Annotated in this window: 52 protein-coding genes and 3 tRNA genes (1 of these 55 running past the window's edge); 30 read left to right on the forward strand and 25 right to left on the reverse strand. The window is 66.5% G+C overall.

The annotated features are described in order from the left end of the window. The 4 genes from AC5JBD_RS00100 to AC5JBD_RS00115 form a co-directional block, all read right to left on the reverse strand. Nucleotides 1-1,397: RNA polymerase sigma factor region1.1 domain-containing protein (locus tag AC5JBD_RS00100; protein WP_495719717.1), on the reverse strand; the 1,397-nt coding region annotated here is incomplete at its 3' end. Nucleotides 1,398-1,417: 20 nt separating this feature from the next. Further along, the gene (gene dnaG, locus AC5JBD_RS00105) at nt 1,418-3,283 is read right to left on the reverse strand and encodes a DNA primase (RefSeq protein WP_495719718.1); all 1,866 of its coding nucleotides are present in this window, start codon (nt 3,281-3,283) and stop codon (nt 1,418-1,420) included. After that, nucleotides 3,280-3,684, reverse strand: a complete 405-nt coding sequence (locus tag AC5JBD_RS00110; protein WP_495719719.1) for a GIY-YIG nuclease family protein — start codon at nt 3,682-3,684, stop codon at nt 3,280-3,282. Before AC5JBD_RS00110 ends, dnaG begins: the two co-directional genes overlap by 4 nt. 136 nt (nt 3,685-3,820) lie before the next feature. Further along, a complete protein-coding gene (locus AC5JBD_RS00115; RefSeq protein WP_495719720.1) occupies nt 3,821-4,273 on the reverse strand; it encodes a GatB/YqeY domain-containing protein in 453 nt (150 codons plus the stop codon). Nucleotides 4,274-4,410: 137 nt separating this feature from the next. On the opposite strand from AC5JBD_RS00115, the gene carA reads away from it, so the two are divergent. The 4 genes from carA to AC5JBD_RS00135 all read left to right on the forward strand — a co-directional run bounded on the left by carA (nt 4,411) and on the right by AC5JBD_RS00135 (nt 10,487). Next, the gene (carA, locus tag AC5JBD_RS00120) at nt 4,411-5,637 is read left to right on the forward strand and encodes a glutamine-hydrolyzing carbamoyl-phosphate synthase small subunit (protein WP_495719721.1); all 1,227 of its coding nucleotides are present in this window, start codon (nt 4,411-4,413) and stop codon (nt 5,635-5,637) included. A gap of 277 nt (nt 5,638-5,914) precedes the next feature. Continuing rightward, a complete protein-coding gene (gene carB, locus AC5JBD_RS00125; protein WP_495719722.1) occupies nt 5,915-9,250 on the forward strand; it encodes a carbamoyl-phosphate synthase large subunit in 3,336 nt (1,111 codons plus the stop codon). 80 nt (nt 9,251-9,330) lie between these two features. Continuing rightward, entirely contained in the window at nt 9,331-9,810 is a 480-nt protein-coding gene (greA, locus tag AC5JBD_RS00130; RefSeq protein WP_495719723.1) for a transcription elongation factor GreA, read from the forward strand. 35 nt (nt 9,811-9,845) lie between these two features. After that, nucleotides 9,846-10,487, forward strand: a complete 642-nt coding sequence (locus AC5JBD_RS00135; RefSeq protein ID WP_495719724.1) for a rhomboid family intramembrane serine protease — start codon at nt 9,846-9,848, stop codon at nt 10,485-10,487. A gap of 5 nt (nt 10,488-10,492) precedes the next feature. Here AC5JBD_RS00135 and AC5JBD_RS00140 read toward each other — a convergent pair whose 3' ends face one another. The 5 genes from AC5JBD_RS00140 to AC5JBD_RS00160 all read right to left on the reverse strand — a co-directional run bounded on the left by AC5JBD_RS00140 (nt 10,493) and on the right by AC5JBD_RS00160 (nt 12,928). Beyond that, nucleotides 10,493-10,711 carry a DUF4170 domain-containing protein gene (locus AC5JBD_RS00140; protein ID WP_495719725.1) on the reverse strand — a complete coding sequence of 73 codons (219 nt, stop codon included), beginning with the start codon at nt 10,709-10,711 and terminating at the stop codon, nt 10,493-10,495. A gap of 114 nt (nt 10,712-10,825) precedes the next feature. Then, complete coding sequence (locus AC5JBD_RS00145; protein ID WP_495719726.1) at nt 10,826-11,293, reverse strand: hypothetical protein; 468 nt, start codon at nt 11,291-11,293, stop codon at nt 10,826-10,828. Then, a complete protein-coding gene (locus AC5JBD_RS00150) occupies nt 11,290-11,733 on the reverse strand; it encodes a hypothetical protein (protein WP_495719727.1) in 444 nt (147 codons plus the stop codon). Before AC5JBD_RS00150 ends, AC5JBD_RS00145 begins: the two co-directional genes overlap by 4 nt. Next, nucleotides 11,730-12,128 (reverse strand): phage holin family protein, encoded by a 399-nt coding sequence (locus AC5JBD_RS00155; RefSeq protein ID WP_495719728.1) that lies wholly within the window; start codon nt 12,126-12,128, stop codon nt 11,730-11,732. The genes AC5JBD_RS00150 and AC5JBD_RS00155 overlap by 4 nt, the downstream gene beginning before the upstream one ends. 2 nt (nt 12,129-12,130) lie before the next feature. Then, nucleotides 12,131-12,928, reverse strand: a complete 798-nt coding sequence (locus AC5JBD_RS00160) for a hypothetical protein (protein ID WP_495719729.1) — start codon at nt 12,926-12,928, stop codon at nt 12,131-12,133. Between the two features lie 155 nt (nt 12,929-13,083). Between AC5JBD_RS00160 and eno the strand changes: the two genes are divergently transcribed. From eno to AC5JBD_RS00190, 6 genes are all read left to right on the forward strand, one after another. Continuing rightward, nucleotides 13,084-14,370 carry a phosphopyruvate hydratase gene (eno, locus tag AC5JBD_RS00165; RefSeq protein ID WP_495719730.1) on the forward strand — a complete coding sequence of 429 codons (1,287 nt, stop codon included), beginning with the start codon at nt 13,084-13,086 and terminating at the stop codon, nt 14,368-14,370. Between the two features lie 50 nt (nt 14,371-14,420). Further along, nucleotides 14,421-14,735, forward strand: a complete 315-nt coding sequence (locus tag AC5JBD_RS00170; RefSeq protein ID WP_495719731.1) for an FtsB family cell division protein — start codon at nt 14,421-14,423, stop codon at nt 14,733-14,735. A gap of 104 nt (nt 14,736-14,839) precedes the next feature. Continuing rightward, complete coding sequence (pdhA, locus tag AC5JBD_RS00175; protein WP_495719732.1) at nt 14,840-15,886, forward strand: pyruvate dehydrogenase (acetyl-transferring) E1 component subunit alpha; 1,047 nt, start codon at nt 14,840-14,842, stop codon at nt 15,884-15,886. Then, nucleotides 15,886-17,289: a pyruvate dehydrogenase complex E1 component subunit beta gene (locus AC5JBD_RS00180; protein WP_495719733.1), complete on the forward strand. Its 1,404-nt coding sequence runs from the start codon at nt 15,886-15,888 to the stop codon at nt 17,287-17,289. The genes pdhA and AC5JBD_RS00180 overlap by 1 nt, the downstream gene beginning before the upstream one ends. A gap of 98 nt (nt 17,290-17,387) precedes the next feature. After that, entirely contained in the window at nt 17,388-18,047 is a 660-nt protein-coding gene (locus AC5JBD_RS00185) for a squalene/phytoene synthase family protein (protein WP_495719734.1), read from the forward strand. A gap of 58 nt (nt 18,048-18,105) precedes the next feature. Beyond that, entirely contained in the window at nt 18,106-18,543 is a 438-nt protein-coding gene (locus AC5JBD_RS00190) for an EF-hand domain-containing protein (protein ID WP_495719735.1), read from the forward strand. Between the two features lie 117 nt (nt 18,544-18,660). On the opposite strand, the gene trmFO is transcribed toward AC5JBD_RS00190, so the two are convergent. The 3 genes from trmFO to yaaA form a co-directional block, all read right to left on the reverse strand. After that, nucleotides 18,661-19,977 (reverse strand): methylenetetrahydrofolate--tRNA-(uracil(54)-C(5))-methyltransferase (FADH(2)-oxidizing) TrmFO, encoded by a 1,317-nt coding sequence (gene trmFO, locus AC5JBD_RS00195; protein ID WP_495719736.1) that lies wholly within the window; start codon nt 19,975-19,977, stop codon nt 18,661-18,663. A gap of 92 nt (nt 19,978-20,069) precedes the next feature. Next, nucleotides 20,070-22,883, reverse strand: a complete 2,814-nt coding sequence (gene gyrA / locus AC5JBD_RS00200) for a DNA gyrase subunit A (RefSeq protein WP_495719737.1) — start codon at nt 22,881-22,883, stop codon at nt 20,070-20,072. Nucleotides 22,884-23,016: 133 nt separating this feature from the next. Beyond that, nucleotides 23,017-23,769, reverse strand: a complete 753-nt coding sequence (yaaA, locus tag AC5JBD_RS00205) for a peroxide stress protein YaaA (protein WP_495719738.1) — start codon at nt 23,767-23,769, stop codon at nt 23,017-23,019. Between the two features lie 191 nt (nt 23,770-23,960). Between yaaA and AC5JBD_RS00210 the strand changes: the two genes are divergently transcribed. The 6 genes from AC5JBD_RS00210 (at nt 23,961) to AC5JBD_RS00235 (ending at nt 29,734) form a co-directional block, all read left to right on the forward strand. Then, nucleotides 23,961-25,163: a tetratricopeptide repeat protein gene (locus AC5JBD_RS00210; protein WP_495719739.1), complete on the forward strand. Its 1,203-nt coding sequence runs from the start codon at nt 23,961-23,963 to the stop codon at nt 25,161-25,163. A gap of 38 nt (nt 25,164-25,201) precedes the next feature. Next, nucleotides 25,202-26,509 (forward strand): tetratricopeptide repeat protein, encoded by a 1,308-nt coding sequence (locus tag AC5JBD_RS00215; RefSeq protein ID WP_495719740.1) that lies wholly within the window; start codon nt 25,202-25,204, stop codon nt 26,507-26,509. Between the two features lie 235 nt (nt 26,510-26,744). Beyond that, complete coding sequence (locus AC5JBD_RS00220; protein WP_495719741.1) at nt 26,745-28,412, forward strand: sensor histidine kinase; 1,668 nt, start codon at nt 26,745-26,747, stop codon at nt 28,410-28,412. Nucleotides 28,413-28,421: 9 nt separating this feature from the next. Then, nucleotides 28,422-29,456, forward strand: coding sequence for a polysaccharide deacetylase family protein (locus tag AC5JBD_RS00225; RefSeq protein ID WP_495719742.1), 1,035 nt, complete (start codon nt 28,422-28,424; stop codon nt 29,454-29,456). 23 nt (nt 29,457-29,479) lie between these two features. Further along, nucleotides 29,480-29,554: transfer RNA gene (locus tag AC5JBD_RS00230), tRNA-Ile, on the forward strand. Between the two features lie 103 nt (nt 29,555-29,657). After that, nucleotides 29,658-29,734, forward strand: a tRNA-Pro gene (locus AC5JBD_RS00235). Between the two features lie 59 nt (nt 29,735-29,793). Here the strand turns inward: AC5JBD_RS00235 and AC5JBD_RS00240 are convergent. Then, complete coding sequence (locus AC5JBD_RS00240; RefSeq protein WP_495719743.1) at nt 29,794-31,179, reverse strand: M20/M25/M40 family metallo-hydrolase; 1,386 nt, start codon at nt 31,177-31,179, stop codon at nt 29,794-29,796. A gap of 105 nt (nt 31,180-31,284) precedes the next feature. Here AC5JBD_RS00240 and ettA point away from each other — a divergent pair, with 105 nt between their 5' ends. The 3 genes from ettA to AC5JBD_RS00255 all read left to right on the forward strand — a co-directional run bounded on the left by ettA (nt 31,285) and on the right by AC5JBD_RS00255 (nt 34,289). Beyond that, entirely contained in the window at nt 31,285-32,964 is a 1,680-nt protein-coding gene (ettA, locus tag AC5JBD_RS00245) for an energy-dependent translational throttle protein EttA (protein WP_495719744.1), read from the forward strand. A gap of 88 nt (nt 32,965-33,052) precedes the next feature. Then, complete coding sequence (locus AC5JBD_RS00250; protein ID WP_495719745.1) at nt 33,053-33,700, forward strand: hypothetical protein; 648 nt, start codon at nt 33,053-33,055, stop codon at nt 33,698-33,700. Between the two features lie 73 nt (nt 33,701-33,773). Further along, the gene (locus AC5JBD_RS00255) at nt 33,774-34,289 is read left to right on the forward strand and encodes a ferritin-like domain-containing protein (RefSeq protein WP_495719746.1); all 516 of its coding nucleotides are present in this window, start codon (nt 33,774-33,776) and stop codon (nt 34,287-34,289) included. A gap of 3 nt (nt 34,290-34,292) precedes the next feature. Here AC5JBD_RS00255 and AC5JBD_RS00260 read toward each other — a convergent pair whose 3' ends face one another. Further along, complete coding sequence (locus AC5JBD_RS00260; RefSeq protein ID WP_495719747.1) at nt 34,293-34,928, reverse strand: carbonic anhydrase; 636 nt, start codon at nt 34,926-34,928, stop codon at nt 34,293-34,295. Nucleotides 34,929-35,007: 79 nt separating this feature from the next. Here AC5JBD_RS00260 and lipA point away from each other — a divergent pair, with 79 nt between their 5' ends. Then, the gene (gene lipA, locus AC5JBD_RS00265; RefSeq protein WP_495719748.1) at nt 35,008-35,931 is read left to right on the forward strand and encodes a lipoyl synthase; all 924 of its coding nucleotides are present in this window, start codon (nt 35,008-35,010) and stop codon (nt 35,929-35,931) included. A gap of 8 nt (nt 35,932-35,939) precedes the next feature. Then, complete coding sequence (locus AC5JBD_RS00270) at nt 35,940-36,416, forward strand: type II toxin-antitoxin system RatA family toxin (RefSeq protein WP_495719749.1); 477 nt, start codon at nt 35,940-35,942, stop codon at nt 36,414-36,416. On the opposite strand, the gene AC5JBD_RS00275 is transcribed toward AC5JBD_RS00270, so the two are convergent. Together AC5JBD_RS00275 and AC5JBD_RS00280 are read right to left on the reverse strand one after the other, a co-directional pair. Continuing rightward, nucleotides 36,362-36,889 (reverse strand): CinA family protein, encoded by a 528-nt coding sequence (locus tag AC5JBD_RS00275; RefSeq protein WP_495719750.1) that lies wholly within the window; start codon nt 36,887-36,889, stop codon nt 36,362-36,364. The genes AC5JBD_RS00270 and AC5JBD_RS00275 overlap by 55 nt on opposite strands. Next, nucleotides 36,886-38,046, reverse strand: a complete 1,161-nt coding sequence (locus AC5JBD_RS00280) for a bifunctional 2-C-methyl-D-erythritol 4-phosphate cytidylyltransferase/2-C-methyl-D-erythritol 2,4-cyclodiphosphate synthase (RefSeq protein ID WP_495719751.1) — start codon at nt 38,044-38,046, stop codon at nt 36,886-36,888. Before AC5JBD_RS00280 ends, AC5JBD_RS00275 begins: the two co-directional genes overlap by 4 nt. Before the next feature lie 65 nt (nt 38,047-38,111). Between AC5JBD_RS00280 and dusB the strand changes: the two genes are divergently transcribed. The 5 genes from dusB to hflX all read left to right on the forward strand — a co-directional run bounded on the left by dusB (nt 38,112) and on the right by hflX (nt 44,730). Further along, entirely contained in the window at nt 38,112-39,110 is a 999-nt protein-coding gene (dusB, locus tag AC5JBD_RS00285; protein WP_495719752.1) for a tRNA dihydrouridine synthase DusB, read from the forward strand. A gap of 56 nt (nt 39,111-39,166) precedes the next feature. Beyond that, nucleotides 39,167-41,419 carry a sensor histidine kinase gene (locus AC5JBD_RS00290; protein ID WP_495719753.1) on the forward strand — a complete coding sequence of 751 codons (2,253 nt, stop codon included), beginning with the start codon at nt 39,167-39,169 and terminating at the stop codon, nt 41,417-41,419. A gap of 4 nt (nt 41,420-41,423) precedes the next feature. Next, nucleotides 41,424-42,812 (forward strand): nitrogen assimilation response regulator NtrX, encoded by a 1,389-nt coding sequence (gene ntrX / locus AC5JBD_RS00295; RefSeq protein WP_495719754.1) that lies wholly within the window; start codon nt 41,424-41,426, stop codon nt 42,810-42,812. Between the two features lie 116 nt (nt 42,813-42,928). Then, nucleotides 42,929-43,426 (forward strand): RNA chaperone Hfq, encoded by a 498-nt coding sequence (gene hfq / locus AC5JBD_RS00300; protein ID WP_495719755.1) that lies wholly within the window; start codon nt 42,929-42,931, stop codon nt 43,424-43,426. After that, nucleotides 43,423-44,730 carry a GTPase HflX gene (gene hflX / locus AC5JBD_RS00305; protein ID WP_495719768.1) on the forward strand — a complete coding sequence of 436 codons (1,308 nt, stop codon included), beginning with the start codon at nt 43,423-43,425 and terminating at the stop codon, nt 44,728-44,730. The genes hfq and hflX overlap by 4 nt, the downstream gene beginning before the upstream one ends. Here the strand turns inward: hflX and mazG are convergent. From mazG to AC5JBD_RS00350, 9 genes are all read right to left on the reverse strand, one after another. Then, on the reverse strand, nt 44,727-45,437 hold the full coding sequence (mazG, locus tag AC5JBD_RS00310; protein ID WP_495719756.1) for a nucleoside triphosphate pyrophosphohydrolase: 711 nt from the start codon (nt 45,435-45,437) through the stop codon (nt 44,727-44,729). The two genes, hflX and mazG, sit on opposite strands and share 4 nt — an antisense overlap. 95 nt (nt 45,438-45,532) lie before the next feature. Beyond that, a complete protein-coding gene (locus AC5JBD_RS00315) occupies nt 45,533-46,129 on the reverse strand; it encodes a retropepsin-like aspartic protease family protein (RefSeq protein ID WP_495719757.1) in 597 nt (198 codons plus the stop codon). Then, nucleotides 46,126-46,890 carry an MBL fold metallo-hydrolase gene (locus tag AC5JBD_RS00320; RefSeq protein ID WP_495719758.1) on the reverse strand — a complete coding sequence of 255 codons (765 nt, stop codon included), beginning with the start codon at nt 46,888-46,890 and terminating at the stop codon, nt 46,126-46,128. Before AC5JBD_RS00320 ends, AC5JBD_RS00315 begins: the two co-directional genes overlap by 4 nt. Before the next feature lie 2 nt (nt 46,891-46,892). Next, a complete protein-coding gene (locus AC5JBD_RS00325; protein WP_495719759.1) occupies nt 46,893-47,666 on the reverse strand; it encodes a TatD family hydrolase in 774 nt (257 codons plus the stop codon). After that, entirely contained in the window at nt 47,666-49,225 is a 1,560-nt protein-coding gene (metG, locus tag AC5JBD_RS00330) for a methionine--tRNA ligase (protein WP_495719760.1), read from the reverse strand. Before metG ends, AC5JBD_RS00325 begins: the two co-directional genes overlap by 1 nt. Before the next feature lie 45 nt (nt 49,226-49,270). Continuing rightward, the gene (locus AC5JBD_RS00335) at nt 49,271-50,251 is read right to left on the reverse strand and encodes a DNA polymerase III subunit delta' (protein ID WP_495719761.1); all 981 of its coding nucleotides are present in this window, start codon (nt 50,249-50,251) and stop codon (nt 49,271-49,273) included. After that, nucleotides 50,248-50,895 (reverse strand): dTMP kinase, encoded by a 648-nt coding sequence (gene tmk / locus AC5JBD_RS00340; protein ID WP_495719762.1) that lies wholly within the window; start codon nt 50,893-50,895, stop codon nt 50,248-50,250. The genes AC5JBD_RS00335 and tmk overlap by 4 nt, the downstream gene beginning before the upstream one ends. A gap of 2 nt (nt 50,896-50,897) precedes the next feature. Further along, nucleotides 50,898-52,067: a D-alanyl-D-alanine carboxypeptidase family protein gene (locus tag AC5JBD_RS00345; protein ID WP_495719763.1), complete on the reverse strand. Its 1,170-nt coding sequence runs from the start codon at nt 52,065-52,067 to the stop codon at nt 50,898-50,900. 90 nt (nt 52,068-52,157) lie between these two features. Continuing rightward, a complete protein-coding gene (locus tag AC5JBD_RS00350; protein WP_495719769.1) occupies nt 52,158-53,129 on the reverse strand; it encodes a lytic murein transglycosylase in 972 nt (323 codons plus the stop codon). A gap of 188 nt (nt 53,130-53,317) precedes the next feature. On the opposite strand from AC5JBD_RS00350, the gene AC5JBD_RS00355 reads away from it, so the two are divergent. The 4 genes from AC5JBD_RS00355 to AC5JBD_RS00370 form a co-directional block, all read left to right on the forward strand. After that, nucleotides 53,318-53,407 (forward strand) — tRNA-Ser (locus tag AC5JBD_RS00355). Between the two features lie 177 nt (nt 53,408-53,584). Then, entirely contained in the window at nt 53,585-53,968 is a 384-nt protein-coding gene (locus AC5JBD_RS00360) for a transposase (RefSeq protein WP_495719764.1), read from the forward strand. Between the two features lie 91 nt (nt 53,969-54,059). Continuing rightward, complete coding sequence (locus AC5JBD_RS00365) at nt 54,060-54,353, forward strand: hypothetical protein (RefSeq protein WP_495719765.1); 294 nt, start codon at nt 54,060-54,062, stop codon at nt 54,351-54,353. Nucleotides 54,354-54,488: 135 nt separating this feature from the next. After that, nucleotides 54,489-56,012, forward strand: the 5' portion of a protein-coding gene (locus tag AC5JBD_RS00370) for a sulfotransferase family protein (RefSeq protein WP_495719766.1). Its footprint extends 126 nt past the window's final position; 1,524 of the gene's 1,650 nt are visible here — the first part of the coding sequence; its start codon is at nt 54,489-54,491; its stop codon lies beyond the right edge, outside the window.

A 56,012-nucleotide genomic window follows, 5' to 3' on the forward strand; every position in this document is an offset into this window, starting at 1 on the left:
AGGTCCAGGAACTGCAGGCCGCGGTTGGTATATTTCTTGGCGATCGAGATGACGAGGCGCAGGTTGGCCTCGACCATCTCCTTCTTGGCGATGCGGGCCTCGCGCTCGCCTTTCTGGACCTGGTTCACGATGCGGCGGAACTCGGCGAGGCTCATGCCGGTCGCCTGGGCGATCTCGGCGATCTCGGCGCGGATGCGCTCGATCGCGGCGCTCTCCTGCGTGCAGAAGGCGTTCCACTTCTTGTCGGTGTTGCAGACGCGCTCCGACCAATGCTCGTCGAGCTCGTGGCCCATGTAGCTGTCGAGGAAGGCCTTGCGCGGCACCTTGTGGCGTTCGGCGAGGCGCAGCATCTGGCCGCCGAGCGCGGTCAGGCGGCGGTTGTAGCTGTAGAGCTGGTCGACCAGATATTCGATCTTGGCGCCGTGGAACTGGACGCTCTCGACCTCGGCGGTGAGCTGTTCGCGCAGGGACTGGTATTTCTTCTCGTCGGTCCGGGCGAATTCGTGGCCGGCGCCCATCGCGTCCATGCGCGCGCCCTGGAGCTTGGAGAATTTCTTGAAGAGCGCGGTGATGTTGGCGAACTTCTCGAGCGCCTGGGGCTTCAGCGTCTCTTCCATCTGGGCGAGGGAGAGGGTGTTGTCCTCTTCCTCCTCCTCGGTCGGCCGCGGGGCGCGGCGCTCGACCATGGAATCCTCGTCCTCGTCCTCCTCGGGCGCGGCTTCCTCGACCTCTTCCTCCTCCTTGTAGGAGGGGCCGGCGGTCTTCTCGGAAATGTCGCCGTCGGCGCCTTCCTCGGCGCCCTCGACCTGCTCGGGCGTCGGGCCCTTGGAGAGCATCGCGTCGAGATCGAGGATCTCGCGCAGCTGCATGTCGCCGCGGTTCAGCGCGTCGGACCAGTCGATGATGGCGTTGAAGGTGATCGGGCTTTCGCAGAGGCCCCAGATCATGGTGTCGCGGCCGGCCTCGATGCGCTTGGCGATGGCGATCTCGCCCTCGCGGGAGAGCAGTTCCACCGCGCCCATCTCGCGCAGGTACATGCGCACCGGATCGTCGGTGCGGTCGACGGTCTCCTTCTTCTTCTCGACGACGAAGGTCTGCGGCCCGTCGTCGAGCTCGGTGGAATCGTCGACCGGCTCGGGCTGCTGATCGTCCTCGTCGGCCTCCTCGGCCTCGACGACGTTGACGCCCATCTCCGAGAAGGCGGACATGACGTCCTCGATCTGCTCGGAGGACATCTGGTCCTGCGGCAGCGCTTCGTTGATCTCGTCATAGGTGATGTAGCCGCGCTTCTTGGCGCGGGCCATCAGCTTCTTGAGGCTGGCCTCGTTGAGATCGATGAGGGGCGCATCGCCCTGGTCCGGCTTGTCGTTGGTCTCGGCCGTATTCGTCTTCGCCATTCGCACGCCTTGTTCAAAATCTAGTCCGCGTCGCCTTCGATCAGCGTCGCGAGCTGCCTGTCCGCCTCGTCCCGCGCTGCCCGGAGCCTCTGCTGCTCCTGGAACGCGGCTTCGTCTCCCTCTTCCTTCAGCCGGGCGGTCGCCGCATCCAGTGCGGCGTCGAGCCCGGGCCGTGCCGCGAGCGTGTCGATGACCAGAACGAGATCGCGTTGCGCACGTTCCGGGTCGGCATCTCGGCGGTTGAAGGAAAAGCCCAGTCCTGTCTGCCGGCGCAACTCCTCAGCAAGGAGGCCCACGCCTGTCCGCGCCAATATGGTATCAAGCTGATCCTGATCAAGCGCGCCGTGCATCATCGCCGCATCGAGCATCGCGGAGCGAAGGTTGACGAGGCGCTGGTCGGCAAGGGGAAGGTCGGCGAGCGACTGGACATGGTCGCCGATCAGTGCGGGAAAGCGAAGCAGGCCCTGGAAGATGGCGCGCGCGGTCTGGCCGGCAAGGCCGCCGGCGCCGACCGCCTTCGCCTCGGCCGAGGCCGGGCGCGGCGGGGCGAAGCGGGAGCCGGGCGGGCCGCCGCGCTTCCATTCCCGCTGGGGTTTCCACTCCCCCCGCGGCTTCCATTCGCGCTGGGGCGGGCGCGTCAGCTCGGCGAAGCGGCCGAGGAGTTCGCTGCGATACTGGTCGCGCACGTCCGGGTCGGCGATCGTCGCGACATGGTCGAGAAGGCGGCGCTTCAGCCCCGCTTTGTCCTCGGGCGTCATCAGCGGCTCTGCCGCCTGCTCGTGGCGCCACAGGTGGTCGACGAGCGACTCGGGCTCGGCCAGCAGCGCCTCGATGGCCTCGCGGCCGCCGGAGCGGACGAGATCGTCCGGGTCCTGGCCGGGCGGCATGGTGACGAAGCGCAGCGACTGGCCCGGACCGATATGCGGCAGGGCCCGGAGTGCGCCGCGGGCCGCCGCTTTCTGGCCGGCGGTATCGCCATCGAAGCAGAGGATGGGCGTCGGGGCGAGGCGCCAGAGGAGGGCGAGCTGGTGCTCGGTCATCGCGGTGCCGAGCGGGGCGACGGCCTCCGAGATGCCGGCCTGGTCGAGGGCGATCACGTCCATCTGACCCTCGACGACGATCACGCGCTTCACTTCGCGGCTGGCGGCGGCGGCGCGGTCGATGTTGAACAGGGTGCGGCCCTTGTCGAACAGGGGCGTCTCGGGGCTGTTCAGATATTTGGGCTCGCCGGGGCCAAGGATGCGGGCACTGAAGGCGATGACCCGGCCGCGGCGGTCGCGGATCGGGAAGGTGAGGCGACCGCGGAAGCGGTCGTACGGCTCTTTGTCCTCGACCTCGATCAGCAGGCCGGTCTCGACCAATTTGTCATTGCCGAAGTCCTTGAGCGCGGCCTTGAGCTTGCCGCGGCTGTCGGGCGCGAAGCCGAAGCCGAAGCGCTTGCGGGTCGTGTCGGTGATGCCGCGCTTCTGGAGATAGGCGCGAGCATCGGCGCCCTCGATGCCGGCGAGCTGCTCCTCAAACCAGGCCTGGGCTGCCGCCATGACGTCGTAGAGCGAGTTGGCGCGCTCCGCTTTGGCCTGGGCGCGGGGATCGGGGGCGGGGACCTCGATTCCGGCGGCCTCGGCGAGCTCCTTGACCGCATCCATGAAGGGGAGGCCGCGCGCGTCGGTCAGGAAACGGATCGCGTCGCCATGCGCCTGGCAGCCGAAGCAATGGTAGAAGCCTTTGTCGTCATTGACGTAGAAGCTGGGCGTCTTCTCGTTGTGGAACGGGCAGCAGGCCTTGAACTCGCGCCCAGCCTTGGTGAGCTTCACGCTGCGGCCGATCAGCGCCGAGAGCAGGGTGCGGGCGCGGATCTCGTCCAGGAATTGGGGGGAGAGGGTCATGATGAGCCCTCGACTTGTCCGACTTCGCCCTTCTCGATTTCGCTCGAAGCAAACGGATCTGGCCGACTGACCCTAATTCCGTTCGTTTCAAGCGAAGTCGAGAAACCTGAACCACGCTCCTTCGGTGGTCGTGCGAAATGGGACACGAGCTTCCAATCGCCCCTGATCAGCGCGTCTTTCTTGGCTCTCGACCAGCCCCCGACCACGCGTTCCGCGACGAGGGCTTCATCGCGGGTCGGGAATGCCTCGGACCAGACAAGCTCGACCGGCCGGCGGCTGAAGGTCCAGCAGGTTCGGAAATAGCCTCGCTGATGCTGGGCGAGGCGGACGTCGAGGTCCTCCGTATGTCCGGTATAGTAGCGGCCGTCCGAGCAGCGCAGCAGATACGTCCAGAACGGCATGGGAGATTGATGCCCGGGCAAGTCGATTCGGTCGAGCGCACGTTTCTCGACTTCGCTCGAAACAAACGGTGTCAGAGGGAAGACACTTAGCCCTAGTTCCGTTCGCTTCGAGCGAAGTCGAGAAGCGTTCCAGCCGCTAGCTCAAACGCGCCTTCACCAAACCGCTGGCCTTGCTCATGTCGAGCTGGCCGGCGTGGAGGTCCTTCAAGGCGGCCATGACGCGGCCCATGTCCTTCAGCGAGGTCGCGCCGGTGGTGGTGACGATTTGGTCGATGGCGGCCTTCGCTTCCTCCTCGCTCATCTGCTGGGGGAGGAAGCCCTCGATTACGGCGACTTCGGCCTGCTCGGCCTGGGCCAACTCTCCGCGGCCACCTTGCTCGTAGAGGGCGATCGATTCGCGGCGCTGCTTGATCATCTTCTGCAGCACTTCCGTCACCAGCACGTCGTCTTCGGGCGGGTTGGCGCTGCCGCGCAGCTCGATGTCGCGGTTCTTGAGGGCGGACTGGATGAGGCGGATGGCGGCCGTGCGCGCCTTGTCGCCGCTCTTCATGGCGGTGACGAGCGCGGACTTGATGTCGTCGCGAATCATGATCTTCCTGGGTTCGTCGGGAAAGCGGAACGATAGCCCGCGTGCCGTGGGTTTAACAGATTGACGATGCCGGGCGGCGTCTCTAGCTGCGGAGCCTTAGCGACATCGCCAGTAACCCCTTGGGAGTGCCCGCCGCCATGGCTCACGCCAAACCTGCCCACGCGCCCGAAGGAGCGACGGGCGTATTGGTTCTGGCGGACGGCACCGTGATCTGGGGCAGGGGCTTCGGCGCGGAAGGGGAGGCGGTCGGCGAGGTTTGCTTCAACACCGCCATGACCGGTTACCAGGAGGTGATGACCGATCCCTCCTATGCGGCGCAGATCATCACCTTCACCTTCCCGCATATCGGCAATGCCGGCGCCAATTATGAGGATCTGGAGGCGGATAATCCGTTCGCGCTCGGCTGCGTGGTGCGGGAGGATGTGACGGCGCCATCGAGCTGGCGCGCGGCGCAGGGGTTCGATGCGTGGATGAAGTCGAACGGGCGGATCGGGCTTTCCGGCGTGGATACGCGGGCGCTGACGCGGCGGATCCGGGAGCAGGGCGCGCCGAACGGGGTGATCGCGCATAATGCGCGGGGTGAGTTCGATCTTGATGCCTTGGTGCAGAAGGCGCGGGAGTGGCCGGGGCTTGAGGGGATGGACCTCGCCAAGGAGGTGTCGTGCCGGCAGATGTTCCGGTGGTCGGGGGGTCGGTGGAAGCGTGGTCAGGGCTTCTCGACTTCGCTCGAAGCGAACGGCTCAGGGGAGGGCTCCCAAACTCCGTTTGTTTCGAGCGAAGTCGAGAAACGTGGCTCGGAGCGTAGGCCGCATGTCGTCGCGATCGACTATGGGTCGAAGCGCAACATCTTTCGCAACCTGGCCGATGCCGGGGCGAACGTCACCGTGCTTCCCGCCACCGCCACCTTCGAGGAGGTGATGGCGCACCAGCCCGACGGCTTCTTCCTCTCCAACGGCCCCGGCGATCCGGCCGCCACCGGCGAATATGCGGTGCCGGTGATCCGGCAGTTGCTGGAGACCAATAAGCCTTTGTTCGGCATCTGCCTCGGCCACCAGCTGCTCGGCCTCGCCGTCGGCGCGCGGACGATGAAGATGCACCAGGGCCACCGCGGCGCCAACCACCCGGTCAAGCGACTGGCGGACGGCCGCGTCGAGATCACCAGCATGAACCACGGTTTCGCCGTTGACCGCGACACACTCCCGGAGAACGTGCGGGAGAGCCATGTCAGCCTGTTCGACGGCTCGAATTGCGGGATGGAGCTGACCGACCGGCCGGCGTTCAGCGTGCAATATCATCCGGAGGCGAGCCCGGGGCCGCAGGACAGCACGTATCTGTTCGAGAAGTTTGTGGGAGCGCTCAAGTGAGGGGCGCGGCATTTATTCCCGCTACCCTCGTTATCCTAATCGCTTGCAGTGTGCAGGCGCCAAAGGTGGAACTAACCGACCAAGAGGAAGTGGATCGGATCCTCACGCTCTGCAGACTCCCCGCGGGAGCCCTTCAGCTACAGGGGCGTGATGAGCTGCGTTTGCAGCCACCTCCAACCGCTCCCTATGAGGACGTGGATTGTCTGTTGCGCGAACTGAAGAAGAGCAGGCTTGGATCAAGAGAGATGGGTTTCGTAGGTAACGAGGCATATAGCTAATGCCCCGCCGCACCGACATCTCCTCCATCCTCATCATCGGCGCCGGCCCGATCGTCATCGGGCAGGCGGCGGAGTTTGATTATTCGGGGACGCAGGCGGCGAAGACGCTGCGGGCGGAGGGGTACAGGATCATCCTGGTCAACTCCAATCCGGCGACGATCATGACCGATCCGGAGCTGGCCGACGCGACCTATATCGAGCCGATCACGCCGGAATATGTCGCCAAGATCATCGAGAAGGAACGGCCGGACGCGGTGCTGCCGACGATGGGCGGGCAGACAGCGCTGAACACGGCGCTGGCGCTGTTCAAGGACGGCACGCTGGAGAAGTTCGGCGTGCAGATGATCGGCGCGGACGCGGAGGCGATCGAGAAGGCGGAGGATCGGCTGAAGTTCCGCGACGCGATGTCGAAGATCGGGCTGGAGAGCCCGCGCTCGCAGATCGCGCACAGCCTCGACGATGCGATGCGGGCGCTCGACCATGTCGGGCTGCCGGCGATCATCCGGCCGAGCTTCACGCTTGGCGGCACGGGCGGGGGCATCGCCTATAATCGCGAGGAGTTCGTCGAGATCGTCACCGGCGGGCTCGACGCCTCGCCGACCACCGAAGTGCTGATCGAGGAATCGGTGCTGGGGTGGAAGGAATATGAGATGGAGGTGGTGCGCGACCGCGCCGACAACGCCATCATTATCTGCTCGATCGAGAATGTCGATCCGATGGGCATCCATACCGGCGACTCCATCACCGTTGCGCCGGCGCTGACGCTGACCGACAAGGAATATCAGATCATGCGCAACGCGAGCATCGCTTGCCTGCGCGAGATCGGGGTGGAGACGGGCGGGTCCAACGTCCAGTTCGCGGTCAACCCGGCGGACGGGCGGCTGGTCGTGATCGAGATGAACCCGCGCGTGTCGCGTTCCTCCGCGCTGGCTTCGAAGGCCACGGGGTTCCCGATCGCGAAGGTCGCGGCCAAGCTGGCGGTGGGCTACACGCTGGACGAGATCCAGAACGACATTACCGGCGTGACGCCGGCCGCGTTCGAGCCGACGATCGACTACGTCGTCACCAAGATCCCGCGCTTCGCCTTCGAGAAGTTCAAGGGGTCGGAGGCGTTGCTGTCGACCGCGATGAAGTCGGTGGGCGAGGTCATGGCGATCGGCCGCAACTTCCACGAGAGCCTGCAGAAGGCGCTGCGCGGGCTGGAGACGGGGCTGATCGGGCTGGACGGGGTGAAGGCGCTCTATGGCGCACCGCGGGAGGAGATCCAGGCGGCGCTGGCCCGGCCGAGCCCGGACCGGCTGCTGGTCGCGGCGCAGGCGCTGCGCGAGGGCTTCACCGTCGAGGAGGTGCACGCCATCGCCAAATACGACCCCTGGTTCCTGGAGCGGATCAAGGAGATCGTGGACGCCGAGGCGGAGATCGCCCGCCTTGGCCTGCCGCGCGACGCGGCGGGCTTGCGGCGGCTGAAGGCGATGGGCTTTTCCGACCGCCGGCTGGCGGAGCTCGCCTTGCGCTCCGCCAACCTGAGGGGCGGGGCGCGCAAGGTGCGGGCGCGGAGCCACGGCCTCATCCACGATGCGGTGAAGGCGATGACCGGCGGCACCAGCGAGGAGGAGGTGCGGGCGCTCCGGCACAAGCTTGGGGTGCGGCCGGTGTTCAAGCGGATCGACACGGTGGCGGCCGAGTTCGAGGCGCGCACGCCCTACATGTATTCGACCTACGAGGCGCCGACCTTCGGGGAGCCGGAGGACGAGAGCGCTCCGAGCGACCGCCGCAAGGTGGTGATCCTGGGCGGCGGGCCGAACCGGATCGGGCAGGGGATCGAGTTCGATTATTGCTGCGTCCACGCCGCCTATGCGCTGAAGGAGGCGGGCTTCGAGACGATCATGATCAACTGCAATCCGGAGACGGTGTCGACGGATTACGACACTTCGGACCGGCTCTATTTCGAGCCGCTGACGGCCGAGGACGTGCTCGAGATATTGCATGTCGAGCAGTCGCGCGGCGAGCTGGCCGGCGTGATCGTCCAGTTCGGCGGGCAGACGCCGCTGAAGCTTGCCGCCGCGCTCGAGAAAGGGGGCATTCCGATCCTCGGCACCTCGCCGGATGCGATCGACCTGGCCGAGGATCGCGAGCGGTTCGCGGGGCTGGTCGAGCGGCTCGGCCTCAGGCAGCCGGCCAACGGCATGGCGCGCAGCCGCGAGGAGGCGCTGCTGGTCGCCGAGCGGATCGGCTATCCGGTGCTGACGCGCCCCTCCTACGTGCTCGGCGGGCGGGCGATGGAGATCGTCGACGGGCCGGCGCAGCTCGAAGATTATATCGTCACTGCGGTGCAGGTGTCGGGCGACAGCCCGGTGTTGATCGACCAGTATCTGCGCGACGCGATCGAGGTCGACGTCGACGCGATCTCGGACGGCAAGGATGTCTGCATCGCTGGGGTGATGCAGCATATCGAGGAAGCGGGCGTCCATTCCGGCGACAGCGCCTGCTCGCTGCCGCCCTACAGCCTGGAGGCGCCCATCGTCGCCGAAATCGAGCGCCAGGCCCGCGAGCTTGCCCTCGCCCTCGGCGTGGTCGGGCTGATGAACGTCCAGTTCGCGGTGAAGGATGGGGTCGTCTACCTGATCGAGGTCAATCCGCGCGCGAGCCGGACCGTGCCGTTCGTCGCCAAGACGCTCGGCGCGCCGATCGCCAAGATCGCCGCGCGGGTGATGGCGGGCGAGCCGCTGATGCGCTTCCTGCCGATCCAGCGCGACACGGCGCACATCGCCGTCAAGGAGGCGGTGTTCCCGTTCGCCCGCTTCCCCGGCGTCGATCCGGTGCTCTCGCCGGAGATGAAGTCCACCGGCGAAGTGATGGGAATCTCCAACGACTTCGCCGTGGCTTATCTGAAGGCGGAGCTGGGGGCGGGGGAGCGGCTCCCCAATGGCGGCACGCTGTTCGTGTCGGTGAAGGACGGCGACAAGTCGCTGATCGCGCCGCCGGTGCGGGCGCTGATCGAACTCGGCTTCCGCGTGATCGCGACGGGCGGCACCGCCGACTATCTGAAGAGCCAGGGGATCGAGGTCGAACGGGTCAACAAGGTCGCGCAGGGGCGGCCGCACATCGTCGACAGGATCAAGGACGGGGCGGTCGACCTGATCTTCAACACCACGGAAGGGTGGCAGAGCCACAAGGACAGCGCCTCGATCCGCGCCTCGGCGCTGATGGCCAAGGTGCCCTATTTCACCACGGCGGCGTCGAGCGCGGCGGTGGTGCGTGCCATCGGGGCACAAAGGGACCACAGCCTTGAAGTTCGCTCGCTCCAGGACTATTATTCCGCCTCCAGAGCGTGATCCTCACAATTCGGGTCTAGTTGAGGCGGTCTTTTAACAAGGTCCGCCAAATAGAAGTTTTGACGAAAGGCAGTTTCGAGATGGCGACGGTCGACAAGATGCCGATGCTCCAGGAGGGCTATGACCGGCTCCAGAGGGACGTGCGGCACCTGAAAACCGTCGAGCGCCCGGCGATCATCGACGCGATCGAGGAAGCCCGCGCCCACGGCGATCTCTCCGAGAATGCCGAATATCATGCCGCGAAGGAGCGCCAGGGGCAGGTCGAGGCGCAGATCGCCGAGATCGACGACCGCCTCAGCCGCGCGCTGGTGATCGATCCGACCACGCTCAGCGGCGACAAGGTCGTGTTCGGCGCGACCGTCCACCTGCTCGACGAGAATGACAAGCCGATCAAATACCAGATCGTCGGCCAGACCGAGGCGGACGCGAAGGTCGGCCGCATCTCCTATTCCTCGCCGCTCGGCCGCGCCCTGATCGGCCGCACGATCGGCGACGAAGTCGAAGTGTCGGCGCCGTCGGGCGACAAATATTATTCGATCGAGAAGGTCGAGTTCATCTGATCCGGCCGCGGCCGCTCACCAGAGACTGAAGCGGCATGCGTCCTCCGGAAGATTGGCGGCAGGCAAGGGCGACGCTGGCGATCGCGGGCGCGACTGCAATCGTCTGGCTGCTGACCGTCGGCGCCGGCGCGGAAGATTATGCGGCGATCTGGGGCGGCTTCATCCCGGTGCGGGTGTCTACGGCCGTCTCGGGGGTTGCCTTGGCGCCGTTGCCGCTGACGCCGCTCACCGCCACCCTGGTCCATTCGGGCTTCGCGCACCTTTTCCTCAACCTGCTGATCCTGCTCTTCTGCGGGCGGGCCGTGGAGACCTTGCTCGGCAGGCGGGGGCTGATCATCCTCTATATCGTCGGCGCCTATGCGGCGGCGGCGGCCCATTATCTCGCCAACCCGATGGAGGCGGTCCCCATGGTCGGTGCCAGCGGGGCGATCTCGGCGGTGGTGGGCGCTTATGCGATGATGTTCGGGCGCAACCGGGTCAGGGTCGCCAACCAGACGCTCGCGCTGTGGCTCAATGCTTTATGGCTGGCGGTCGCCTGGGTCGGCCTGCAGCTGATGGTCGGGATCACCTTCACGACCGCGGGATCACGGATCGCGATCATGGCCCATATCGGCGGCTTCCTGGTCGGGCTGCTGCTCGCCAAGCCGCTGCTTCTGCTCCGGTACCGCGGCGCCTGAGGCTATTAGGACCCGCCGAGCTCAGGCTCGAGCAGGCGGTGGAGGTGGACCACCACATATTTCATCTCGGCATCGTCGACGGTGCGCTGGGCGTTGGAGCGCCAGGCGTCGAGGGCGCTCGCATAATCGGGATAGACGCCGACGAGATCGACGGTTTTGAGGTCGAAATCGAGACCCTGCGGGTCCTTGACGCGGCCGCCGAAAACCAGGTGCAGCTTGCTCATGTGGAAAACCTAGAAGGGAAAGCTGCCGCGGCGCCTAGCAGAGTGCGGCGCCCAGGCAAGAGCGCGTGCGGCGGCAGGGGAGGCCCCGGCGCCGGAGGCGCCGGGGCTCGCACCTTACTGGCTTTTGCCGGAGCTCGTGCTCGACGACACGGCCTCGACCACGGCTTCGCCGACCTTCTGGAACGCGGTGCTCTTCAGCTCGTCGACCTGGCTGCGGCCGGCTTCGACGGCCGAACTGGCGACGCCCTTGGCGGCATCGTTGACGCGGCTGCCGACGTCGCCAAGCAGTTCCTGCTCGCGGCGGCTGGTGGGAAGAACCGCGCCCAGGATCGCACCGAGCGCCAGCCCGCCCGCGATCGCGATGACCGGGTTGGAATCGATCGTGTCGCGGCTGGTGCTGACGGCGCCGCTCGCCCTTTCGCGGGCACTGCCGTAGAGCGCGGAGGTGCGCTCCCTTGTGCTGCTATAGGCCGAGCTGGCGGCGTTGCGCGCCGAACCGGCGGCGTCCCGCGCCCGTCCGGTCACACCCGTCTTGCTGGTGGTGCCGGTGGTACCTTCGGCGTTGGTGGTGGTGATAGTCATGCGCTTACTCCTTCCCTTTGCGACCGTTCCACCCGGGGGGCGGTCAGATCGTAATTGTCATCATGATGATCGAGATCGGCCTTGATCACGCCCGGATCCTCCTCGTGGCGCGAGAAGACGCCCTTGGCGGCGCGCCACAGCGGCGCCCGCAGGAGGAAGACCAGGATCGCGGCGGCGATGCCTGACGCGGCGACGGGCCGGTCCTTCACGGCGCGAACTGCGCCGTCGGCGACGTCGTTGACGCTGTGGAGAGCGTCGTCCGCCACTTCGCCGCCTTTCTCGCGAACCCCGGACCAGGCCTGGTTGGCGAGGGTCGCCGGCTTCAGCCGATATTGAAGCGCGCCGAGTGTCGAGGAGAAACGCCTCTTGGCGATCTCGACCTCATACTGGGCCCGTTCGAGCTGCACGCCGGACGGCGTCTGCTTTGTCTTGTTGTTCATACCCGACGCTCCCCGGCCTGAAGGGCGGCTTTCTCGTCGGCGTCACCGCTCAGCGCCCCGACCTTCGAGAGGCCGTACTGGACGAGGACGTATGCGACGATGCCGGTCACGGCGAGAACGACGGCTCCGCCGAGCACCGGCCCGAGGAAGTCCGCCAGCCCCATGACGACGCCGACCAGGAAGGCGATCAGGCCGGCATAAGCGAGGAAACCGGCTGCCGCGAGGGCGATGATCCCGTTCTTCGCCTTGCCGGCGCGGGCGAGTGCAATCTGCTTGTAGAGATTGACCTCGGCACCGACGAGCGAGCGGCCGTCGTCGACGAGCTGGTGAAACAGATCGCCGATCGACTCATCCGCCGGGTTATCGGCCCGGGGGGTGCTGACCCGGGCGTCCATGATCAGACGCCCGTGCCGGTGGCGGTGCCGGTGCCTGCGCCGGTGGACCGGGTGCCGGTTGTTCCGCTCTGATCGGTGAGCTGCGGATCGGGCGTGAAGTCGACATTGGTGTCGCCGGCGGGGATGCCCGCCTTGACGACCCGCACCAGCGCAAAGCCGATCAGCGCGGCGGCGCCGATCGCGATGCCGGGGCTCTTGCGGATCAGCGTCCGCGAATCGTCGAGCAGATCGTCGACGCTCTTGCCGCGGAACCCATCCGTCATCGACGCGACGGCATCGGCGGCGCGGTGCGCATATTGGCCATATTCGCCGCCGAGCCGCTCATCGACCGAGCGGGCCGCGTCGTGGAGGACCTCGGTGAAGTTATCGAGCGCCGAGGTCGCGCGGTCCTTGCCCTGATCGGCGAACTGGCGGGCCTTGTCGGTCGCCTGACCCTTCAGGCTCTGCACCTGGTCGCGTACCTGGCTGGCGATCTTGCCGGTGGTCGTATCGCTGCCGGAGCTGGAGCCCGAGCTGCCGCCCGATCCGCCGCTGCCGGTGGTGGAGGAAGCCGTGCCGCCCGTATCGTCGAGGCCGCTCGCCGTGCCGCCGATGAAGCCGCTGCTTGATCCGCCGCCGCCGGTGCCGGTCGTGGTGCCACCGGTCGTGGTGCCGCCGGTCGTGGTGCCGCCGGTCGTCCCGCCGCCGGTGGATCCGGTCGCGCTGGAACCGGTGCTCGCACCAGAGCCGGCGCCTGTTTCCATGGCGCCGTTGATGATGTGATCGGTTCCTTCGGGAAGTTGTGAATCGCGCGGGGGCATAGTGAATCCTCCTACTACTGACATGAATTCCGCTTTGGCCGACAAACACCTGTCCGGCGGCTTCCGTTCCGTGTCCGGAAAGGAAAGTTGCGCGGGTGCCGGGGTGCGGATAGACCCCGCCTGCCGCAGCGCAGCATCCTCCGGAAGGGTTCAAAATGACCGCGATCCTCGACGTCCACGCCCGCCAGATCCTCGACAGCAGGGGCAATCCCACGGTGGAGGTGGAGGTGACGCTGGAGGACGGGAGCTTCGGGCGCGCGGCGGTGCCGTCGGGCGCGTCCACCGGTGCCCATGAAGCGGTCGAAAAGCGCGATGGAGACAAGTCGCGCTACCTCGGGAAGGGCGTCGGCCAAGCGGTCGAGGCGGTGAGAGGCGAGATTGCCGAGGCGATCGTCGGGCTCGATGCCGAGGACCAGGGAGAGATCGACGCTTTGCTGATCGAGCTCGACGGCACGGAGAACAAGTCGCGGCTCGGCGCCAACGCGATCCTGGGCGTCAGCCTCGCCACCGCCAAGGCCGCCGCGGACGCACGCGGGCTGCCGCTCTACCGCTATGTCGGCGGAGTCGCGGCGCATCTGCTTCCGGTTCCCATGATGAACATCATCAACGGCGGCGAGCATGCGGACAATCCGATCGATTTCCAGGAATTCATGGTCATGCCGGTCGGCGCGGAGAGCCTCGATGAGGCTGTTCGTTGCGGAGCCGAAATCTTCCATACGCTGAAGAAGGGGCTTTCGGAAGCGGGTCTGTCGACCGCGGTCGGCGACGAAGGCGGCTTCGCGCCGGCGCTCGCCTCGACGCGCGATGCACTCGACTTCATCATGAACTCGGTGGAGCGAGCCGGCTACCGCCCTGGCGACGATGTGGTGCTGGCGCTGGACTGCGCGGCGACCGAATATTTCCGCGATGGCGCTTATCGGATGGAAGGGGAGGGCCGCACCTTCTCGCCCTCCGAGATGGTGGACTATCTGGCTGAGCTCACCCGCGACTATCCGATCGCCTCGATCGAGGACGGCATGGCTGAAGACGATTGGGAGGGTTGGGCGCTGCTCACCGAGCGGATTGGCGGCAAGGTCCAACTTGTCGGCGACGACCTGTTCGTCACCAACCCCAAGCGGCTCGCCATGGGGATCGAACGCGGCATCGCCAATTCAATCCTCGTCAAAGTCAATCAGATCGGGACGCTTTCGGAAACCCTTGAAGCGGTCGCGATGGCGCAGCGCGCCTCCTATACGGCGGTCATGTCGCATCGCTCGGGCGAAACAGAGGACACGACCATTGCCGACCTCGCCGTCGCCACCAATTGCGGGCAGATCAAGACCGGCTCGCTGGCCCGTTCCGACCGGCTCGCAAAGTATAATCAGCTGATCAGGATCGAGGAGGAACTCGGCTCGGCTGCTAAATATGCCGGAAGATCGGTGTTCGCGACGAAAAGGGCTTGATTGCCAACCGCTTTGGTGATTCTGTTAACCAATCGAGTGGGGCGTGAATCATGGCGGGCGCGAAGAATTCTTTCCTGGTGATCAAGCGGGCGGCGCTGCCGGCGCTGGCGGTGCTGATCATTGCCAATTTCGTCGGCTATGCCGTGGTCGGCTCCAACGGCATCCTCAGCTATGGCGATTACCGGCGGGCCAAGGCGGAGCGCGCGATCGAGCTCGCGCACCTCAATGAGGAGAAGGCCCGGCTTGCGCATCGCGCCGTGCTGCTCGATCCCAGCAAGGCCGATCCGGATCTCGCTGACGAGATGATCCGCAGCGAGCTCGGCCTCGTCCGTCCCGACGAAGTGATCATCCCGATCGAGCAATAAGCCGCGACCCGGCCCGGGCCGGGTTCGAGGAAAGCCCCGTTGCGTAGCGTCGCGCCTGAAGCCTATAGGCGTCCGGCACTCACCTGCGACAAGAAGGCATCGTCTTGGCCAAAGCAGCATCCAAAAGCGTGGCGCCGCCTGCCACTCCCAATCGCGAGCGTCCCGCCGAACCGCAGCGGCACCAGGCCGACAAGGCCGAACTGCTCGAATATTATCGCCAGATGCTGCTCATCCGCCGCTTCGAGGAGCGGGCGGGGCAGCTTTACGGGCTCGGCCTGATCGGCGGCTTCTGCCACCTCTATATCGGTCAGGAGGCTGTCGCGGTCGGGCTGCAGTCGGCGCTGGAGATCGGCAAGGACAGCGTCATCACCGGCTATCGCGATCATGGCCACATGCTCGCCTACGGCATCGATCCCAAGGTGATCATGGCCGAGCTGACCGGCCGCGCCGCCGGCATCTCCAAGGGCAAGGGCGGGTCGATGCACATGTTCTCGACCGAGCATAAATTCTACGGCGGCCACGGCATCGTCGGCGCGCAGGTCAGCCTCGGCGCCGGCCTCGCCTTTGGTCACAAATATTCGGGCGACGGCGGCGTCTGCCTTGCTTATTTCGGCGACGGCGCGGCCAATCAGGGCCAGGTCTACGAGGCGTTCAACATGGCCTCGCTGTGGAAGCTGCCGATCATCTTCGTGATCGAAAACAACCAGTACGCGATGGGGACCAGCGTCAACCGCTCCTCCGCCGAGGACCAGCTCTACAAGCGCGGCGAGAGCTTCCGCATTCCGGGCATCCAGGTCGACGGCATGGACGTGCTCGCGGTGCGCGGCGCCGCCACGACTGCGCTCGAATGGGTGCGCGGCGGCAAGGGGCCGGTGCTGCTGGAACTGAAGACATACCGCTATCGCGGCCACTCCATGTCCGACCCGGCCAAATACCGCTCGCGCGACGAGGTCCAGTCGGTGCGCGACAAGTCCGATCCGATCGAGGCGGTGAAGCGCGAGTTGGAGGCGGCGGGGGTCAAGGAAGACGAGCTGAAGGCGATCGACAAGGAGATCCGCCAGATCGTCACCGAGTCCGCGGACTTCGCCGAGCAGATGCCCGAGCCCGATCCGTCCGAGCTCCACACCGAAGTCCTGGTCGAGACCTACTGATGCCGATCGAACTGAAAATGCCCGCTCTGTCCCCGACCATGGAGGAAGGGACGCTCGCCAAGTGGCTGGTCAAGGAAGGCGACGAGGTCACCTCCGGCACCATCCTCGCCGAGATCGAGACCGACAAGGCGACGATGGAATTCGAGGCGATCGACGAGGGCAAGGTCGCCAAGATCCTGGTCGCCGAAGGCACTGACGAGGTGAAGGTCGGCACCGTGATCGCGCTGTTGGCGCAAGACGGCGAGGATGTCTCCGCCGCTGCCGCCGCTCCCGCGCGGGACGACAAGCCTGCGGTGGAGCAGCCGAGCGACCAGAAGACCGAGGGCGAGACGAAGCAGCAGCCGGCGGAAAGCGGCGCACAGGCGCTCGTGGCGGCGGTGCAGCATACGCGCGAGGATCCCGAGGTGCCGGCGGGGACCGAGATGGTCCGCACCACCGTCCGCGAGGCGCTTCGCGACGCGATGGCCGAGGAGATGCGCAAGGACGACCGCGTCTTCGTGATGGGCGAGGAAGTCGCCGAATATCAGGGCGCCTACAAGGTGACCCAGGGGCTGCTCGACGAGTTCGGCGCGCGGCGCGTGATCGACACGCCGATCACCGAATATGGCTTCGCCGGCATCGGCAGCGGCGCGGCGATGGGCGGCCTCCGTCCTGTAATCGAGTTCATGACGTTCAATTTCGCGCTGCAGGCGATCGACCACATCATCAACTCGGCCGCCAAGACCAACTACATGTCCGGCGGCCAGATGCGCTGCCCGATCGTGTTCCGCGGCCCCAACGGCGCCGCCAGCCGCGTCGCCGCGCAGCACAGCCAGAATTTCGGCCCCTGGTATGCCAACGTCCCCGGCCTGATCGTGATCGCGCCTTACTCGGCGGCAGATGCCAAGGGCCTCTTGAAGGCCGCGATCCGCTCCGAGGATCCGGTCGTGTTCCTTGAGAACGAGCTGCTCTACGGCCAGAGCTTCGACGTGCCGAAGCTCGACGACTATGTCCTGCCGATCGGTAAGGCGCGGGTGGCGCGCGAGGGCAAGGACGTGACTTTGGTCTCCTATTCGATCGGCGTCGGCGTCGCGCTCGATGCGGCCAACCAGCTCGCCGAGCAGGGCATCGAGGCCGAGGTCATCGACCTGCGCACCCTGCGCCCGCTCGACAAGCAGACGGTGCTGCGCTCGCTCGCCAAGACCAACCGCCTCGTCTGCGTCGAGGAAGGCTGGCCGGTCTGCTCGATCTCCTCCGAGATCATGGCGATCTGCATGGAGGAAGGCTTCGACGATCTCGACGCACCGGTTGCGCGCGTCACCAATGTCGACGTGCCTTTGCCTTATGCCGCGAACCTCGAGAAGCTGGCGCTGATCAAGGTTGCCGACGTCGTCGAGGCGGCGAAGAAAGTGTGCTACCGCTGACACTTGCACGTCACCCCGGTGAAGGCCGGGTCTCAGGACGCGAATGCGCCAGCGCCCCTTCCTCGCTGAGATCCCGGCCTCCGCCGGGATGACGTGAAATGCTCGATCCTGATCGCACCCTCGCGCTGACTTATGTCCCGGCCGAGCGTCGCCCCGCGCTCGCCTCTTTGTGGCGGCTCGATGCGGCGCTGGGGGCGGTACTGGCCGGCGGACGCGAGCCTTTGATCAGCCAGATCAAGCTTGCCTGGTGGCGTGACAGTCTGGCCCGGCTCGACCAGGCGCCGCCACCCGCGGAGCCGGTGCTGCAGGAGGTGGCGAGGCATATACTTCCGCGCGGCATCAAGGGATCGCAGCTCGCGCGGATGGAGGAGGGATGGTCGATCCTGCTCGGCAGCGAGGCGCTGACGGCGTCCGACCTCGACAATTATTCCGGCTCACGTGGCGCCTTGCTGTTCCGCCATTCCTCGCAGCTGCTCGGCATCCAGATGAACGCCCGGGTCAAGCGGGCGGGGGAGGGCTGGGCGCTCGCCGATCTCGCCCGCCACAGCAATGAAGTCGATGCCACGGCGGCGCTTGAGGCCGCGCGGGAACGGCTTTCCGATGTCGTCGAGCAGCGCTGGCCGAAGTCGCTGCGGCCTTTGGGCATGCTGGCGATGCTGGCACGGCGCGACGCCGACCGCGGCCTTGAAGACGCAGAGCCGCAAGGGACGCCCGGACGGATGATCCGGATGTTGCGCCACCGCTTCACCGGCCGCTGATCCGGTTTGAAGACTCGGCCGCAATCCGTTAGCCTTCCGGAACAAACGGGAGGCGCGGATGCTGCGGTTCTTCGGCGGAGCTCTGGCGGCGATGCTGCTGATGGCAGCCGGCTTCTTCATTCTGAAGGGCCGGGCCGAAAGCGAGGATCTCATCCCGCCGGCGCCCGAGCCGGCGGCCCTGGTGACGCCACTCAAGCCGGCGGCGGGCACGGAGCCCCCAGCCGCACCAGCTAAGTCCCGGGAGGAGAAGCGCTTCGCCCGCGCGGACAAGGATGATGACGGTCGGATCACCCGTGCGGAGCTATTGGAGCCGCGGCGCAAGGCGTTCGCCAGGCTCGATGCGAACGGCAATGGCACGCTCAGCTTCGAGGAGTGGGCGGTAAAGACGAGCGACAAGTTCGCGGGTGCGGATGCGGATGGGAATGGCGCCCTGACCGCGGCGGAGTTTGAGACGACCAAGCCGAAGAGCCGGCCGAAGCCGCGCTGCAACTGCTAGAGCTATGCAAGGCTGAGTTGAACCCGTTCATTTCGAGCGAAGTCGAGAAACGATGAGCGCGACCGAGGCTTCTCGTCTTCGCTCGAAGCGAACGGAAAAGAATTGAATGGATGCGCTTTAGAGGGCGGCCTGCCACTCCTTGAGCGCTTCGCGGGCGCGTGAGGTGTAGAGCGCTTTTCGATCCGCCTTCTTCTTTCCCTCGACCGGCGGGAAGAGACCGAAATTGACGTTCATCGGCTGGTAGATCTCGGCGTCGGCGCCGCCGGTGATGTGGCCCAAGAGTGCACCCAAGGCGGTCGTGGGTGGCGGCGGCGCGAGCGTCTGGCTCGCCGCCTCGGCGGCTGCGAAGCGGCCGGCGAGGAGGCCGATGGCGGCGGATTCGACATAGCCTTCGCAGCCGGTGATCTGGCCGGCGAAGCGGATGTGGGGCGAGTTCCTGAGGCGCAGGGTGCCGTCGAGCAGCTTGGGCGAGTTGATGAAGGTGTTGCGGTGGAGGCCTCCGAGGCGGGCGAACTCGGCATTCTCCAGCCCAGGTATGGTGCGGAACAGGCGGACCTGCTCGGCATGCTTCAGCTTGGTCTGGAAGCCGACCATGTTCCAGAGGGTGCCGAGCGCATTGTCCTGGCGGAGCTGGACGACGGCATAGGGCCAGCGGCCGGTGCGCGGGTCGTCGAGGCCGACCGGCTTCATCGGGCCGAAGCGAAGCGTATCGACGCCGCGCTCGGCCATCACCTCGATCGGCATGCAGCCCTCGAAATAGGGCGTGCTCTTCTCCCACTCCTTGAACTCGCCCTTCTCGCCGTCGAGAAGGCCCTGATGGAAGGCGAGATACTGCTCCTTCGTCATCGGGCAGTTGATGTAGTCCTTGGTCTCGCCCTTGTCCCAGCGTGACGCCATCCAGCAGATGCTCATGTCGATGCTGTCGCGGTGCACGATCGGCGCAATCGCATCGAAGAAGGCGAGTGCATCCGAGCCGGTGGCGCCGCCGATCGAGCCGGCAAGCGTCGCCGCCGTCAGCGGGCCGGTCGCGACGATGGTGAGGCCGGAGGAGGGGAGAGCGTCCACCCGCTCCCGGACGAGCTCGATGTTCGGATGCGCGAGCAGGCGTTCTGTGACGGCCGCCGAGAAGCCGTCCCTGTCAACCGCCAGCGCCGATCCGGCCGGAATCTTGTGCGCATCGGCGGCGGCCATGATGACCGAGCCGAGCGCGCGCATCTCGGCATGGAGCAGCCCGACGGCATTGTTCTGCGCGTCATCGGACCGGAAGCTGTTCGAGCAGACGAGTTCGGCCAGACCGTCGGTCTGGTGTGCTGGCGTCATCTCGCCCGAGCCACGCATCTCCGAGAGGCGGACCCGCAGACCTGCCTCGGCGAGCTGCCAGGCGGCCTCCGAGCCGGCGAGGCCGCCGCCGATGATGTGGACCTGATGGTTCATACCCGTCCTAAACCGTTCGCTTCGAGACACGTCGAGAAGCTTCCGCGCTGGCGTGTCTCGACATTGCTCGACACGAACGGACCTCTTCGATCCTATTCTTCTTCGCCTTTCTGGCTGTCAGGGAGCGTTTGCGGGCCCGTGCCGTCGTCCATCTGCACCTGCTCCGGAATAGCGCGAGGCTGGACGGCCGCTTCACCGGCCATGGCTGAATCGCTGGCGGCGAGGGTCTGGTCTGCGACGTCGACCACGGCCTCGGCTTCCTCCTCATTCTCCTCGATGCGAGCAGCGGAGACGACGTGCTCATTCTCTGCGACGCGGAAGATGGTGACGCCCTGGGTGTTCCGGCCGGCTATGCGGATGTCGCCGACCGTTGTGCGGATGAGCTTGGCCTGGTCAGTCACCAGCATCAGCTGCTGGCCCGTGTGCGCGGGGAAGCTCGCCACGACGCAGCCGTTGCGCTGCGAGGTCTCGATATTGGTGATGCCCTGTCCGCCGCGGTTTGTCCGACGATATTCGTAGGCCGAGGTGCGCTTGCCGTAGCCGTTGACGGTGACGGTGAGGATGAACTGCTCCGCCTCCTCGAACTCCGCCATGCGCTCGGGTGAGAGCGTCGGCTCGTTCTCATTGTCCTTCCACGGGGCGGCGCGGAGATAGGCGTCGCGCTCCTCCGTGGAGGCATTGAAGCCCTTGAGGATGGAAAGCGAGATCACCTCGTCGCCGTCGCGTAGGGTGATACCGCGCACGCCCGTGGAAGTTCGGCTTTGGAACTCGCGCACGGCCGTCGCTTCGAAGCGGATCGCCTTGCCCTCTCGGGTGGCGAGCAGGACGTCATCCTCTTCCTTCAGCAGGGCGACGCCGATCAGGCGGTCGGTCGCATCCTCGTCGAAGCGGATCGCGAACTTGCCGTTCGAGGGCACGTTGGCGAACGCGTCCATGCTGTTGCGGCGGACGCCGCCATGGGCCGTCGCGAAGATGACGTGGAGATTCTTCCACTCCGCCTCGTCCTCGGGAAGCGGCAGCACGGTGGAGATGGTCTCGCCCTCGGCCAGCGGGAGGAGGTTCACCATCGGGCGGCCGCGGGCCTGCGGTGCGCCTTCGGGCAGGCGCCAGACCTTGAGGCGGTAGACCTTGCCGTGGGTGGAGAAGAACAGCACCGGCGTGTGGGTCGAGGTGACGAACAGCTTGATGACCGCGTCTTCATCCTTTGTGCCCATGCCGGCGCGGCCCTTGCCGCCGCGATTCTGGGTGCGGAAGGCATCGAGCGGGGTGCGCTTGATGTAACCCGAGTGGGTCACGGTCACGACCATGTCCTCACGCTCGATCAGGTCCTCGTCCTCGATCCCGTCCCACGCGGGCGCGATCTCGGCCACCCGAGGCGTCGCGAAATTGGTGGCGATCTCGTCGAACTCGTCGTTCATCACCTGGTAGAGCTTCACCCGGTTGCCGAGGATCTCGAGCAGTTCGGTGATCGAGGTGGCGAGCTCGCGCAGCTCGCCGGCGATCTCGTCGCGCCCGAGCGCAGTCAGGCGGTGAAGGCGGAGCTCCAGGATAGCGCGAACCTGCGCATCGCTGAGGCGATAGGTGTCGCTGTCGGCCTGGTGCTCGATCGCTTCGACGAGGGCGATATAGGGCGCGATCTCGGCCACAGGCCATTCGCGGGCAAGCAAGGCGGCGCGGGCCTCGGCGGGCGAGGCGGAGCCGCGAATGATGCGGACGACCTCGTCGAGGTTGGTGACGGCGATGACGAGGCCGAGCAAGATATGGGCGCGGTCGCGAGCCTTGTTGAGCTCGAACTTGGCGCGGCGGGTGATCACTTCCTCGCGGAACTTGACGAACGCCTCGATGATGTCGCGGAGGTTCAGCGTCTCGGGACGGCCGCCGCGGATCGCCAGCATGTTGGCCGGGAAGCTGGCCTGCGCCGGCGTATGGCGCCAGAGCTGGTTGAGGACGACGTCCGGCGTGGCGTCACGCTTCAGATCGATGACGACGCGGACGCCTTCGCGGTTCGATTCGTCGCGTATGTCCGAGACGCCTTCGATGCGCTTGTCCTTGGCGGCTTCGGCGATCTTCTCCACCAGGCCGTTCTTGCCGACCTGATACGGGATCGAGGTGAGGACGATCGAGCGGCGGTCGCCGCGGCCTTCCTCGACCTTGTGGCGGGCGCGCATGATGATCGAGCCGCGGCCGGTATGGTAGGCGCTGCGGGCGCCGGCCTGGCCGAGGATCAGGGGCGCCGTCGGGAAGTCCGGACCGGGGATGATCTGGATGAGCTCGTCGATCGTGATGCCGGGATTCTCGATATAGGCTTTGCAGGCCGCGATCACCTCGCCGAGATTGTGGGGCGGGATGTTGGTCGCCATGCCGACCGCGATGCCGCCGGCGCCGTTGACCAGCAGGTTCGGGAAGCGCGCCGGAAGAACCTGCGGCTCCTCGCGCGAGCCGTCATAATTGGGGGTAAAGTTGACCGTGTCCTTGTCGATGTCGTCGAGCAGGGTCATCGCCACTTTGGCGAGGCGCGCCTCGGTGTAGCGCATCGACGCGGGCGGATCTGGGTCCATCGATCCGAAATTGCCCTGGCCGTCGATCAGCGGCACGCGCATCGCCCAATCCTGGGCAAGGCGGGCGAGGGCGTCGTAGATGGAGGCGTCGCCGTGCGGGTGGTAATTGCCCATCACGTCGCCGACGATCTTGGCGGACTTGCGGTAGGGGCGGCCCGGGATGAAGCCGCCTTCCTGGCAGGCGAAGAGGATGCGGCGGTGGACCGGCTTCAGCCCGTCGCGCACGTCCGGCAGCGCGCGGCTGACGATAACCGACATTGCGTAATCGAGGTACGAGGTCTTCATCTCGTCCACGATCGAGATCGGCGAGATGTCACTATTTTCGATGGTCGGCGGGCTGCTGGCCAATGTGTGTTCCTGGCTTGTGTAGGTGAGGGCGCCGGGGCGCGTTGGAGGTCGAAAACGACACTAGAGGATGGTTTGCGGGAGCGCCACCCCGCGCGCGTACACGTACGCGCGCGTGAGGCAGGTCTTTAGATAATCACGATCTGGTGAAGCGCCAGCTTTCCTCATGGCTGTGCTCGGCATCGAAGGAATAGCCGTCGCTGTCGAAGCTTTGGAGCGCTTGTGCGTCCTCGATGCGATGCTCGCAGATGTAGCGGGCCATCATGCCGCGGGCGCGCTTAGCGGCGAAGGTGTTGAAGCGGAGGCCGTTCGGGCCCTCCTCGCGGAAGTCGATCTCGATGACACGGACGCTACTCGGGAGCTGGCCGGCGACTGCGGTCCAATATTCCTTGCTGGCGAGATTGATGATCGTGCCGCCGGCCGCCTGTGCATCCTCGGTGAGCTTGTCGGCGATGCGGTCGCCCCACCAGGCGTAGAGGCTCTTGCGGCGCGGGGCCCATTTCGTGCCCATTTCCAGTCGGTAGGGGCGGATCTCGTCCAGGGGGCGGAGCAGGCCGTAGAGGCCGGAAAGGATTCGGAGGTGATCCTGGGCGTAGAGGATCGCTTCCTCGTCGAGGCTCTTCACCTCGAAGCCCATGTAAACGTCGCCGGCGAAGGCGAAGATGGCGGGGCGCTCCGGCGCCTCGTCGAAGCCGCGGAAGCGTTCGGCGTTGAGCCTCGCCAGCGAGTCCGAAATGTGCATCAGCTTGCCGAGCTTCTTCGCCGGCATCTTCGACGCAGCGCGGGCGAGCGTCAGGGCGTCCACCTCGAAGTCGGGGCGGGTCGGCGGCAAGGGCGGGTGGGCGCTCTTGTAATCGAGCGACTTGGCGGGCGAGATGACGGCGAGCATGGAAGGGGAGCGCGTAGCGCAGCCGCATGAGGGGCGTCAAACAGGCGGAATTGCGCCCTCTTTTCATGCTCTTGCGGTTCAAGCGCCGTTCACGGGCAGAGCGGTAGAAAGGCGCGTCGTTTGGGGATAGAAGCGCACGCTCCACCCAGTATGCGACGGCTGCCGAACGGTGGCCAACAGGAGGATCTTAGATGGGCTTTGCAGGCAGGTTCGTTGCTGGCGCAGCATTGGCGCTGATCGCCGCCGCACCGGGCGGTGCGCAACAGGCGTCACTCAACAAGAACGAACGCGCCGCGATCCTCGCACTCAAGACTGCGCTCGATACGAAGAATTATCCCGCTGCCGAGACGGCGGTCCGGGCCGCTCAGAGCGCTGCCACCAGCGGCTATGCGCGCTATCTCGCCTCGGCGCTGCAACTCCGGCTCGGCGCCGAGACCAACAATCATGGCCTGCAGACCACCGCGATCGATGCGATGATCTCGAGCGGGGCGACCCCCGCCGCCGAGCTCCCGCAACTCTATCGCAGCCAGGCGACCCTGCTGCTCGACGCGGGCAAGTATGAGAAGGCCGAGGCCTCGCTTGCCCGCGCGGCGGAAGCGGCGCCGAACGATCCCGAAGTTTTGCTGGCGCTCGCCGAGGTCAAGATCCTGCGCAAGAAGGCGCCGGAGGCGGTACCGCTGATGGAGCGGGCGATCGCAGTTCGCCAGGCAGCGGGGCAGCCGGTCCCGGAGAGCTGGTACAAGCGCGGGGCCGCAGTCGCGCTCTCCAACCGGGCCGCGCCCCAGGCGGTGCGGCTGACGCGCGAAATGGTCGCGGCCTATCCTACGGCCGACAACTGGCGCGATGCCATCCTCGTCTACCGCGACGCCGCGCCGGCGGATCCCAACGCGCGCATCGACTCACTTCGACTGCTGCGAGAGGCGAAGGCGCTCGCGGGCGAGCGCGACTATATGGAACTCGCCCAGGCCCTGAGCGCGGCGGGGCTCAACATCGAGGCTAAGGCTGTGCTCGACCAGGGGGTCGCCGCCGACATGGTCGATCCCGCCAAGGCGACCTTCAAGGAGCTGATCGCCTCGACCGGCCGGCAGGCGACGGCGGAGCGCAAGACGCTCGCCGGCCTCGAGAGCAAGGCCATGGCCGCGGCCACCGGCGCCGCCGCGCTGAGCGCAGGCGATGCCCATCTCGGCGCCGGCCAATATGCCAAGGCCGCCGCGCTCTATCAGGCGGCGGTCCAGAAAGGCTCGGTCGACGCGGGCGTCGCCGGCACCCGGCTCGGCATCGCGCACGCGCTTGCCGGCCAGAAAGCGGAAGCGGAGGCCGCCTTCCGCACCCTCGCCGGCCCTCGCGCCGACCTTGCTTCCTTGTGGCTCGTCTGGCTCGGCCAGCGGGCGTGAGTTCGTATCCCTTTCGAAGACAGTCCAGGAGAGATCCCATGAAGCCCATTTCCACTTTCGCGCTTGCGGCGTCGCTCGCTGCGGGCGCCGGCCTGCTCGCGGCGCCGGCCGCCGCCCAGCTCACCCGCACGACGAATGACGGCAAGAGCGGGAAGCAGGAGGAGAAGGCCAAGAAGCAGGACAATAAGGGCATCTCCGTCAAGCTTGGCGAGCGCACGCTCACCATCGGTGCGCAGGCGCGGCAGCCGCTCGCCGAGCTGCAGGCGGCGGTGACCGCCAAGGATGCAGCCAACTTCCCTGCCAAGCTCGCCGCCGCCCAGGCTGCGGCCCAGACCGCGGACGAGAAGTATCTCGTGGCGCGTCTCCAGCTCGATTATGCGCGCGGCGCGAGCGATGCGGCGGGCACCAATGCCGCCATGGAAGCGATGATCCAGTCGGGCGGCGCTCCGGCCGATGAGCTTGCAGCGCTCTACAGCTCCGTCGGCGAAGCCGCGTTCAACGCCGGCCAGTTCGACAAGGCGGGCAACGCCTTCGAGCAGCTGTCCAAGTTGCAGCCCAATAACGCGGAGGTTGTCTCGAACCTGTCCGTGGTCCGCGGCCGTCAGGGCCGGACGGCCGAGGCGGCGCAGCTGCTCGCCCGCGCGACGGAGATGAAGTCCGCAGGCGGCCAGGCCGTTCCCGAGGATTATTACAAGCGCATCATCGACCAGGCCTACAAGTCGAAGGACGTCGCGCTCGCCAACAAGACGCTCTACACCTGGCTTAACGCCTACCCGACGGAGAAGAACTGGAGCGACGCGCTCCAGACCCATCGCGCGCTGGTGCCGCTCGACGATGCGGCCGAGCTCGACCGCTTCCGGCTGATGCGGGTTGCCGGTGCGCTGAAGAGCGGCGATTCCTACACCGATCTTGCCGCCTATCTGCTCCAGAAGGGCCTGCCGGGCGAAGCCAAGGCGGTGCTCGAGGACGGCGCGGGCAAGGGCGTGCTGAGCCGGGGCAATGCCGAATATAGCCGGCTCCTTACCCAGGCGACCCAGCGCGCCACGGCCGACCGTCCGACCCTCGCGGCGTCCGAGGGCAAGGCCGGTTCCGCCGCCAACGGCCGTATCGCCGCGAACACCGGCGACGCCTATATGGGCTATGGCGACTATGCGAAGGCGGTGGCCATGTATCGGCTCGCCCTTCAGAAGGGCGGCGTCGATGCGGCCTTGGTGAACACCCGCTTGGGCATGGCGCTCGCCATGTCGGGCGACAAGGCCGGCGCCAAGACTGCGCTGGCCGCGGTGACCGGCCCGCGCGCCGAACTCGCCCGCTACTGGCTGCTCTGGCTCGACAAGCGCGCCTGAGCCCCAGCGCTTCGTGAGAAGAGGGGCACCGGCCGGTCCGGCGCCCCTTTTTTCTCGTCCGGAGCGGCGGGCAAAGCGGCGGAAATCCAGCAACTTGGACGCAAGGCATGCACCGTTCCCCGTCCCATATTGCAACTGCGTCTTATAGCCTCTTCCGCATCGCAGCGCGGCGCGTTAACGAATGGGTCCGGCGACTTTGACAGGCGATCTTGTCGGCGTTTTTTGAGGACGAGGCGTGCGTTTCGACGACAGAATCGCGACCGTTATGGCGCTCCCCGCGACGACTCCGGCGGCGCGATCCGCCAAGTGGCGCCAGCTCGTCGACCTGCTCGCCCAGCGCCGCGATCCGGAGCCGAGCGCCGAGGTCGAGCATGCCTTCGCCTTCCTGACCGCCCATCGGGACGATGTCGATTTTTTCACCCGGCAGGAGATCGCCCGCTCGCTGGCCGGCCGCGACATCTCGCCGAGCCTGCTCGGCTTCTTCGCCGAGGATCATCCTTCCGTCGCGGCGCCATTGGTGGCCGGAGCGCATCTCAGTGAGGAGGAGTGGATCGAACTGCTCCCGACGATGAGCCCGACCGCGCGTTCGCTGCTTCGCCATCGCCGGGACCTTGGCCGCATCGTGTCGCACGCGCTCACCAGCTTCGGCGCGAGCGACTTCGCGCTGGGCGGCACAGTCGACGCATCGGCGCCAAAGGCTCGCCGTCCGGAGCCGCGCACCATTCCTGCGGCAGAGGGCGGGGAGGCCCAGATCCGCGAACTCGTCGCGCGCATCGAAGCGTTCCGCAAGGCGCGCTCGGAGATATTCGAGGGCGAGCCGGAGCAGCCCGAAATGGCTGAGGCGTTCCGCTGGGAGACCGGTGCGGACGGCGTGATTCTTTGGGTTGATGGTGCGCCGCGTGGGCCTTTGGTCGGCCAGTCGATCGCCAACATTGCCGAGCGGGGCCAATATGGTGTGGACGGCCAGGCCGCCGGCGCCTTCGAGAAACGGGCGCCGTTCCGCGACGCGCGCTTCAGCGTTGCCGGCAGCGGACCCGCCTCCGGCGACTGGCGGATTTCCGGCGTGCCCTTCTTCGACCCGCGCTACGGCTCGTTCATCGGCTATCGCGGCAGCGCGCGCCGCCCGCGCGTGGACGAGGTCGCCCGTGCGCATAATGTGGCCGCCGATCGCAGCGGCCTGTTCGGCACCGAGTTTCCGGCCGATTCGCTCCGCCAGCTGATCCACGAGCTGAGGACGCCGCTGAACGCGATCATCGGCTTCGCCGAGATGATCGACGGACAGTATATGGGGCCCGCCGGCGCCAATTACCGCTCCCGCGCCGGCGAGATCATGGAGCAGGCGAGCCTGCTCCTCTCCGCCGTCGACGATCTCGATACGGCTGCGCGCATGGAGACGAGCAGGATCACCTTCGACGAAAGCTCGGTCGATGCGGTGGCTCTGCTCTGCCGCCTGCACGACGCGTACGAGCGCGTCGCGACGCAGCGCAACAGCAAGATCGCAATCGAGATCAGCCGCGACCTGCCGCCCGCGCGGGTGGAGCTTGGCGCCGCCGAGCGCATGTTCGCACGCATGCTGGCGGCGACGATTGGGCTCGCCCAGGAAGGGGAGACGATCGCCGCCACCATGGCGATGGGGGATCTCGGCCGACAGCCGATGCTCTGCCTCGCCATCGACAGGCCGAAGGCGATCGAGGGCATGGACGAAGCGGCCCTGCTCGATCCGGGCTACAGCCCCGACGGCGACTGGCCGGGCGCCCCGGCTCTCGGCCTCGGCTTCGCGCTGCGGTTGGTGCGCAACCTCGCCGAGGCAGTGGGCGGCGCCCTCATCATCGGCGACACGCGCTTCGCTCTCTACCTCCCGCCGCTTGGCGCACCCGAACGGTCGACTGGGCAGGGAAGCTGAAGCCGGCGCGTGTCGCAGGCTTCCTCACCCGCACCTGAAGGCGGACGGCTCGATCGGCCTCCGCCCGAGAGCAGCTATCTGAAGCTTCCGGACCGGTTCGGCCGGCGCGTCGCCGTCTTCGTCGATACCGAGGAGGAGTTCGACTGGTCCAAACCCCACAGCCGGGACGAGCGCTCGACCCGGGCGGCGGAGTCGCTGCCGATCGTGCACGGCCGCCTGCGGGGCTACGGCATCGATCCCGTCTACCTGATCGACCATCCAATCGCGACCGACCCGCGCTGTGTCGCGACCTTGCGCGACTTTCAGGAGCGGGGCGAGTGCGCGATCGGTACCCAGCTCCATCCCTGGGTCAATCCGCCCTTTGAGGAGGAGGTGAACCCCGCCAACAGCTTTGCCGGCAATTTGCCGCGTGCGCTGGAGGAGGCGAAGCTGCGGCGCCTCACCGACACGATCGAGAGCGCGTTCAGCCGCCGCCCGATTGTCTATCGCGCCGGCCGGTATGGCGTGGGGCCGAATACCGCGGATATCCTCGCGGAGCTCGGCTACCGGGTCGACGTCTCGGTCCGCTCCTTGTTCGACTATAGCGACGAAGGGGGGCCGGACTTCAGCCGGATGAAGCCGCTGCCCTATCGAATCGGCAGCGGCCTGACCGAGATACCGCTGACTTCGACCTATGTCGGCGCGCTGCGAGGCAATGGCAGCGATCTCTTCCAAGCGGCGGGGAAAGTGCCCCGGCTCCGCGGCCTGCTCGCCCGCAGCCGCCTCCTCAATCGGGTGGCGCTGACGCCGGAGGGGATGCCGCTCGCGGAGGTGGTCGAGGCGGTGGACCGGCTGATCGACGACGGACTCCAGCTCTTCTCCATCTCCTTCCACTCGCCGTCGGTGGAGCCGGGCAACACACCCTATGTCCGCGACAGGCAGGATCTCGACCGTTTCTACGCCTGGTGGGACGGCGTCTTCGACCTGTTCGGCCGCCGCGGCATCACGCCCGCCTCGATGGAGGAAGTGCTGGCGGCGCTCGACGAGGCGCAGCCGCTTCGCTAATCCCGGCGCAAGCCTGGGTTCCAGGGCCTGTAGCTCAACGGTAGAGCCGGCCGCTCATAACGGCTAGGTTGGGGGTTCGAATCCCTCCGGGCCCACCAGAGGCTTCGATGAAAGTGGCACTTTGATCGAGGGGAAGGGGAAGGGGATATCCTTTCCGCTTCCTTCTTGCCACGGGCCAAAGTAGCACTTTGGCCCGATGATCGGGGAGTAGCGCAGCCTGGTAGCGCATCTGCTTTGGGAGCAGAGGGTCGCAGGTTCGAATCCTGTCTCCCCGACCATCGACTGGACTCAGCCAATCCGGGGGATTGGCTGAGCCGTCGATCCGCCGGGGCGCGCTTCACTGCTGCGGCGGATTGTGCGTCCAGTTCTCCGGCGCGTCCGCAACCGTCGCGATCATCGCCGTATAGGCCGCCACGTTCTGCCGCAGCTTCGCAAGGTCGATCTTGTCGAGCGTGTCGTCGTGGGTGTGGTGGAGGTCGAAATAGTCGGTGCCGTCCTGCTGGAGAGTGACGGCCGGAACGCCGCCAGCGACGAGTGCGCCGATGTCGGGGCCGCCTTGGGCGCGGTCCCGGCCGCGGGCGATGCCGAGCGGGGCAAGGGCGGCTTCGACGCGGTCGGCGACGGCGGCGGCTGAGGCGGGCAGGGCGAAGTCGACGCGCCAGATGCGGTCGGCACCGAAATCGGATTCGCTGGCCGAAGCGTGGAGCTCGTTGGCGTGACGGCGGCGATAGTCGTTGCCGCCGAACAGACCCACTTCCTCGGCGCCAAACCAGACGACGCGGATTGTGCGGCGGGCGCCGCCCGCATCCAGGATGCGCTTGGCGGCGGCGGCGGTGATCGCCACGCCCGCGCCATCATCGACAGCGCCGGTGCCGAGATCCCAGCTGTCGAGATGGCCGCCGACAAGGACCACACCTGCATTCGGATCGCGGCCGGGCACCTCGGCGATAACGTTGCCGGACTTGCGGGAGCCGATCTGCCGCGGCGTCAGCAGCAGCTTCATGCGGATCGGCCGTCCACGCGCCAGCATGCGCTCCATCTGGTCGGCGTCAGGGTTGGAAAGGGCGGCAGCCGGGATCGGCTTAACGCCTTCGGCCCAGGCCTGTACGCCGGTATGGGGAAAGCGGTGGCTGTCGGTGCCGATCGACCGGATCACGATCGCCGCCGCGCCCTTTCGCGACGCGACCGACGGGCCTTGGCGCCTGGCTGCGCCGAAATAGCCGTAATGCGATCCGTCCTGAGTCTTGCCCATCCGGTGGGTGACGAACACGATCTTGCCGCGGACGCTTTCGGGAGCGGCGGCCTCGAGGGCGGCCATGTTCGGGAAGCCGATCACCTCGGCCTCGATCCCGCGCGCCGGCGTCGCACCCGAATTGCCCAACGCCGTGAGAGCGAGCGGCTGCGGGAAAGGCGCTAGGATCTCGCCCCTTTCTTCACCGCGCACCCAGACGGGCATGTCGAACTCCTCGACGCGGACATTGGAGAAGCCGAGCGCGGTCAGCTTCCTCACAGCCCAGGTGCGTGCCCGCGCCTCGGCCTCGGTGCCCGCGAGCCGCGGCCCGACCTCGGTGGTGAGGCCCTCGACGATGTCCCAGGCATGGGTGTCGTGATGGAGCGCCTGCTCGCGAAGAGCGACGGTCGCTTCGCCGACCCGCTGCGGGACGGGCGGAACGGCGAAAGCGAGGGAGGGGAGGGCAAGGCCAAGCAAAAGAAGCTTTTTCATGCCCGTCGCTTAAGCGGCCCCGGATGGTTTGCCAATGGGTCCGGCGCGCACTAGGTAAGCGCGCGAATTCTACCCCCTTCACATCATCCGGAGACCAGCGCCGCCATGGCCGCACAATATAGCTTCGTCATGAAGAACATGACCAAGACCTTCCCGGGCGTCCCCAAGCCCATCCTCAACAATATCAACCTGCAATTCTATCTCGACGCCAAGATCGGGATCGTCGGGCCGAACGGCTCGGGCAAGTCGACGCTGATGAAGATCATGGCGCAGCGCGACAAGGAATTCCAGGGCGAAGCCTGGCCAGGCGAGGGCATCCGCGTCGGCTATCTGGAGCAGGAGCCGCAGCTCGATCCTGCCAAGACAGTCAAGGAGAACGTCATGGAGGGCGTGCGGCCCGTGGCTGACCTGGTCGACCGCTTCAACGAGATCTCCAACCTGATGGCGGACCCGCCGGAAGATGCCGATTTCGACGCGCTGATGACGGAGATGGGCGAGCTTCAGGAGAAGATCGACGCGGTCGACGGGTGGACGCTCGATAACCAGCTCGAGATCGCGATGGACGCCTTGCGCTGCCCGCCGGGCGACAGCCCGGTCACCAACCTTTCGGGCGGCGAGAAGCGCCGCGTAGCGCTCACCAAGCTGCTGCTTGAAAAGCCCGAGATCCTGCTGCTCGACGAGCCGACCAACCACCTCGACGCCGAGAGCGTCCAGTGGCTGGAGAGGCATCTGGTCGATTACCGCGGCAACGTCATCCTCGTCACCCACGACCGCTACTTCCTCGACAATGTCGTGAACTGGATCCTGGAGCTCGATCGTTCGCGTTACTTCGTCTACGAAGGAAACTACTCCACCTACCTGGAAAAGAAGGCGAAACGCCTGGAGCAGGAGGAAAGGGAGGAAGCCGGCAAGCAGAAGGCGATCGCCGACGAGCTCGAATGGATCCGCCGCAGCCCCAAGGCTCGGCAGGCCAAGTCCAAGGCCCGCATCCGCGCCTTCGACGAGCTGGTCGAGGCGCAGGAGAACCGCACGCCGGGCAAGGCGCAGATCCTGATCCAGGTGCCCGAGCGCCTGGGCGGCAAGGTGATCGAAGTTCAAGGCGTCACCAAGGCCTATGGCGACAAGCTGCTATTCGAGGATCTGAGCTTCAGCCTGCCGCCCGGCGGCATCGTCGGAGTGATCGGCCCCAACGGCGCGGGCAAGACCACCTTGTTCAAGCTGATCACGGGTGCCGAGAAGCCCGATACCGGGACGGTCGTCATCGGCGACACCGTGCATCTGGGCTATGTCGACCAGAGCCGCGATGCGCTCGACGCCAAGAAGAACGTCTGGGAGGAGGTGTCGGGCGGGCTCGATATCTTCAAGCTCGGCAAGCACGAGGTGGCGACCCGCGCCTATGTCGGCGCATTCAACTTCAAGGGTCCGGACCAGCAGAAGAAGGTCGGCCAGCTGTCGGGCGGCGAACGCAACCGCGTCCACATGGCCAAGATGCTCCAGAAGGGGGGCAACGTCCTGCTGCTCGACGAGCCGACCAACGACCTTGACGTCGAAACGCTGCGCGCGCTTGAGGAGGCGCTGGAGAATTTCGCCGGGTGCGCGGTGGTGATCAGCCACGACCGCTTCTTCCTCGACCGCCTCGCCACCCACATCCTCGCCTTTGAGGGCGACAGCCATGTCGAATGGTTCGAGGGCAATTTCGAGGCCTATGAGGAAGACAAGCGGCGGCGCCTGGGTCCCGAGGCCGACCGCCCGCACCGGATGAGCTACAAGAAGCTGACGCGCTGATCTTGCATTTGAGTTGTTGCTGGGACAGGCTCGACTAAGTGGTTGAGCCTGCTCTCTTTGCAGCGCTCGCAGGGGAGGGGGTAGCCGCATGAAGCGGATCGCCGTCGCGATTGTGCTTGTGTTCGGTCCGAGCCTCTTCGCTCAGCCTGCCGCCGCACAGAAGAGCCCTGAGAAGATCAAGCTCACCGCGGCTTCGAAGCAAGGCGCGGTCCTGATCCGGGTGCCGGTCCAGCCGTTCAGCTACGCGCTGCAATTTTCGAAGAATGGCAACAGCGGCTTCCTGTCGCGCGTCTATCTGATGAAGGTGGACGAGGCGGACGCACCGGGCTTCCGCTATATCGCCCGCACGCTGGCGCCCGGCCGCTACAGGCTGGATCAGATGTGGCAGCAGGGCCAGTGGAGTGCGTGCCTGGAGCAGGGGACCTTCGAGTTCGACGTCAAGCCGGGTGAGATCGCCTATCTCGGCACCCTTCACACCGATCGCGTCCTCGCGGCGATCCAGTCGCAAGCGGTCGCCGCAAACGAGATCGTCCAATCCGGAACGGCCTATTTTCAGTCCCACGGCCGCACGTCGCCGCCGATCATCGACGGTCGCGACGAAAGCGGGCTGCACGACGCGAAGGCGTTTGCGCGCGAGCGGATGAACCGCTCCGACGGCGCCGTACGCCTGGCGAACGTGACCGACACCACATTCGCCACGTCCGGTCTCGGCAAGGCGATCAAGGTCTGCGGCTGAGCTTCACCGCCTTCCGAGGCGCGATTGAACTTGGCGGCGTGCTCGGGGTTGTTTCGCCCGAGGAGCAACGCCCATGAGCCTGACACCAGTCGTTCGAACCGTCTTCGTCACCGGCCTGCAGAACGCCCACGCGGTCGAGAACCAGGCGCTCTCGATGATCGACCGGCAGCTCGATCGGCTGGTCCGCTACCCCGAGATTGCCGAGCGGCTGCGGTCGCACCGGCTGGAGACCGAGGACCAGATCAGGCGGCTCGACGACATTCTTGGCTCCCTCGGCGAGCGCTCGTCCGGGCTGAAGGACATGGCCCTGGGCTTCATGGGCAATCTCGCTGCGATGGGGAACGTCATGGCGTCGGACGAGGTGCTGAAGAACCAGTTCGTCAACGCAGCCTTCGAGAATTTCGAGGTGGCGAGCTACACGTCGCTGGTGGCGCTGGCGGAGGCGAGCGAGCTGCCGACCGCGGTCGAGCTGCTCCGGCAGACGTTGCAGGAGGAGATCACGATGGCGGCCTGGGTGCAGGAGAGCCTCGGGCCGCTGACGCTCAAATATGTCGGCCTGCGCTCCGACGGCGGGACCGCCAGCCACTGACGGTCAGGCGGGGCGGAAGTCTCCGCTCTCCTCGTCGAGGACGTGGAGGACGCCGTCAGATATGGCGAAGAAGGCGCCGTGCAGCTTGAGCGTGCGGGCCTGCTCGCGCTCCGCCACCCAGGGGAAGGTCCGAAGGTTGCGGAGGCTGATCCGAACGCCTTCATGTTCCATGGCCCGGAAGGCGGCGCGATCGAGTTCGGGATGCTCGGCACGGATGCGGTCGCGAACGGGGGTCAGCATGTCGATCCAGTGGGCTATGAAATGTCCCTCGCCATGGTCGGCGTGGTCAAACTGGCCGGTCAAAGCCGCTGCGCAGCCGCCGCAAAAGCCGTGTCCCATGACGATGATCTCCTCGACCTGGAGTTGAGTCACCGCGAATTCCAGCGCCGCCGAGACGCCGTGATAATTCTGGTCCGGCTCGAAGGGCGGCACGAGATTGGCGACGTTCCTGACCACGAACATCTCGCCCGGTTTGGCATCGAAGATCTGGCTGGGATCGACACGGCTGTCCGAGCAGGCGATGATCATCACCCTGGGGCTCTGTCCTTCGGCTAGCTCGGCCCACCGATCGCGCTGCGCGCTCCAGCCACTCTCGCGGAAGCGGCGATAGCCTTCGATCAGGCTTTCGAAATCGACCATGCTGTTTCCCCTTTGCCGGTCCGGTAGCCAGAGGAGGGGAGGGGTGGCAAGTCCGGCCTCCGCTCGCTATCTGGCGGCTATGTCCGAAGCCATCGCCCCGATCACCGCGCCCCGCCAGCGCAAGCCCGACTGGATCCGCGTCAAGGCGCCGACCAGCCTCGGCTTCAGCGAGACCAAGAAGTTGATGCGGCGCCTCAACCTCGCGACGGTATGCGAGGAAGCGGCCTGCCCCAATATCGGCGAGTGCTGGACCAAGAAGCACGCGACGGTGATGATCCTCGGCGACACCTGCACGCGGGCCTGCGCCTTCTGCAACGTCAAGACCGGCATGCCGCGTGCCGTTGACCCGCTCGAGCCGGAGCATGTGGCGGTCGCCGCCGCCGAGCTCGGTCTGACTCACATCGTCGTCACCTCGGTGGATCGCGACGACCTGCCGGACGGCGGCGCCGGCCAGTTCGTCAAGGTGATCGAGGCGCTGCGCCGCAATACGCCGTCGACCACCATCGAAATCCTGACGCCTGACTTCCGCAACAAGAGCCAGGCAGCGGTCGAGGCGATCGTCGAGGCGGGTCCGGACGTCTACAACCACAATCTGGAGACGGTGCCGCGGCTCTACCCGACCATTCGGCCCGGCGCGCGCTACTATGCCTCCCTTCGGCTGCTCGAGAGCGTCAAGCGGCACGACCCGAAGATCTTCACCAAGTCGGGCGTCATGGTCGGTTTGGGCGAGGAGCGTCTGGAGGTCCATCAGGTTATGGACGATATACGCTCGGCCGACATCGATTTCCTGACCATGGGCCAGTATCTCCAGCCGACGCCGCGCCACGCCAAGGTGCAGGAGTTCGTCACCCCGCAGGCTTTCTCTGCTTACGCAGCGATCGCGCGGGCGAAGGGCTTCCTGCTGGTGGCGGCGAGCCCGCTGACGCGGTCGAGCTATCATGCCGGGGACGACTTCGCGAAGATGAAGGCGGCGCGCGAAGCCAAGCTGGCGCCGGCGCGTTAGGAGGGGAGATGCCCCGCCATACGGAAACCCGCCACCTGCCATACACGCCGGACCAGGTGTTCGATCTGGTTGCCGACGTGAAGCGCTACCAGGAGTTCCTGCCCTGGGTGGCCGCCACGCGGGTGCGCTCCGACAGCGACACCGAAATGATCGCGGACCTGGTGGTCGGCTTCAAGTCGCTCAAGGAGACATTCACGTCGCGGGTGGTGAAGCACCGGCCCGGCAGCATCGTCATCGACTATGTCGAGGGGCCGCTGAAGTTCCTGCACAACAGCTGGAAGTTCAAGCCTGACGGCAAGGGCGGCACCGAAATCGACTTCTGCGTCGACTTCGCCTTCAAGTCGCGCATCTTCGAGACGCTGGCCGGCCAGATGTTCGACCGGGCCCTGCGGCGGATGATCGGCGCATTCGAAACGCGCGCGCACGAGCTTTACGGCTCCGGCGTCCCCGGCATGAGCAGCTCGAGCGCGCAAAGCGCCGCCTGAAGACGCACGCCGCCGCGGCCTAGATCGCCGAATTCCTTGCGATCGGCGACCACCTCCTTGGGGTCGGCACCGCGCCGAGCGCGGGCGAACACGACTGTTCCCACGGGCTTGCGCTCAGTGCCGCCGTCGGGGCCGGCGATGCCGGTGATGGCGACCGCCGTGTCGGCGCGGGTGCGAGCCAGCACGCCCTGCGCCATCGACCAGGCGACCGCTACCGAGACGGAGCCGAACGTCTCCAGCACATCGCTGCTGACCTTGAGCAGATCGACCTTCGCCTCGTCCGCATAGGTGACGAAGCCGCCCTCGAACACGTCGGACGATCCCGGCACTTCGGTCAGCGCCGAGCAGACCAGGCCGCCGGTGCAGCTTTCCGCCACCGCCACCCTCAGGCCGGCGGCGCGGTTCGCCTCGATGACCTTGCGGGCCGCCTGGATCATCTCCTCCGGGAGAATGGTGTCGCGGATGTCGCTCATCTGTCCTCCGGAACTCGCACGGTGGCCACCGCCTGAGCGGCCATGCCTTCGCCGCGTCCGGTGAAGCCGAGCCGTTCGGTCGTGGTCGCCTTGATGCTAATGCTCGCGACCGGCAGCCGCAACAAGGCGGCCACGTTGGCACGGATCGCCTCGCGATGCGGCCCGATCCGCGGCGCCTCGCAGATGATAGTGACGTCCGCATGATCGATCCGGCCGCCGCGCCGCTCGACCAGCGCACGCGCATGCTCGAGGAAGATCGACGAGGCCGCACCGCGCCATTGCGGGTCGCTGGGCGGGAAATGGTCGCCAATGTCGCCTTCGCCGATCGCGCCGAGGATCGCGTCGGTGAGCGCGTGCAGGACCACGTCGGCATCGCTATGGCCTCTGAGGCCGTGGCTGTGTGGGATGGGCAGGCCGCCGAGCCAGAGCGGCTTGCCTTCAGCGAAGGCATGGACGTCGAAGCCGAGGCCGGTGCGGCTGACGAGGGCGGCGGTGAGGCGCTGCTCGGCACGCTCGAAATCGACCGCGTAGGTGAGCTTCTCCAGCGACACATCGCCCTCGACCATCACGACGTCGAGGCCGGTGGCGCGGGCCACCTGCGCGTCGTCAGTGGCCTCGCCTTCGCCGGAGGTCCGATGGGCTGCAAGGATCGAGGCGAAGCGAAAGGCCTGCGGCGTCTGCACGCGCACCAACTGCTCCCGCGGCACCGGCTCGCCAAGCCGCTCGCCGCCGAGAGCAAGCGTATCGACGACGGGAAGCACCGGCACCGCGCCTTCATTCTCCTCCAGCGCATCGAGCAGGGCATCGATGACTCGGGTAGGCAGAAAAGGACGCGCGGCGTCGTGGATCAGAACCCGTTCCGCGCTGCCTTCCGACGCCATGACTTCAAGCCCGTTGCGCACAGACTGCTGGCGGGCCGAGCCGCCAATGATGGGTGAGGGGAGCACACGGCCGGCCAGAGCCGTTTCGTAGAGCGCCTCCTGCCCGGCGCCGATCACGACCCGCACTTCGTCGATGCGGGGGTGGCGGAGGCGGTCGACAGCATGGGCGAGCAGCGCCTGGCCGCCGATCGTGGCATATTGCTTGGGCAGATCGGCGCCGGCGCGGCTGCCGCTGCCCGCCGCCACCACCAGAGCGACCGTCTTCCCCGTTTCCATGGGCGGCGCCCTAGCGGAGCCGAGCCTTGCCCGCCAGCGGCCGCAACATTATGTGCCAGTGGCTTATGCCCCGGCTTTCCCCCATCGCCATCGGTCCCGTCCGCATCGACACTCCGGTCATCCTGGCGCCGATGACGGGCGTCACCGATCGGCCGTTCCGCAGGATCGTCAAGCGCTACGGCGCCGGCCTGACGGTGACGGAGATGATCGCCAGCCAGGCAATGATCCGCGAGACCCGCCAGTCGCTGCAGAAGGCGGCCTGGGACCCGGTCGAGGAGCCGGTGTCGATGCAGCTCGCCGGCTGCGCCCCGGCAGAGATGGCCGAGGCCGCCAGGCTGAACGAAGATCGCGGCGCCGCGATCATCGACATCAACATGGGCTGCCCGGTGAAGAAGGTCGTGAACGGTGACGCCGGCTCAGCACTGATGCGGCAGATCCCGCTCGCCACCGCGATTATCGAGGCGACGGTCAAGGCGGTGAAGGTGCCAGTCACGCTCAAGATGCGGATGGGCTGGGACCATTCTAGCCTAAACGCACCGGAGCTGGCGCGGATCGCCGAGGATCTCGGCGTGCAGATGATCACCGTCCATGGGCGGACGCGCAACCAGCTATACAAGGGGGAGGCGGACTGGGCGTTCGTCCGCAAGGTCAAGGAAGCGGTGTCGCTGCCGGTGATCGTCAACGGCGACATTAACTCGATCGAGGATGCCGAGACCGCGCTCGACCAGTCCGGGGCCGACGGCGTGATGATCGGCCGCGGTGCCTATGGCAAGCCGTGGCTGCTCGGTCAGGTGATGCATTGGCTGAGGACGGGCGAGCGTCTCGCCGACCCGAGCATCGACGAGCAATATCATGTGATCACAGAGCAATATGATGCGATGCTCGAACATTATGGCAGCGTCATCGGCGCCAATTGCGCGCGCAAGCATATCGGCTGGTATACGCGCGGGCTCCACGGCTCGGCCGAGTTCCGCAACGCCTTCAACAAGGAGGCGGACCCGAAGCGTGCCCGGGCCATGCTTCGTGACTTCTATTCGCCCTGGCTCTCCAAAGCGGCGGCCTGAAGAAAATCGTTAACAGCTGTGTTCTTTTTGCCACGACCTCGTGGTAGACCCGCCACGTGAACGCTGAAGCGACGATCGCAGCCGCCGATATTCGACCCCGCTGGCGGCGGCGTTTGTCGATCGCGGTCAAGCGCAGCCGCTTCGTTCCGCTGATCGAGCTGGCGACCCTGGCGGCGCTGATCGCCATGCTGACGATCAGCTACTTCATCATCACGGAGCAGGGGGCGCCGCAATCGTTCCTGACGCCGCCGCTGGTGGCGAGCCTGCTGGTCGCCAATCTGGTGCCGGCCACCGCCCTGATGGTGCTCGTCGCACGTCGCATGGCTGTGCGCCGGGCCGCGCATTCGCCGATCGGGGGAAGGGGACGGCTCCACGTCCGCCTGGTCGCGCTGTTCTCGGTTATCGCCAGCGTGCCGACCCTGCTTGTCGTCGTCTTCGCCTCGATTCTTTTCCAGAGCGGCACCCAATTCTGGTTCTCGGAGCGGGCGCGCACCGTGCTCGAGAATGCCGACCGCGTCGCGCAGGTCTATGCCGAGGACAACACGGACCGGATTACGCGTGACATCAACGCGATGGCCGGGGATGTCGTCGGCTATGTCAACGAATTCGGCGTCGACAGCCCGGCCTTTGCCGACCGCTTCTTCTATCAGGTGGTCGCTCGGGACCTGACCGAGGCGGCGATCATCAATGTTGGGGGGAACAACGCGCTGCAAATGATCGCCGGCGTTAACCTGGACGATCGGCCGCTGGAGAAACGGTTTCCCGCAAGCACGCTGAGACGGCTTCGCGGCGGCGAGACCGGTGTTACCCAAGATGCTGGCGACCGGGTGGAGGCGGTCTACCGGCTCGATCCGCAGGCGGAAGTCTATCTCTACACATCGCGCACCGTGAATCCCGCGGCGCTCCAGCAGCTCCAGGAGGCGCGCACCGCCGCGAGCGATTATCAGCGCGTGCTTGGGCGCTCGCGCACGCTCCAGCTCCGTTTCAATGCCGTCCTGCTGCTCGTGTCGCTGCTCATCGTCGCTATCTCGATCTGGATCGCGCTGACGCTCGCTGACCGGCTCGTTCGGCCGGTGGGCCAGCTCGTCGATGCGGCGCGGCGGGTGACGGCCGGGGACCTCTCCGCCCGAGTGCCGACTTCTCGCGTCAACGACGAGGTCTCCACGCTTGGCAACGCCTTCAATCGGATGACGCGGCGACTGGAGGAGCAGACCAAGGCCTTGCTCTCGGCCAACGCCCAGATCGAAAGCCGCCGCGCCTTCATCGAGGCGGTGCTGTCCGGCGTGACGGCAGGCGTGATCTCGGTCGACCGCGAGCGGCGCATCCGGCTGATCAACAGCTCGGCCGAAGCCTTGCTGAAGGCGAGCCAGAAGGATGCGGTCGGGCAGCCGCTCTCCACTCTGGCGCCGGAGCTTGATGCCCAGCTCGACAGCGATGAGCGGGAGGGCATCATCCAGTTCGCCAGCGGCGGGGAGCCGCGCACGCTCGCCGTGAAGCGGGTGAAGGTGGAAGGGGGCCACGTCGTCACCTTCGACGACATCACCGACCAACTGCTCGACCAGCGCCGCGCCGCCTGGTCGGACGTCGCCCGCCGCATCGCGCACGAGATCAAAAACCCGCTGACCCCGATCCAGCTTGCCGCCGAGCGGCTGCAGCGCCGCTACGGCAAGGAGATCACGTCCGACCAGCCCACTTTCGAACGGCTCACCGGTACGATCGTCCGGCAGGTGGGCGACCTCAGACGAATGGTCGACGAATTCTCCTCATTCGCACGTATGCCGAAGCCGGTCTTCCGTGAGGAAGCGATCGTCGAGATCGTCCGCCAGGCCCTGTTCCTGCACGAAGTCGCGCATCCCGATATCGTCTTCGCGCTGAGCGCGCCCGAACCGTCGCCCATATTGGTCTGCGACCGGCGCCAGCTCGGCCAGGCGCTGACCAATGTCGTCAAGAATGCGGTCGAGGCGATCCAGCAGAAACGGGAGACGGAAGGGCCGGGGGGCGAAGACCGGGTGACGATGCGCGTGTCGACGTCCGGCACCCATCTCTCGATCGCGATCAGCGACACCGGCATCGGCCTGCCGAGCGAGCGCGGACGGCTGACCGAGCCGTATATGACCACTCGCGTCAAGGGGACCGGCCTCGGGCTCGCGATCGTCAAGAAGATCGTCGAGGAGCATTTCGGCAGCATCGAGTTCGAGGATGCAGCGGGCGGCGGCACGTCGGTGCGGCTGATGTTCGACATGGAAACGCTGGCGCGCCTCGGGGAGAGCGGTGCCGATCACAATGAAGAGAGGGCGGTAAACGGCTGAATCTATGGCGCTAGACATTCTCATCGTCGACGACGAACAGGACATACGCGATCTCGTTTCCGGCGTGCTGGAGGATGAGGGCTATGCCGCCCGCACCGCCGGCAGCAGCAGCGAGGCGCTGGCGGCGCTCGCCGAGCGGCGGCCTTCGCTGGTCCTGCTCGACGTATGGCTGCAGGGTTCGAAGCTCGACGGCCTGCAGCTCCTGGAGGAGATCAAGCGCCGCGATCCCTCGCTGCCGGTGCTGATGATCTCCGGCCACGGCAATCTCGACACCGCGGTCGCCGCCATCCGTCAAGGTGCGGTCGACTTCATCGAGAAGCCGTTCGAGGCGGGACACCTGCTGCACCTCGTCGCCCGGGCCACCGAGACCGATCGCCTGAGGCGCGAGAATGAGACGCTGAAGGCGCAGATCGGGCAGGAGACGGAGCTGACCGGCGCCAGCGTCGCGATCAATGCGGTGCGGGCGACGCTGAAGCGCGTCGCCGGCACAGGGAGCCGCGTACTGATCACCGGGCCGGCGGGCGTGGGCAAGGAAGTCGCCGCCCGATTGCTCCACAATTGGAGTCCGCGCGCGCGAGCGCCGTTCATTGTCGTCAGCGCCGCCCGGATGACACCCGAGCGGGTCGAGGAGGAGTTGTTCGGTGTGGAGGAGGGGGGCGAGCTCGCCCGGCCCGGCCTGCTCGAGCAGGCCCATGGCGGCACCCTGTTCCTCGACGAGATCGCCGACATGCCGCTGCCGGCGCAGGGCAAGATCCTCCGCGTCCTCACCGACCAGAGTTTCACCAGGGTCGGCGGTCAGCGCGTCGTCAAGGTCGACATGCGGGTCGTCTCCTCCACCGCCCGGCACCTGCCCGACGAGATTGCTGGCGGCCGGTTCCGCGAGGATTTGTTTTATCGACTCAATGTCGTGCCGGTGCATCTTCCTGCCCTGTCCGAACGGCGGGAAGACATCCCCGAACTCGTTGCTCACTTCGCCGCGCGTTACGCGTCGGAGCAGAGGGTACCGACCCCGAGCCTGTCCGACGACGCGATCGCGGCTCTGCAGGCCTATGACTGGCCCGGCAACGTTCGCCAGCTTCGCAACGTGATCGAACGCACCATCATCCTTTCGCCTTCGGCGCGGATCGGCTGCATCGAGATCGATATGCTGCCGCCCGAGATTCTCAACGAGCAGGCGCAGCTCAGCCCCGGCGAGGCGGTCAAGGCGATCATGGGCACGCCGCTGCGCGAGGCGCGGGAGACGTTCGAGCGCGAATATCTGCGGGTCCAGATCCGGCGCTTCTCCGGCAACATCTCGCGCACCGCCACCTTCATCGGAATGGAGCGGTCTGCCCTGCACCGGAAGCTGAAGGCGCTCGGGATCGGGGATCCGAAGCAGGGGGAGGGCGAATAGCCGCCGGCGCGCAGCCGTGATATTGGACGCCCGATATTGAAAGCCTGAGCGGCGCCTCTAAGTGGAACTCGTCGGAACGCGCATCAAGCGCAGCCGGCCAATAAGGAGAAGGGGTGATGGCCGACAAGGTCAACAATCTCCAGGACCTGTTCCTGAACGGGCTGAGGCGTTCGAAGACGCCGGTCACCATGTTCCTCGTCAAGGGCGTGAAGCTCCAGGGGATCATCACCTGGTTCGACAATTTCTCCGTGCTGCTGCGCCGCGACGGCCAGGCGCAGCTCATCTACAAGCACGCCATATCGACGATCATGCCGTCGCAGCCGCTCGATCTTCGTGACATCGAGCGCGCCTTCGCCGAGCAGATGGACAAGAGGAAGCCGACGCTTCTCCAGGAAGTATTCCTGAGCGCCGTCCGCCGAGCCGAGGAGCCGGTGACGATGTTTCTGGTCAACGGCGTGATGCTGCAAGGTGAGATCGTCGCCTTCGACCTGTTCTGCATGCTGCTCCAGCGCGAGGGGCTGTCGCAGCTCGTCTACAAGCACGCCATCTCGACCGTGCAACCCGAGCGTCCGGTGAGCTTTATGGAATCGGACAGCGAGGAGGGCGAGGCCTGACCGGTTTCGATCTGAATGCCGACAATGAGGTGAGTCGCGGCGCCCGGGCGATTGTGGCGCTGCCGGAGATCGGCGCGGCTGCGAGCCGCAGCACCGAGGCACGACTCGACGAGGCGGCGGGGCTCGCCGAGGCGATCGGCGTCGTGGTGGCCGACAAGCTCGCCTTCCGCGTCCGCGCGCCCAAGGCCGCGACCCTGTTCGGGTCTGGGCAGGTCGAGACCATGGCCGAGGCGGCGCGGCAGGCGGAAGCGGAACTGATCATCGTCGATGCGCCGATCACGCCGATCCAGCAGCGCAATCTCGAGACCGCCACAAAGGCCAAGGTGATCGACCGCACCGGCCTGATCCTCGAAATTTTCGGCGAGCGCGCGGCCACCGCGGAAGGGCGGCTGCAGGTGGAGCTGGCGCATCTCGACTATCAGGCCGGCCGCCTGGTTCGAAGCTGGACCCACCTAGAGCGGCAGCGCGGCGGCTTCGGCTTCCTGGGCGGCCCGGGCGAAACCCAGATCGAGGCCGACCGGCGCCTGATCCGCGACCGAATGGCCAAGCTCCGCAAGGAGTTGGACCAGGTCTCGCGTACCCGCGCTTTGCATCGCGCGCGTCGCCAGCGGGCGCCCTGGCCGGTGATCGCGCTGGTCGGTTACACCAATGCCGGCAAGTCCACGCTCTTCAACCGGCTGACCAACGCCGATGTGATGGCCGAGAACCTGCTGTTCGCGACGCTCGACCCGACCATGCGGGAGATTGCGGTGCCGGGGTTCGACAAGGCGATCCTGTCGGACACGGTCGGCTTCATCTCCGACCTGCCGACCCAACTCGTTGCCGCCTTCCGCGCGACGCTGGAGGAGGTGATCTCCGCCGATCTCATCATCCACGTCCGCGACATCTCGCATCCCGACACCGACGCCCAGCGTGACGATGTCGAGCGGGTCCTGAAGGAGATCGAGGCGGGGGAGGCAGCCCGGCAGCCGGTGCTCGAAGCCTGGAACAAGATCGACCTGCTTTCCCCTGACGAGGTCGAGAGCGTGCAGGCGGAGGCGGAGCGCAAGGAGGGCGTCGTGCCGATATCCGCTCTTGGCGGGCAGGGCGTGGACGATCTCATCCGCACGGCCGCGGAACGGCTGCGGGAGAATAATCGGGTGCGCACGGTGACGCTGCCAGCGACGGCGGGCGAGGCGATCGCCTGGCTGCATGCCAATGGCGAGGTGATTGACCAGCGCAGCGAAGGTCTTGAGACGGAATATGAGGTCCGGCTCTCAGATGCCGACTGGGCGCGGTTCCAGACGCATCATCTGCAGGTTTAGAGCTCGCGCTTGGCGCGGTGCCACAGCGCCTCGATCTCGTCGATGTCCATTTCCGACAGCGGGCGTTCAGACAAAGTCTCAACCTTGCGGAAGCGCTGCTCGAAACGCGCTGCTGCACCGCGCAGGGCTGCTTCCGGATCGACGTCGAGGTGGCGTGCCAGGTTGACCACCGAGAAGAGCAAGTCACCGAGTTCGGCCGCGCGCTCGTCCTGGGTCTCGGCGGCTTCGATCTCGGCGAGCTCCTCGTGAATCTTGGCGACAGGGCCGCTGACATCGGGCCAGTCGAAGCCGACGCGGGCGGCGCGGCGCTGGAGCTTCTCGGCGCGCTTCAGCGCCGGCAGCGCGAGTGCGACATGCGCGAGCGCACTGGCGTCCTCACGCTGGCCGCGCTCGGCGGCCTTCAGGGCTTCCCAGCCGGGGCTGTGAGCCTCATCGCCGAAGATGTGCGGATGGCGGCGGACCATCTTGGCCGAGATGGTCTGGATGACGTCACCGAGGTCGAAGGCGCCAAGCTCTTCGGCGATGCGGGCATGATAGACGACCTGGAGCTGGAGGTCGCCGAGCTCGTCCTTGAGATCGTCCATGTCGCCGCGCTCAATCGCGTCCGCGACTTCGTAAGCTTCCTCGATCGTGTATGGCGCGATGGTCGCGAAGGTCTGCTCGCGATCCCAGGCGCAGCCATTCACCGGATCGCGCAGGCGGCGCATGATCTCGACTAGCTCGTGCAGAGCGGAAGAGGGCGAATGATCAGGCAAAGGTGGAGGCATCTGGAAGTGCGATAATATACATTATGTAAAATACGCTACGGTTTGAGGATGAGGCGGTTGCGCTCCACCCCCCAGCCCGAGAGCGACGACAGGAAGTTCATGCCGAGCACGTTGGTCTCGCCGAAGCCCTCCGAGATGTGCACGCCGACATCCTCGCGGACGATGTGACCGACCTGAAGCTTGTCTGCGCGGCCGCGGTCTACCGACACGGTGCCGTTGGCGGTGCGGACGATCGCCGGGATGCTGCTGCTCGGCTCGATGCCGGCGCGGCGCGCCGTCTCGACCGAGATGCTGGTGGTGGTGGCGCCGCTGTCGACGAGGAAGCGCGCCGGCTCTCCGTTGATCCGCGCGTCGACCCAGAAATGGCCGTCCAGCGACTGCTTGATCTCAAGATTGCCGCCGACTTCCAGGCCCGTGCTCTCGGCGCGCCGTTCGTCCAGCACCTGGTTAGCGAACCCGACGATGTCGTCCTTCATCTGGAACGCGACGAAAGCGGCCAAGAAGATTACGACCCAGCCGGCAAACATCTTTAGGCCTTGGCCGATCGGCACCCGGCGCACCACGAAGGCGCTGGCGACGAAGACCAGGATCGCGACGAGGTAGATGAACTCAGCGGTGCGGTCGCCGCTCACAAGGCGATCTCCTGGCCGTCGAAGCCGGGCTCCACGCCCGCCGGCAGCTCCGCGAGTAGCCCGCGATAATCCATGCTGTGGTCCATGTGGGTCAGGATAGCACGCTTGGGCTGAACGGCAGCAATCCACTCCAGCGTCTCGGACAGGCTGGCATGCGATGGATGCGGTCGCCGGCGCAGCGCATCCACGATCCAGATGTCGATGCCGCTGAACAAGGCGATCATCTCCTCGGTGATGCCGTTGACGTCGGTCGAGTAACCGATGGAGGTACCGGCAGCATCGAAGCGGAAGCCGGCAGAGGTGATGTCGCCGTGCGGCTGATCCACGGTGCGGATCGAGATCGGGCCGATCTCGATCCGGTCCGGAAGCAAATTAGCGCTCGCGACGGGCGGATAGCCGCCCTTGCCTTCGAAGATGTAGCCGAACCGGCCGAGCAAGGTGTCCAGCGTGTCCTCGCGTGCATAGCCGGGCACCGCGCTTCCGCGCGCGTGGAAGATCTGTCGGAGGTCGTCGATGCCGTGACAATGGTCGGCATGGTCGTGGGTCCAAAGGACCGCATCGAGCGTGCGGACGCGGGCGTCGAGCAGCTGCTCGCGGACGTCGGGACCGGTGTCGACGAGCAGGCTCGTGCCGCCATCCTCGACCAGAATCGACACGCGCCGGCGCCGGTTCTTGAGCTCGGCGGGATCGCAGTCGCCCCAGTCGTTGCCGATGCGCGGCACGCCGGACGAGGTGCCGCAGCCGAGAATGCGGACACGCACGCTCAGGCGGCTTTGCGGAACAACGTGTTGAAGTTCTTGCTGGTATAGTCGGCCAGCCGCTCGACCGCCTCGCCTCTCAGGTCAGCAAGAAAACGGGCCGTGTCCGCGACAAAGGCGGGCTCGCACGGCCTGCCGCGATGGGGCACCGGCGCGAGGAATGGCGCGTCGGTCTCGATCAGCAGCCGGTCCTCGGGAATGTCCTTAGCGACTGCAGCCAAGTCTTTGGCATTCTTGAAGGTCACGATGCCGGACATGGAGATGTAGAGGCCGAGGTCGAGCGCCTTGCGAGCGAAGTCGGCGCTCGCCGTGAAGCAGTGGATGACGCCGGTGAAGGCCCCCTTCCCCATTTCGTCGCGCAGTATCTCGGCCGTGTCCTCTTCCGCGTCGCGCGTATGGACGATGATCGGCAGCCCAGTCTCACGCGCGGCAGCGAGGTGCGAGCGGAAGCTGGCCCGCTGCCGGTCTCGGTCCGAACGATCATAATAGAAATCGAGGCCGCTCTCGCCGATCCCGACCACGCGCGGGTGACCCGCGCGCTCGACCAGTGTCCCCGTCTCGACGTCCGGATGAATGTCCGCCTCGTGCGGGTGGATGCCGACTGAGGCCCAGACATCCGGCTCGCGTTCGGCGACCGCGATGACGTCGCCCCATTCGCTGGCGCGCGTGGAGATGTTCAGCATCTTCGCGACGCCGGCGTCGCGGGCACGCTGGATGACGGCGGTCTGCTCCTCGACCAGGCCTTTGTAGTTCAGGTGGCAGTGGCTATCGACGAACATCAGCTCTCCGGGGGAAGCTCCAACCTCGGGAAGATGGGCTTCGGCGCATCGAGCTTAAAGCCCGAACTTGCCAGGCGGTGGTAACTCTCGGCATTTCCGGTGGTCGCATAGTCACGCTCGCCGGCCGGAATTCCCATTTGGTCCAGCAGCTTCGCGGCCGAGCCGGGAATGATGGGCTGGATCGCGATGGCGAGGTCCCGTATCGCCTGGCACAAGGTCGCGAGCACCGCCGCCATCCGCTCCGGATCCGTCTTGCGAAGCGCCCACGGCGCCTGCGCGTCGATATATTGATTGCAGGCGAAGACGGCGCGGAGCCACGCTTCGATGCCCTGGCTCAGCGCCAGATCCTCGAACAGGCGGCACATCTCCGCCGTCGCAGCACGGACGGTGTCGAGCAGTTCAGCGTCCGCAGCGTCGCCCTTCCCTCCCAGCGGCAGCATCCCGTCGCAATTCTTCGCGATGAAGGAGAGCGTGCGCTGGGCGAGGTTGCCGAAGCTGTTGGCGAGATCGGCGTTGACGCGGGTGACGATCGCCTCGCTGCTGTAGCTGCCGTCCTGGCCGAAGGTGACGTCGCGCAGCAGGAAATAGCGAAGCTGGTCCACGCCCACACTATCGGCGAGCGCCAGCGGATCGAGGACGTTGCCCGCGGATTTCGACATCTTTTCGCCCCGCAGGAGGACGTGGCCGTGACCGAACACCTGCTTCGGCAGCGGCAGTCCCGCGGACATCAGGAAAGCCGGCCAGTAGACGGCGTGGAAGCGGACGACATCCTTGCCGATGATGTGGACATCGGCCGGCCAGAAATTCTTGTAAGTGTCTGACTCGACGTCCGGATAGCCAATGCCGGTCAGATAGTTGGTGAGCGCGTCCAGCCACACGTACATGACGTGCGTATCGCTACCGGGCACCTTCACCCCCCAGTCGAAGCTGGTTCGCGAGATGGACAGGTCGGAGAGGCCGCCCTCGACGAAACGCAGCACCTCGTTGCGGCGGGAGTCGGGACGGATGAACCCGGGATTCGCTTCGTAATGGGCGAGCAGCCGGTCCTGATAGGCGGACAGGCGGAAGAACCAGCTCTCCTCGACCGTCCACTCGACCTCGGTGCCCTGCGGCGACAGGCGCTCGCCGCTGTCCGCGGTGACGAGCTCCTTCTCGTCATAATAAGCTTCATCGCGGACCGAGTACCAGCCCTCGTAGCGGCCGAGATAGATGTCCCCCCTCTCCTCCATCGCGGTCCAGATCGCCTGGCTCGCCGCGTGATGAGCAGGCTCGGTGGTGCGAATGAAGCGATCGTACGAAACCTCAAGCCGATCATCCATCGCCTTGAAGTATCCGGACATTTCTTCGGCGAGCGCGAGCGGGGCCACTCCCCTCTCCCGCGCCGTCTGGGCCATCTTGAGCCCGTGCTCGTCGGTGCCGGTGAGGAAAAAGACGTCGCGTCCGTTCAGCCGCTGGAAGCGCGCGATCGCGTCGGTCGCTATGGCTTCGTAGGCATGGCCGATATGGGGCCTTCCGTTGGGATAGCTGATCGCGGTGGTGATGTAGAAAGGCTTGGTCATCGCCGCGGCATCTATCGGCTCAAAGCTGAATGCGCACCCTGAAACTCAGGCGGCGCGTCTCGGCGCGAGCGCGGCGAGCAGGCCGGCCAGTTCGAAAACGACGCTCTGCGGCTCCAGCGATAGGCGGGTTGCGCTTCCGGCAAGGTCCTGGGCCCGTTCCCAGAGGCGGATCGCTTCGGCCAGCGCGGCGCCGCTCCGCGCTTTGGCGTGCTCCGCGATCAGCGAAGGCGTCCGGGCAAGGAAAATCTCGTAGCGCGCCTGCGCCGACTTGAGGGAGAGGCTCTGGGCGAGCTGGCTGCGCCTGGCGTTGGTCGGATCGCCGCTCTGGATAAGGTCGCGCATGGTGCGGTCGAGCGCATCGATCTCGAGGCCGCGGAAGGCGATGGCGCGGCCGGGCGAGCCCTCCCCAATTTCCGCCAGCGCCTTGATTTCACTGGCTTCCGCGTCAGGCAAGGCGGCTTCGAGCGCAGACGTTATGGCGTCGGGCTCCAGGCGCGAGAGGCGCAGTTGCCGGCAGCGGGAGCGGATCGTCGGCAGCAGCCGCTCGGGCGAATGGCTGACCAGCAGGAACAGGCTGTTGGCGGGCGGCTCCTCCAGATTCTTGAGCAAGGCGTTGGCCGCGGGCCGCTCGAGATCGTCGATCGCATCGATGATCACCACCCGCCAAGGCGACAGCGAAGGCGTGGTCGCGAACAGCCGCTGCAGGCTCCTAACCTGATCGACCGTGATGCTGCGAGCGAGCTCGGCGCCGCTGTCTTTGGTCAAGCGCTCCAAGCGCATCAAGTCGGGATGGCTGCCCGCTTCCACCAGCTTGGCGATGGGATGCTCGTCGGCGACGTCAAGTCCGGGAGCGGTGACCGGCGGCCCCGCTCCTTCGGCCAGCACGCGCAGCGCCGCCTTGCCCGCCAACAGCGCCTTTCCGACGCCCTCGGGGCCGCTGATCAGCCAGGCATGGTGCAGGCGCCTGTCGGCAAGACCAGCGCGGAAAGCAGAGACCGCTTCGTCATGGCCGTAGAGGGCAGTCATGGGAGCAGGTCTTCAAGCTCGGCGAGCAGACGCGCCGTCACATCCTCGGCCGATCCGGACGCATCGACGATACGGAAACGCTGTGGCTCCTCATCGGCGATGGCGCCGAAGGCGGCGGCGACGCCGGCATGATAGTCCGTGCCGCGTGAGCCGATCCGGTCACCGGCATTGCCGTCGCGCCGCGCGGCCCGATCGGCGGCGGCCTCGGCGGGGAGCTGGAGGAGCAAGGTCCGGTCAGGTAGGAAGTCGCGGCTGCCGATCTGGTGGAGCTGGCGGATGGTTGCGGAGCCGAGGCCGCCGGCGCCGCCCTGATAGGCGATGGAGCTGTCGAGGAATCGGTCGCTCAGCACCCATTTGCCGGCCTCGACCGCGGGCCGGATGGTGCGGACGACGTGGTCGGCGCGGGCCGCAGCGAACAGCAAAGCTTCGGCTTCGAGCGTCCAGCGATCCTCCTCACCCTGGAGGAGCAGGCCCCGGATCGCCTCGGCGCCGGGGCTTCCGCCCGGCTCGCGCGTCTCGACCACCTCGAGGCCGCGGGCGCGGAGCGCCACGGCCAAGCGGCGGGCCTGCGTGGACTTGCCGACCCCCTCCCCGCCTTCCAGGCTGATGAAGCGGCCGCGCTTTCCCGCTTTGGCCTCAGCCACCGTCAGGCGAAGAGCGAGGCGAGGCCGGCCCAGAGGCGGCCAAAGAAACCTGCTTCCTCCACCGCTTCGGCGGCAACGAGCGGCATCGTCTGCGGCGGCGTGTCGCCGGTCTGGACGATCAGGTTGGCGATATGCTGGCCCTTGGCGATCGGTGCCTTGATCGGGCCGTCATAGACGACCTTGACGCGCATGTTGCCGCTGGCGCCGGCGGGCAGGGTCACGGCGAGATTGCGCGGGGCGAGAAGCCCTACCTCCTCCTCGTCGCCAAGCTGCACGCGGGCCTTGGCGACCTCCTTGCCGGCGGCGAAAAGCGGCTGCGCCTGCCAGGCGCGGAAGCCCCAGTCCATGAATTTCACGCTCTCGTCGGCGCGGCCATTATAGCTGTCGAGGCCGGCGACGACCATGATCAGGCGGCGCCCGTTCTGCTCGGCCGAGCCGGTAAAGCCATAGCCGGCCTCGGCAGTGTGGCCGGTCTTGAGGCCGTCCGCGCCCTGCACCTTGCCGAGCAAAGGATTGCGGTTGCCCTGGGTGATCGGCTGTCCGCCGCCAAGGGTGCGGCCCCAGGTGAAGCTCTCCTTCTGGTAGAAGTCCTTGTAGAGCTTCGGCGTCTCGCTGACCGTCGCTTCGGCGAGGCGGGCGAGGTCCCGGGCGGTCGTGTAGGTGACGCCCTCGTCCGGCCAGCCGTTCGAATTGCCGAAATTCGAATTGGTCATGCCGAGGCGCTTGGCCTCCTGGTTCATCAGCGCGACGTACGCGGGCTCCGTGCCGGCGATGCATTCGGCGAGGACCACTGTCGCGTCGTTGCCCGACAGGGTGACGATGCCGTGGAGCAGATTCTCGACGCTGACCTGCTCGCCGGCGGAGAGGAACATGGTCGAACCTGCCTGCGGGCCGTGCCACTGCCGCCACGTCTCCGGGCGCACGGTGCACATCTTGTTCAGCTGAAGCTTGCCCTGCTTGATGAGGTGGAAGGCGAGATGGGTGGTCATCATCTTCGCCATCGAGGCGGGCGGAATCCGCCGGTCCGCGTCCTTGGCGTAGAGAATTGCGCCGGAGGACAGGTCCTTCATGAAGGCGACGGGCGCGGGCGTGTCGAATGGCGGCGCGGCCGCGACCGCCGGAAGGCTGAGTGCAGTGGCGAAAAAACCGAAAAGCAAAGCCTTACGCTTCATGATTTAGAACCATTCCCAAGATGTTGAGCCCCGCGCGGTCGCCCGCGTCGCGATATGATTAACGAATGAGCAGAAGGCGCGCCAGCCGCTTCAGCGGGCAATCGCATCCGCAAGCAGGCCGACCGACAGCGCGTAGAAGTTCGAGCAATTGTAATCGAGGATGGTGCGGTAGTTGGTCGTCAGCAGATAGGCGGTGTTGCCCGGACCGTCCGGCTCGAGCAGGCTGGCGAGCTCGGTATCGGGCAGCGCGCGGCCCTGCGGCACGATGCCCAGGCGGCGCCACTCGCCATAGGTCTTCCACTGGCTGTGCCGCTCATGCACGCGGGGGCAGCGCGGACTGGCGAGGCGGGTGCCGAGATTGGCACGGTCGAATCCGGCGGGGACGCTGACCGGAACCCCCCAAGCCACGTTCGGCTTCCAGCCGGCATTGCTGAGGTAATTGGCGATCGAGGCGAGGCCGTCAGGCTGGCTCGACCAGATGTTGGCGCGCCCGTCGCCGTCGCCGTCGGCGGCGACGCGGAGATAGACCGACGGCAGGAATTGCGGATAGCCGGTGGCGCCCGCCCAGCTGCCCTTGAGCTGACTGCGCGGATAGCCGCGGTCCATCAGGCGGAGGGTGGCGATGAACTCATCCCTGAAGAGCTCGCGGCGCCGGCCCTCATAAGCCAGGCTGGCGAGCGAGTTGAGCAGGTCGAAGTCACCGGTGACCGCCCCGTAGCTGGTCTCATGGCCGAAGATGGCCAGCATGATCGTCGGCGAGACGCCGTAGCGGCGGCCGACGTCGGTCAGCCTCGATGCATTCACGGAATAGACCTGCTTGCCGCGGCTGATGAGGGCCGCGTTCACGTGGCGGCGTCGATAGGGTTCGAAAGGCGGAATGGCGCTGCTGCCCGACGCGCCGCCCGGCTGAGCCTGATCGAGCTCGATCGTGCGCGGGCTGAACTGAAGGTTCGAGAAAGCCAGGTCGATCGTGCGCTGGCTGATTCCCGCCCGCTGCGCTTCGCTGCGAAGCTGCGGCACATAAGCCCTGAAACCCGCTTCGGTGTAGGGCCCGCTTTGCATTGCCGCGGCGGCCGTGCCGGCATGGTAAGGTGGGAAGGCCGCGAGGGCCAGCGCCACCATCTGCTCCAACAAACGCATACTCAATCGCCCCTCCTCGCACGGGCCTCTTGGCATAAGCGCGCATGCCTTCACACCGGTTCCGTCGCGCGGCTTGCACGGAACGGCGCTTGACGCTTAAGCGCGTCCAAGGATGGGTGGCCGAGTGGTTTAAGGCAGCGGTCTTGAAAACCGCCGTGGGTGCAAGCTCACCGTGGGTTCGAATCCCACCCCATCCGCCAGATCTCGCGTCCGGTCAGTGACGAGGCTGTGACCCTTTTTTTCCTGCAGATGGCGGAAATTGGCCGCTCGTCCCGCCTGGCGAGAAGAAAAAGGTTGAAAAATCCCCCCGGATTACCAGATGCCGCTCACGCTCCCCTTTCTCGCGAGCGATTCCTTTTCCAAGACACGAAGCCATCATGCCCATCCTGACCTGTCCCGCTGATTTCAAGGACCATGCCCCCTCCAAGACCAACCGCCAGCTGGCGGAGCGCTATGGGGTGGGCGAAAAGACCATCACCCGCTGGCGCAAGGAAACCGGCTGCACGGCGACCATCCGCCCGTTCGCGAGCGCGGCGCTGCCCAAGCAGCACGTGCCTTCGATCAGCCCCGGCCTTGCCAGCGAGGCGGCCCAGTATCTCCGCAAGACTCATCGCCCGGTTTATCACCGCGTGATCGAGGGCAAGGAGTTCCGCGGCCAATATGTCGTCGGCACCCAGCTGCTGAGCGAGAACGAGGTCGTCGCGCTCGCCGAGGAGAAGGGCTTCCAGCCCTATAACCGGTTGTTCGACCTCGCCAGCTGACGGCTTTCGTCTTCATCCTCCGTTAGCCTGCGCATTTAACCAAAGCGCAAGGCGGCGCGATTATTCTGCGCGCCTTCACGGGGGAGTTTGCATGGAAGCGATCCGCAAGAAGCCGAATTATGTGCAGCGCCCGCCGCGCTGGTCGATCACGTCCGATACGACGGTGGTCGACGGCTGCGGACGTCAGCTCCAGACCCGGCTGTGGAACATCTCCAAGGGCGGCTTCATGGCCGAATGCGAGGAGAAGCTCCCGATCGGTGCCGAGATCGTGATCGACCTCCCGGGGCGCGGTCTGGTGCGCGCCGAAGTGCGCTGGGCGCTCGGCTGGCGCTTCGGCGGGATGATCCTCGGCGACGCCGAGCCCGAAGCCGCCAACGAAGACTGATTTTCCGGCTTGCGGCCTCCCCTTCCGGCCGAGATGATCGGCGGGATGGGTAGTGCTCCGCATCCTCAGAGCAGAAAGCCGACGCCCGACGCGGATCTATTGCGGAGCCATGCCCGCAGGCTTCGCGCGGGCGGCATGCATGACGAGGCGGAGCGGGTCGAGCTGGACGCGATCCGCGCCTCGACGCGCGATCCGGTGCTGGTTCAGGCGGCGCATGCGCTGCGCTCCGACCAGCTCGCCGTCGCCGAGCGGCTGCTGCGCCCGCACCTGAAGGCAAAGCCGACCGATGTGGCGGCGATCCGGATGATGGCCGAGCTTGCCGCCCGGCTCGGCCGCTACGGCGACTCCGAAAATCTGCTGCGGCGGGCGCTGGAGCTCGCTCCCGCCTTTGCCGCCGCGCGGGCTAATCTCGCGACGGTTCTCTACCGGCAGAACCGTCCCTCGGATGCGATCGCCGTGCTCGACGATCTCCTCGGCGACGATCCGTACAATGCCGCGCACCGCAATCTCAAGGCGGCCGCGCTCGGGCGGATCGGCGGCTATGAGGAGGCGCTCGATCTCTATGAGGCGGTCCTCAAGACGCACTCCGATCAGCCCCAGGTCTGGATGAGCTACGGCCATGTGCTGAAGACGGTCGGCCGGCAGCAGGACAGCATCGATGCCTATCGACGGGCGCTCCGGATCGCGCCGACGCTCGGTGAAGCCTGGTGGAGCCTCGCCAATCTCAAGACGGTGAAGCTCGACGAAGCCGACATCGCCAAGATGCAAGGCGCCCTGGACCGACAGGGGCTCCGCCCGGAGGACCGGTTCCACCTGCATTTCGCATTAGGCAAGGCTTTCGAAGACGCCGGCCAGACGGCGCCGAGTTTCCGCCATTATGCGGAGGGGAACCGGCTCCGCCGCGAGGGGATCGAGTACGACCCGGGTGAAATCACGGACCATGTCCGCCGTTCGGAGGCGCTGTTCACGCGCGGCTTCTTCGAAGCGCGGCAAAGCCATGGGTCGGCGGCGCCCGACCCGATCTTCATCCTGGGCATGCCGCGGGCCGGCTCGACGCTGATCGAGCAGATCCTCGCCAGCCATCCGCAGGTCGAAGGCACGATGGAGCTGCCCGACATCCCTGCCCTCGCCAAGCGGCTCGGCGGCCGCAAGCTCAAGAGCGAGCCGACACGCTATCCTGAGTCGCTGGCCGAGCTCTCCGCCGAGGAATGCGCAGCGCTCGGCGAGGAGTATCTCGAACGCACTCGGGTGCAGCGAAAGACCGACCGGCCCTTCTTCATCGACAAGATGCCGAACAACTGGGCCCATCTCGGGCTCATCCAGCTGATCCTGCCCAACGCCAGGATTATCGACGCCCGCCGGCACCCGCTCGGCTGCTGCTTCTCCAACTTCAAGCAGCATTTCGCCCGCGGCCAGGGTTTCAGCTACGCGCAGGACGAGCTCGGCCGCTATTATGCCGACTATGTCCGCCTGCTCCGCCACTTCGATGAGGTGCTGCCGGGCCGCATCCATCGTGTCTTCTACGAGAACATGGTCGAGGAGTCCGATCGCGAGGTGCGTGCGCTGCTCGACTATCTGCGGCTCGAATTCGACCCGGCATGCCTGCGCTTCCACGAGAATGAGCGGGCGGTGCGGACCGCAAGCTCGGAACAGGTGCGG

Source organism: Allosphingosinicella sp., from assembly GCF_059502505.1.

Excerpts from the sequence above, each read along its gene's own strand:
- ettA (WP_495719744.1), top strand. The coding sequence starts at position 31,285 with ATGGCCGCACAATATAGCTTCGTCATGAAGAACATGACCAAGACCTTC.
- AC5JBD_RS00160 (WP_495719729.1), bottom strand. The coding sequence starts at position 12,928 with ATGCCCCCGCGCGATTCACAACTTCCCGAAGGAACCGATCACATCATC.
- AC5JBD_RS00140 (WP_495719725.1), bottom strand. The coding sequence starts at position 10,711 with ATGAGCAAGCTGCACCTGGTTTTCGGCGGCCGCGTCAAGGACCCGCAG.
- dnaG (WP_495719718.1), bottom strand. The coding sequence starts at position 3,283 with ATGACCCTCTCCCCCCAATTCCTGGACGAGATCCGCGCCCGCACCCTG.
- hfq (WP_495719755.1), top strand. The coding sequence starts at position 42,929 with ATGGCCGACAAGGTCAACAATCTCCAGGACCTGTTCCTGAACGGGCTG.
- AC5JBD_RS00135 (WP_495719724.1), top strand. The coding sequence starts at position 9,846 with ATGCGTCCTCCGGAAGATTGGCGGCAGGCAAGGGCGACGCTGGCGATC.
- AC5JBD_RS00360 (WP_495719764.1), top strand. The coding sequence starts at position 53,585 with ATGCCCATCCTGACCTGTCCCGCTGATTTCAAGGACCATGCCCCCTCC.
- carB (WP_495719722.1), top strand. The coding sequence starts at position 5,915 with ATGCCCCGCCGCACCGACATCTCCTCCATCCTCATCATCGGCGCCGGC.
- AC5JBD_RS00335 (WP_495719761.1), bottom strand. The coding sequence starts at position 50,251 with ATGACTGCCCTCTACGGCCATGACGAAGCGGTCTCTGCTTTCCGCGCT.
- AC5JBD_RS00275 (WP_495719750.1), bottom strand. The coding sequence starts at position 36,889 with ATGAGCGACATCCGCGACACCATTCTCCCGGAGGAGATGATCCAGGCG.
- AC5JBD_RS00345 (WP_495719763.1), bottom strand. The coding sequence starts at position 52,067 with ATGAAGCGTAAGGCTTTGCTTTTCGGTTTTTTCGCCACTGCACTCAGC.
- dusB (WP_495719752.1), top strand. The coding sequence starts at position 38,112 with ATGCCCCGGCTTTCCCCCATCGCCATCGGTCCCGTCCGCATCGACACT.
- AC5JBD_RS00180 (WP_495719733.1), top strand. The coding sequence starts at position 15,886 with ATGCCGATCGAACTGAAAATGCCCGCTCTGTCCCCGACCATGGAGGAA.
- AC5JBD_RS00240 (WP_495719743.1), bottom strand. The coding sequence starts at position 31,179 with ATGAAAAAGCTTCTTTTGCTTGGCCTTGCCCTCCCCTCCCTCGCTTTC.
- trmFO (WP_495719736.1), bottom strand. The coding sequence starts at position 19,977 with ATGAACCATCAGGTCCACATCATCGGCGGCGGCCTCGCCGGCTCGGAG.
- AC5JBD_RS00155 (WP_495719728.1), bottom strand. The coding sequence starts at position 12,128 with ATGGACGCCCGGGTCAGCACCCCCCGGGCCGATAACCCGGCGGATGAG.
- AC5JBD_RS00260 (WP_495719747.1), bottom strand. The coding sequence starts at position 34,928 with ATGGTCGATTTCGAAAGCCTGATCGAAGGCTATCGCCGCTTCCGCGAG.
- lipA (WP_495719748.1), top strand. The coding sequence starts at position 35,008 with ATGTCCGAAGCCATCGCCCCGATCACCGCGCCCCGCCAGCGCAAGCCC.
- AC5JBD_RS00270 (WP_495719749.1), top strand. The coding sequence starts at position 35,940 with ATGCCCCGCCATACGGAAACCCGCCACCTGCCATACACGCCGGACCAG.
- AC5JBD_RS00110 (WP_495719719.1), bottom strand. The coding sequence starts at position 3,684 with ATGCCGTTCTGGACGTATCTGCTGCGCTGCTCGGACGGCCGCTACTAT.
- carA (WP_495719721.1), top strand. The coding sequence starts at position 4,411 with ATGGCTCACGCCAAACCTGCCCACGCGCCCGAAGGAGCGACGGGCGTA.
- AC5JBD_RS00280 (WP_495719751.1), bottom strand. The coding sequence starts at position 38,046 with ATGGAAACGGGGAAGACGGTCGCTCTGGTGGTGGCGGCGGGCAGCGGC.
- AC5JBD_RS00185 (WP_495719734.1), top strand. The coding sequence starts at position 17,388 with ATGCTCGATCCTGATCGCACCCTCGCGCTGACTTATGTCCCGGCCGAG.
- AC5JBD_RS00350 (WP_495719769.1), bottom strand. The coding sequence starts at position 53,129 with ATGCAAAGCGGGCCCTACACCGAAGCGGGTTTCAGGGCTTATGTGCCG.
- AC5JBD_RS00215 (WP_495719740.1), top strand. The coding sequence starts at position 25,202 with ATGAAGCCCATTTCCACTTTCGCGCTTGCGGCGTCGCTCGCTGCGGGC.
- yaaA (WP_495719738.1), bottom strand. The coding sequence starts at position 23,769 with ATGCTCGCCGTCATCTCGCCCGCCAAGTCGCTCGATTACAAGAGCGCC.
- mazG (WP_495719756.1), bottom strand. The coding sequence starts at position 45,437 with ATGCGCCGCCTGCGCGATCCGGTGAATGGCTGCGCCTGGGATCGCGAG.
- AC5JBD_RS00365 (WP_495719765.1), top strand. The coding sequence starts at position 54,060 with ATGGAAGCGATCCGCAAGAAGCCGAATTATGTGCAGCGCCCGCCGCGC.
- AC5JBD_RS00190 (WP_495719735.1), top strand. The coding sequence starts at position 18,106 with ATGCTGCGGTTCTTCGGCGGAGCTCTGGCGGCGATGCTGCTGATGGCA.
- greA (WP_495719723.1), top strand. The coding sequence starts at position 9,331 with ATGGCGACGGTCGACAAGATGCCGATGCTCCAGGAGGGCTATGACCGG.
- AC5JBD_RS00210 (WP_495719739.1), top strand. The coding sequence starts at position 23,961 with ATGGGCTTTGCAGGCAGGTTCGTTGCTGGCGCAGCATTGGCGCTGATC.
- eno (WP_495719730.1), top strand. The coding sequence starts at position 13,084 with ATGACCGCGATCCTCGACGTCCACGCCCGCCAGATCCTCGACAGCAGG.
- AC5JBD_RS00325 (WP_495719759.1), bottom strand. The coding sequence starts at position 47,666 with ATGTTCGTCGATAGCCACTGCCACCTGAACTACAAAGGCCTGGTCGAG.
- AC5JBD_RS00170 (WP_495719731.1), top strand. The coding sequence starts at position 14,421 with ATGGCGGGCGCGAAGAATTCTTTCCTGGTGATCAAGCGGGCGGCGCTG.
- AC5JBD_RS00145 (WP_495719726.1), bottom strand. The coding sequence starts at position 11,293 with ATGACTATCACCACCACCAACGCCGAAGGTACCACCGGCACCACCAGC.
- AC5JBD_RS00150 (WP_495719727.1), bottom strand. The coding sequence starts at position 11,733 with ATGAACAACAAGACAAAGCAGACGCCGTCCGGCGTGCAGCTCGAACGG.
- AC5JBD_RS00250 (WP_495719745.1), top strand. The coding sequence starts at position 33,053 with ATGAAGCGGATCGCCGTCGCGATTGTGCTTGTGTTCGGTCCGAGCCTC.
- AC5JBD_RS00255 (WP_495719746.1), top strand. The coding sequence starts at position 33,774 with ATGAGCCTGACACCAGTCGTTCGAACCGTCTTCGTCACCGGCCTGCAG.
- metG (WP_495719760.1), bottom strand. The coding sequence starts at position 49,225 with ATGACCAAGCCTTTCTACATCACCACCGCGATCAGCTATCCCAACGGA.
- ntrX (WP_495719754.1), top strand. The coding sequence starts at position 41,424 with ATGGCGCTAGACATTCTCATCGTCGACGACGAACAGGACATACGCGAT.
- AC5JBD_RS00115 (WP_495719720.1), bottom strand. The coding sequence starts at position 4,273 with ATGATTCGCGACGACATCAAGTCCGCGCTCGTCACCGCCATGAAGAGC.